The sequence below is a fragment of the Microbacterium schleiferi genome (assembly GCF_020781975.1).
In the GTDB taxonomy this organism is placed as follows: domain Bacteria; phylum Actinomycetota; class Actinomycetes; order Actinomycetales; family Microbacteriaceae; genus Microbacterium.
In genome coordinates this window covers 394,339-440,260 of the sequence record NZ_JAJGNI010000001.1, presented here as the reverse complement: position 1 = coordinate 440,260, position 45,922 = coordinate 394,339, and the positions used below count along the sequence as shown (strand labels likewise).

Below are 45,922 nucleotides of genomic sequence, written 5' to 3'. Positions count from 1 at the left end.
CGCCGCATGACCCACGCGGACATTTCACGTGAGGCAACCACGAATCACACCCGGACATCTTGACGTGAGGCAAGGCGTCCCGGTGCTCAGCCACACGACGTAGAGTCGCACTCATGCGCGATGTCATCATCACCGTCCGCGGCGAACACGAGACCCGGGTCGCTCCCGAAGAGGCTGTGGCACGGCTCACGATCAGGACCGAGGGCGGCGAACGAACCGACGTCATGGGCAGAGCGACGGATGCCGCAAGCATGCTGCGCGCCGCGCTGACCGCCCGACAGGATGCGGGCGAGATCCGCGAGTGGTCCACCGGTCGGCTGGCCGTCCGCTCCGAGCGCCCGTGGAACTCCGAAGGCAAGCCGCTGCCGCTCGTTCACCATGCTTCGCTCGACGTGTCGGCCACATTCGCCGATCTCGATGCGCTCTCGGGATGGCTCGGTGAGATCGCCGAGCTCGACACGATCCAGATCGATGGGGTGCAGTGGATGCTCACCGACGCGACCCGCAAGGCCGTCGAGGCTGATGTCGCCGCCCAGGCTGTCCGTGTCGCGATGACCCGAGCGACCGCCTATGCCGCCGCCCTCGGACTTGCCGAGGTCACTGCCGTCGAAGTGGCAGACGTGGGCCTGCTCGGTGGCGGATCGCCGGCTGCGGCATCCGGCCCGTCGCCCCGGATGATGATGGCGGCGAGCCCGATGGACTCCGCGAGCGCCCTGGAACTGCAGCCCGCCGACATCGTGGTCAGCGCAGCCGTCGAAGCACGCTTCAGCGCCCGCTGACCGGGCGCGCGGCTACTCCCCCAGGCGGTTGCGGGTGCGCATGGCGCGTTCGGCCTCGCGCTTGTCTTGGCGCTCCCGCAGCGTCTGGCGCTTGTCGTACTCGGCCTTACCCTTGGCCACCGCGATCTCGACCTTGGCGCGCCCGTCCGAGAAGTAGAGCTTCATGGGGATGAGCGTGTATCCGCCCGCCGAGACAGCGTGACTGAGCTTGATGATCTCGTCTTTGTGCAGCAGCAGCTTGCGCACCCGCTTGGCAGCGTGATTGGTCCAGTGGCCCTGCGAGTACTCCGGGATGTGGACCGCGTCCAGGAACGCCTGACCGCCGTCGATGTACGCATAACCGTCGGTGAGGTTGGCGCGTCCCTGACGCAGGGACTTCACCTCGGTGCCGGTGAGCACGAGGCCCGCTTCGTATGTCTTCTCGATGGAGTAGTCGTGGCGCGCACGACGATTGGTCGCGATGACCTTCTCTCCGCGTTCGCGTGGCATGACTCCTCCTTTCGACGGCAGCCCACCAGTGTATCAAGCGCTGGCCGCGCGGCAGTCAGCGGGGTCAGGCCGGCCCGTTGCCGAACTGGATCGCCAGCAGTGCGAGGAAGAACCAGAGGACGTATCCGATAACACCGGCAAAGATCGTGACCGCAGCCACCGTGTAGCCCCACCCGATCTCTCGCGCGCGCAACAGGCGACGGATGACGAGCACGGCGAACACGGTGGTTACAACCACGGGCAGCCCGAACACGGCTACCGAAATGAGGGGGCCACCGAGGTTCGCGGCAGCGGCCACACCGAAAAGCAGCAGCGGGCCGAGCCCGAGGATGATGCCCGCAATGCCCCACGCCGGCGCGGAACCTACCGGCTGCGGTGCTCGGGGATCCTGCGCCATCGCTGTTCTCCTCGCTCCCGCCGGCTCAGGCTCGGAGCCAACGCCGGATCGCGAAGCCCGCCGAGAACGCGGCGAGCACGATTCCGATTCCGATGAGGACGGGGATGACGATCAGTATGTCGGCGGTATCGACCCAGGTCGCGATGAATGGAATACGCGAGCGCAGATAGTCCTGCACGCCGAACTGCACTCCCGCAACGACGGCCACGCTTGCCAGCACCGATCCGATGAGGGCTGCGAACACGCCCTCGAGAATGAACGGCGTCTGGATGAACCGGTTGGATGCTCCGACCAGCCGCATGATGCCGAGCTCGCGTCTTCGGGCGTATGCCGAGAGGCGGATCGTCGTCGAGATGAGCAGGACTGCGGCGATGAGCATGAGCCCCGCGATCCCGACTGCGACATATGTTGCAACAGTCAGCGCAGAAAACAGCGGCTCAAGGTACTGCAGTTGGTCTTTGACCTCTTCCACCCCGTCGGTTCCCCCGAAAGCTTCGGAGATCACGGCTGACTTCGTCGGGTCCGCGAGTGTGATGCGGAATTGCGCACCGATCTGGTCGGCGGTGAGGATGCCGTCGTACTCGTCACCGAGCAGATCGATCGCCTCCTGGTAGGCCTGCTCTGCGCTGTCGAACTGAAGGTCACTGATCAGGGGAGCAAGCGAATCCGAATCCAGTTCGGCCTGGACACCGTCGATCTGCTCCTGCGTGGCAACGCCGTTCGCACAGGTGGGCACCTGCGACAACGAGCTGCACATATAGATCTGCACTTGGGCGCGATCGGCCCAGAAGGTGCGCATCGTGCCGATCTGTAGCTGCATGAGCATGGCGGCGCCCACGAAGGTCAGCGAGACGAAGGTGACGAGCACGACCGAGATCACCATCGACGCATTGCGGCGCAGCCCGCTGAACGCCTCACCGAGAACGAGTCCGACCCTCATGAGGTGGGCCCGACTTCATCATCGCGACGCTCGGCATCCAGCCCCAGCCGCTCCGCCAGTCCCAGCTCCTCGACCTCGACCTCGGGGATGTCGATGACCGGTACCGGTTGCGTCGTGGGGCGCGGAGCGGGTGCGGGCTGCGCGGCAGGCACCTGCCACTCGGGCGGCACTGACGGTGCACTCGGCCCAGACACGGGTCGCTCTGCGGGAGCCGGTCGATCTGCGGGAGCGGGTCGCTCGGCCGGAGCGGGTCGCTGGGCCGGAGCGTGTGCCGGCGCCTCGTCCGTCGGCGCCTCGGCGACCGCCGGGGCCGGAACATCGGGCGAGACCGGGGCAGGACGCACCTCAGCGAGAGCGGAGACCAATGATGCTGTCGACGGATCGTCGGCGACGTCGACAGCCGCGGCGACCGCGATCTCGGCATCCGTCACCGTCGGCTCGATGCCGACCTCACGCTGCAGTTCGAGGACCGCGGTGAGCGCAGCTGCAGCAGCGGCGCCACGCACCTGCTCGGGCTGAAGCCGGGGCAGACCCGACGTGTCGCCGTAGCCACCGTGGCGCTCGTCACGCATCATCTGGCCGCCACGCAACTCGATGACGCGCCGCTTCATCTGGTCGACGAAGCCCGCTTCGTGGGTAGCCATGACGATCGTGGTGCCGCCGGCGTTGATGCGCGCCAGCAACTGCATGATGTCGATGGATGTCGCAGGGTCGAGGTTTCCGGTGGGCTCGTCGGCCAGCAGCACCTGGGGGCGGTTCACCAACGCGCGGGCGATCGCAACACGCTGCTGCTCACCACCCGAGAGCTCGTGCGGCATCCGCTTCTGCTTGTCGGCGAGTCCGACGAGGGCGAGCGCCTCGGGAACCGCCTGCTTGATGAACCCTCGTGAGGAGCCGATGACCTGCAGCGTGAACGCGACGTTCTGAAAGACCGTCTTGTTTGGCAGCAGCCGGAAGTCCTGGAAGACGGCGCCGACGTGGCGGCGGAAGTACGGCACCTTGCGGTTGGCGAGGGTGCGCAGGTCGCGCCCGAGCACGAGGACGTTGCCGGAGGTGGCGACATCCTCTCGCAGAATGAGGCGCAGACAGGATGACTTACCCGATCCCGACGCACCCACGAGGAACACGAACTCGCCGCGGAGCACTTCGAAGCTCACCTGGTCGAGGGCGGGTTTCGCGGTGCCCCGGTATCGCTTGGTGACGTTCTCGAACCGGATCATGGCCATCTGAGCCTAAGCGCGAGGGCGATCACCGCCGGGTGCGACACCCGAAGCGGGCTCAGTCTTCATCGAGAACGTTCAGGCTCCCCTCGAGGCGGGGACAGAGCGTCAGTCGTCGTCATCCTTGCGCTTGCGCCACCGGATGCCCGCGGCAATGAACCCGTCGAGGTCTCCGTCGAATACGACCGCGGGGTTCCCGACCTCGTGACCGGTGCGTAGGTCTTTCACGAGCTGCTGGCCGTAGAGGAAGTAGGAGCGCATCTGGTCGCCCCAGCTGGCCGTGATCGTGCCGGCGAGTTCCTTCTTCTTTGCCGCCTCTTCTTCGCGCTTGAGCAGCAGCAGGCGGGTCTGCAGAACGCGCATGGCAGCGGCGCGGTTCTGGATCTGGCTCTTCTCGTTCTGCATCGAGACCACGATCCCGGTCGGGATGTGGGTGATGCGAACCGCCGAGTCCGTGGTGTTGACCGACTGACCGCCGGGACCCGAGGATCGGAAGACGTCGACACGGATGTCGCCCTCGGGGATGTCAACCTCGACCGCCTCTTCCATCACGGGGATGACCTCGACAGCAGCGAACGACGTCTGCCGCTTGTCGGCGGCACCGAACGGGCTGATCCGGGCGAGACGGTGGGTTCCGGCTTCGACCGAGAGCGTGCCGTAGGCGTAGGGCGCGTCGATCTCGAACGTCGCCGATTTGATCCCCGCACCCTCGGCGTAGGAGGTGTCCATGACCTTCACGGGGTACTTGTGGCGCTCGGCCCACCGCAGGTACATGCGCATGAGCATCTCAGCGAAGTCGGTGGCATCGTCGCCGCCGGCGCCCGACCGAATGGTCACGACGGCGGACCGATCGTCGTATTCGCCGTCGAGCAGCGTCTGCACCTCGAGATCGCCGATGACCTTCTCGAGCTCGGCGAGCTCGCGGCGCGCCTCGGCGGCCGACTCCTCATCATCCATCTCGTTGGCAAGCTCGACGAGCACTTCGAGGTCATCGAGGCGCTGTGCGACTGCCGTGATGCGAGACATCTCCGACTGCCGGTGACTCAAGGCACTCGTCACCTTCTGCGCCTTCTCGGGGTCGTCCCAGAGGTCGGGCGCGCCGGCCTCGTCGCTCAGTCGCGCAATCTCTGCGGCGAGCGCGTCGACGTCGACAACGGACTGGATGTCGTTGAATGTGGAGCGCAGGGCCTGGATGTCGGCGGACAGATCGAGTTCGAGCATGACAGTCCAGACTAACGTGGAACCGATGTCCGATCCCCCCGCCCCGATCCGCGCGCGGGACGTGCTGTGGAGATTCGGACCGATGGTCTACGTGCCGACGGTGCTGTTCGCGCTTGGCGAGGGCGCCGTCATCCCCCTCATTCCGGTGATCGCAGCCCAGTTGGGCGCGGACGTCGCAGGAGCAGCCCTCGTCGCGTCGGCCCTCGTGGTAGGCCAACTGGCGGGAAATCTGCCGGCGGGCTGGGCTGTCGCCCGTTTCGGTGAGCGGGTCACGATGGGAGTTGCCGGCGCGTTGGCCATGGTGGGAGTGGCAGGCATGATCGTCGCGCCCGTGCTCGGCGTTTTCGCGGCGGCAGTCCTGCTCATCGGGCTGTGCGCGGCAGCGTTCGGTCTCGCCCGCCACTCGTTCATGACCACCCGAGTCCCACTGTCGTTCCGCTCGCGCGCCATGTCGCTGCTGGGTGGCACGTTCCGGCTGGGGATGTTCGTGGGCCCGTTCATCGCGGCCGCGCTGCTGGCGATCTTCGGCGACGAACACGCGGCGATCTGGTTCTTCGGCGTGTGCCTTCTCGCCACCGTCCTGCTGGTGGTCTTCGGGCCCGACCCCGAGCAACAGTTCGCTCCGATCACGGCACGCGCAGGATCTGATGCGACCGCGAACAAGACCGCAGACGAGCTCGATGAAGAGGACACTGGCGAGGCGATCACGGGCAGCATCCGGGTTCCGGGGAGCCGCCAGAGCGTCTTCGTCGTCGCATGGCGGTATCGCGCGGTGCTGTCTCGGCTCGGCGTTGCTGCGGCATCCTTGGCTGCCGTGCGATCGGCCCGTCAGGTGGTTCTACCTCTGTGGGGCGTGTCGATCGGGCTGGACGCGCAGACGATCGCGCTAGTCGTCGGAATCTCGGGGGCGATCGATTTTGCCCTGTTCTATGCGAGCGGACAGGTCATGGACCGCTTCGGACGGCTGTGGGCAGCCCTGCCAGCGATGCTGCTCATGGGCCTCGGGTTCCTCGCGCTCGCGTTCACGCACGACCTCGACTCATCAGCGATGTGGTTCGCCATGTTCGCGGCAGTCCTCGGCGTCGGCAATGGGCTCTCCAGCGGCATCCTGCTCACCCTCGGCGCCGACGTCGCTCCGCGCACGGACCCGGCCCCGTTCCTCGGGTCCTGGCGCATGTTCACCGACGCCGGCGGGGCTGCGGCGCCGCTGCTCGTCTCGGGCATCGCAGCACTCTCGACCCTGTCGGTGGCAACCGGCGCGGTCGGCGTGCTCGGGCTCCTGGGCGCGGTGGCCTTCGTGCGCTGGGTCCCCCGGTTCGTTCCGCGGTCGGGTCGCGCCGACTGAGCCGGTCAGTCCGTGACGATCGGGATGCCGGTCGCCGCGGATGCGTCGCTGACGCCGCCGGCATCCGTGACATCGCCAAAGCCGAGCTCGGTCATGATCGCCACAGCCTGCGCTGAGCGGTTGCCAGTGCGGCAGTAGACGATGTAGGTGCCATCGAGGGGCTGCTCGGCGATCTCCTGCTCGAACGAGCCCGACTGCAGGTTGACGTTGATCGCACTTTCGAGGTGACCCTCGGCATACTCCTCAGGCGTGCGCACGTCGATGATCACGGCACCGTCGGGAACCTCGACCGACGGCGTCGCCGAGCACGCGGCGAGACTCGTGGCGAGAACGGCGGCGGCCAGTGCGGCCAGGATCAGACGGATGCGTCGCATGAGGTGTCCTTTCTGAGCGGCGCGGGCGGCATCCCGATGTGAGCGCACGGGAGAAGCCCTCGGGGTATACCCCCTAGGGTATAATACAGATCATGGCAACACGAGAGATCACCCTCGAAACGATAGAGACGACCATCAACGACTCCGGCATCGTGCTGCTCGACTTCTGGGCGGCGTGGTGCGGACCGTGCCGCATGTTCGGCCCCGTCTTCGAGAAGTCCTCAGAGGCTCACCCCGACATCGTCTTCGGGAAGATCGACACCGAAGCCCAGCAGCAGCTCGCGGCGGGCTTCCGCATCACCTCGATCCCGACGCTCATGGCCTTCCGCGACGGTATCCTCGTCTTCTCACAACCCGGCGCGCTGGCCGCTCCCCAGCTCGAGCAGGTGATAACCGCGGTCGAAGGACTCGACATGGATGACGTGCGACGCCAGATCGCGGAGCAGAACGCGGCCCAGGACGCCCCGAGCGCACCGTGAGCCTGCTCCGGGTTTGCACGATTACGCGCGGCGAGCGCATCGCGCGATGGGCGGCTGCCGTCTTCGTCGCAGCCATCGCCGGGAGCGCGGCGACCACGGGTGTGTGGGCTCTGGCTATTCCCGCGTTGCTTGGCGCGCTCTTGCTCGCGGCGATGGCGATCACCGGCTGGTGCCCCGGGGGTGCGGCTACCGAGTCAGCGGATGACGGCCCGAACGCATGGGATATTCCCGAGGCGCGTCAACGCATCGACCTCGATTGAGGCCTGGCAGCGAAGACTCAGACCGCGCTCAGCGCTCGCGTCGGCGCGCGCAGTACGTCTTCGAGGGCGTCGAGCAACGCCTCGGGCTTGAGAAGCTGCATTTCGTGGCGGCTGAGGAATTCCCGCACATCCCAGCCGTAGGCCTTGAGTCGCTCGAGGTAGCGCCCGCGAAGAAGCCGGGACTTCGTCGCCTTCACGATTGTCGACGGCACCGGCGGCGCAGCGGGTTCAACCCGGTGGGCATCCAGCTCCTGCACGACCGACAGCGCCATGAACCTGTCCCAGCGGCGGGTGCTGGCCCGAAGGCGTCGACGCAGGGGCGCCGGTACAGCGGGGTCGACGACCGACAGCATCCGCGCCACGACCGGACCGGCCATCCGGTAAGTCAGCAGGCGACGACCGGCAACTCCTGCGTCGACGTCGAGTGCTGGGTCGAGGTAGATCGCACGGTGCGGCTGCAGCCGTTCGGCGGCGTCGGCAAGGGCGCGCCCGCCGAGGGAGTGCCCGATAGCGAGGTCGAGGTCTGTCGGCAGCGTCTCGACGAGATCGTCGGTGAAATCCCGGAGGCGGTAGTGCTCAGAACGGGGGCTGGATCCGTGACCACGCAGATCAACGGCGAGCACTCGCATGCCGTGTCGCCGCGAGAGTCGCTCGGCGAAGTCCTGCCACAGCAAACCCGATCCGCTGATGCCGTGGACGATCGCTGCGGTACGGTCGCCGCTGCCGAACTCGTGTACTGCCAAACGCACACTTCGACGGTACGACTGCCAGTTATGAGGAGGCTCGGAGACCACCCGTGAGAATCCTGGGCATTCGACCCGCGATGAGGGACCGACGGCACTGTCCGCGACGGCGCTCGCCTCGATAGGATCGGGCGCGGCGAAGGGACCGGCATGACCGAGCACACCAGACCACAATCCACTCAGCCCACACCCGCGCGGGCGTCCGACACAACCGCGTGGTGGACCCTCGATACTGATGCTGTCGTCCGCAGTCTCGGGACGGATGCCGCGAACGGCCTGACCTCGGCCGATGCAGCGCGTCGCCTCGCAACCGGCGGCCCGAACACGATCGCCGCTCCCCCGGCTCCGAGCGCCTGGACGATCGCGCTGCGGATGCTCGCCGACCCCATGAACCTCATGCTGGTCGCGGTGGTCGTGGTGAGCCTCATCATCGCCCAGTTCGCCGTGGCGTTCATCGTCGCGGCCCTCATCGTGCTGAACGTCGTGCTCGGCACGCGGCAGGAACTCGCCGCCCGTGCGAGCGTCGACGGACTTTCCAAGTTGCAGATCCCGCACGTGAAGGTCGTGCGCGACGGGTCGCTGCGTGAGGTGCCCGCACCCGAAATCGTGCCCGGCGACCTCGTGCAGCTCGAAGCCGGCGATCTCGTGCCGGCCGATGGCCGCATCCTGCGCTCGGCGAACCTGCAGACGCAGGAGGCAGCGCTGACCGGTGAAAGCGCGCCGGTCGACAAGGATGTCGCGACGATCGATGGACACGATGTCGCGCTCGGCGATCGCGCGAACATGCTGTGGCAGAACACCACTGTCACCCGCGGAACCGCCGCGATGGTCATCACCGGAACGGGGATGTCGACCCAGATGGGGCAGATCGCGGCGATGCTCACCGCCGTCGCGCCCTCGAAGTCGCCCCTGCAGCGAGAACTCGACGGACTCACCAAGGTGCTCGGGTTCGTCGCATGGGGCGCCGTGGCGATCATGATCATCCTCGGGCTCTTGCGCGGCGAGACGATCGCGACAGTACTGCTCGTCGGAATCGCGATGGCTGTCTCGGCGATCCCATCTGCGCTCCCCACCTTCGTGCAGGGGATGCTCGCGTACGGCGCCCGGCAGCTAGCCGAACACCGGGCTGTCGTGAAGAACCTCAGCGACGTCGAGACGCTGGGCGCGACATCCGCCATCAACTCCGACAAGACCGGAACGCTGACCCTCAACCAGATGACCGCCACCAAGCTCTACGCGCTCGGGCAGTGGTTCACCGTCGAGGGCGAGGGCTACCGCAAGACCGGTGCCCTTCGTCACGCCGCCGGCAAGGAGGTTCCTGACTTCACGCCGCTCGCCTACGGCCTGTGCCTGAACTCCGATGCGACGGTCTCGGATGCCGGTGTTGTCGTCGGCGACCCCACCGAGGCTGCGCTCGTGGTCTTGGCCGCGAAGCTTGGCGTGGATGCCGAAGAGAGCCGCCGCGCCTACCCTCGCGAAGCCGAGGTGCCGTTCGACTCTGCATACAAGTTCATGGTGACCTTCCACCACGCGCCGCTCCAGGGAGCCGAAACGTTCCTGGCGACGATGAAGGGCGGCCCGGATGTCGTGATCGACCGCTGCTCGCACGTTGTCACCGCCGACGGCGTCGTCCCGATCGCGGACGCGAAAGACAGCATCCTGGAGGCGAACGCCGAGCTCAGTCGCAACGGGCTGCGGGTCCTCGCGATCGCCGTGCGAGACCTCGCCGGCCAGGAGGCTGCGGCGCAGGCCGACCCGATGTCCCTTGCCGAAGACTTCACGTTCGTGGCTCTGGTCGGCATCATCGATCCGCTGCGCCCCGAAGCCATCGAGGCGGTGCGCATTGCGGGCGAGGCGGGCATCGAGGTGCGGATGATCACCGGTGACCACGCCGTGACGGCAGCCGCCATCGGGCGAGAGCTGGGCCTCGGCCCGGGCGCGATCAGCGGCCCTGAACTGCGAGCGCTCAGCGACGAAGAGCTCACCGCGCGCCTGCCCGAACTCCACGTGTTCGGCCGCGTCACTCCCGAAGACAAGCTGCGGATCGCCCGCCTCATGCAGGAGCGCGGCGATGTCGTCGCGATGACCGGGGATGCCGTCAACGACGCCGCTGCCCTCAAGCAGGCCGACATCGGCGTCGCGATGGGATCGGGAAGCGAGGTGACCAAGCAGGCCGGCAAGATGATCCTCACCGACGACAACTTCGGCACGCTCGTCGAGGCGATCCGGCTCGGCCGCACGATCTACGACAAGATCGTCAGCTACGTCCGCTACCAGATGGCAACGCTGTTCTCGCTTGTGCTGTTGTTCCTCGTCTCCAGCATCCTCGACATCAACAACGGCACGCCGATCACGCCGCTCATGGTGCTGTTCCTGAGCTTCTTCATCACCTTCTTCCCCGTGATCGTCATCACCCTCGACCCGAGCCCCGCCGGTCTCATGCGGCAGCCGCCGCGGGACACGAAGGTGCCGCTCGCGAACGCCCGCTCGATCGGACAATGGCTCCTCTACGGCGTCGCCATCTTCGGGGTGGCCCTGGCGGCGATGCTCCTCTCCCCCGGCACGCCGAGCCAGACCGAGCCGTCGGTCCCCGTCACGATGACGTTCGTCGTCCTGAGCCTCGGGTCGGTGCTCGCCGGCTTCGCGATGCGTCGCGACCCCGGGTCGGGCCTTGCCGCACCGATCAGCAACGCCCTGAAGTGGATGTGGATCCCGATCGTGCTCACAGTGCTTTCAGTCGAGCTGGACTTCATGAACGCGCTACTCATGACCACGCCGCTGGATGCCGCGCAATGGTGGCTCGCGATCGGCCTTGCCCTCATCCCTCCGATCGTGGTCGAAGTCGACAAGCTGATCCGCCGGTCCCTCGCGAGCAGGGCTGCGGCATGAGCGGCCTGGTCCCCTCCCTGCACTTCGACGGCACCGCCCGCGAAGCGCTGACGTTCTATCGGTCAGTGTTCGGCGGAGAGCTCGAGCTGTACACGTACGGCGAGTTCTCGCGTACCGACGGACCCAAAGAGGCGATCGCGCACGGAGCCCTCTCGGGCCTGGTCACGCTGTTTGCCGCGGATGCCGCGCCGGGCGAGGAGTCCGTCCCGATGGCCGGCGTCGAGTTCTCGCTGCTCGGCACCACATCGCCGGAGGAATTGACCGCGTGGTTCGAGGCCCTCGCCGGCGGCGGCGAGGTCGTGGATGCCCTGCAGCAGCGCCCGTGGGACGACTACGACGGGATCGTTCGCGACCGATACGGCATCCGCTGGCTCATCGGCTACCAGGGCTGACTGAGACCGTCCGCGCGGAGCGAACCGGTCACAGCTTCCGCGCGCGCCACACGACATCAAGCGCCGGGCTCGCGCCGTGAGGTTCGACGCGTTCAACGAAGAACCCTTCGCGCTCATAGAACGCGGCAGCCCGCACATTGCCCGCGAAATGCTCAACGCACAGTCGTTCAGCCTCTGGCCGAAGGCGATCGATGACATTGCTGACGAGGTCTGAGCCGAGCCCGCGGCCCCGATAGGCAGGATCGACATAGAGCTTGAACAGTACGTGAGCGGAACCGTATCGTCCGCGCTGCGCGACGCCGATGACACAGCCTGCGGCCTCCGCGACGGTGACGAGCCCGTCCTTCACAGCCCGTCGGATCTGCGTCTCGTTCCACCAGTTCTTCACTTGAAGGTCCGCAGCGTCCGCGCCAATCAGCGGCGCATAGTGAGGCCTGATATGCGCTTCTCCGAAAGCACATATCGACGCGATATCCGCCTCGCGGGCGACTCGCAGAGCCCACTCGGTTGGATCTCCACCCTGCGACCCGCTCACGGCCCCAGTATGCCCACGCCGGATCGCGAACGAAAGGAGTGCGGCAGCCACGCCGTGGCGCTACCGCGCGGCATCCGTCTTGAGGGGGATACGTTCGACGCGCGACGAACGTACTCTCGCCTCATGTCAGATGTGTTCGGGTGGCTCACGATCGCGGCGCTCGCGCTGGCGCCCGTGAGCTTCGCGATCGGCGGCGCAATCGCGTGGCGGCAAGGCCGAGCACTGCGGTCGACGTCCAGCGCGGGAGGCACCTTCGGGATGGACGAGCTCTTCTACCCGTCAGCCCAGAACGCACGGTTGGCGTGGGAGCAGGAGCAGATCATCCCCGCGCCAGCTCCGACCCCCGACAAGGGCCCCGGAGTCATCGGAGCCGACGGCCGGATCGTCATCGAGGTGAACGACTCGGACTGAGTCATCTCTCGTAGACATCCCGCCGATGACCGGCACGCACGACAACGATCGTCAGGATGTCGTCCTCGCTGCGGTAGAGCACGCGGTAATCGCCAGTGCGCACTCTCCACTCGGGCCGCGCCGTCAGCTTCGTCGCCGCTGGCGGCCGCGGATTCTCGCTCAGCAGTTCGATGACGGCTTGGACGCGCCGCTTCGCCTCCGGCGGAAGCTTGCGGATCTCGCGAACCGCCGCCGGGAGGACGTCGATGCGGTAGGTCACAGCCCGAGCTCGCGCTTCACGTCCTCCCACGGGATGGGCGTCTCGGACAGTCGCTCGGTTTCGGCCCAGGCCTCGTCGACCGCGCGAATATCACTGAGTTCCTCGGCGTCAGCCTCGAGCTGGGCGAGGGTCTCCGGGTCAACAATCGCCGCAACTCGCCTATCACGTCGGGTCAGATATACGGTCCCCCGGCGGGCTTCATCGATCACGGAGGCGAGTCGATCGCGCGCATCCGTGATCGGGATATCAGTCATGACCACACGGTACTCCCGTTTTGCTGCATTACGTACGTTTCAGGATTTTCACCGCAGGGCGTTGCGGCTGGTGGCCGTGGCCTGGAGCGAGACCCCGGCGGGCACGAAGAGACTGAAGACCGGGGGATGCCACTGCCCCGCAACCGTCACCCGAGCCGACACCCCGTCGGGCGTGGATGCCGAGACCAGACTCGCGTCGGCATCCGACTGTGCCAGCAGCGCACTCGCCTGCGCGTACACATCGCCCGACGAGAGCTCGGCGCGCGGCGAACCACCGGCGATCGTGAGCGTGAACCCGTCAGCTCCGGCGAGCGCTGCAGCATCCGCGACGCTGTCGAGTCGCTTCTGCGCGAGGTACAGGCTCGTCGCATCGACAGTCACGAGGATCAGCACGAGCGCGAGCATCGCGTACCCCAGCACGAGCGGCAGAATGCTGCCGTCCTCGTCACCCGCGGCATGCACCGAATCACGAAGCCGCCTCCCTACCGCCCTCATCCGCCGCTCCAGAATCGCGACATCCGCTGCACCGCACTGGCCTCGACCGGAACGCTCGCGATCTGATCGAGACCGAGAACCGGCGGCGCGAGGGGCAGCGAGACGCGCGTCGCAACCGAAACCCGCACCGTCGCCCCCGCCGTCGGACACGTCGCCGACGCAGGAACGCACGAGATAGAGAGCGACGTGGCGGAGGCATCCAGGTCGTACTCCGCCATCACCGCCGACAGCACCTCGAACGCGCTCGAGCCAGCGGATGCCGCATCCGACGACAGCGAAATCGCCCGGGCAACGTGGCGGGCTGCGGCTTCGGCACCGAGCGCCTGATGCTGAATCTGCCCGAGCGCGACGACGACATAGATAAGCGGAACGAGCATCAGGAGTCCGACCGTGAGGAACTCGAGGGAAGCAGAGCCGTCGTCCTCGCGGAGAATCCGAGCCAGTCGCGAACGCAACCGGTCAGCGATCGAACGACTCCAGCGGAGCATGAGCTGTCACCTCCGTCTGCAGTCCGCTCGGCCACAGGCCGACGAGCGGGATCCCGGTACGCACCGTGACTTCAACGACGGGCTGACCGTCGATCATGATCTCGCGCGTGCCGACATCCGAGCCGTACTCAGCTCCGATCGCCCGCGTAATCACCTCGCGTGTGCGATCGACGGCTGAGCCGGTCGATGTATCGGCGAGCGCACCGTAGTACGCCCCTTCGACTGCAGCGTCATGCACGACGTTTCTCACGTAGGTCACGATGCCGAGCTGAATCACACCGAGGGTGAGGGCCGTGAGCAGCGCGGCAACCATGACGAACTCGACGGGAGCCGAGCCCCGGTCGTCGTCCCAGAAGCCACGATCGCTCACAGCCAACCGCCTCAGAAGCCCGACACGCGCGAGATCGCCTGCTCGAACAGACCCGACAGCGCGGGCCCTGCGAGCGCCCAAATCAACACGACCAGCCCCGCGGTCATGAGCGTGATCAGCACCCAGCCGGGTACGTCACCACGGTCTTCACGCAGCGCGGCTGCCACGCCGACATCCTCCACGTCGGTCCCCGCGCGCGGCGCGAGCGCTTCACGCAGGCGGTCCAGCATCCGTCTCATCATCATCTCCTTCGGTTCGGTCTTCTCTGTTGGTGGGCACTCATCCGAGGTCGAGCATCACGACGCCGGGGAAGATCGCGAACAGCACACTCACCGGCAGGATCAAGAAGACGAGCGGCACGAGCATCGCGATCTCTTTGCGACCCGCCTGCTCAATGAGCTCGCGCTGCTCCCCCGAGCGCGCATCGGCTGCGTGGGCGTGGAGCACGTCCGCGAGTGGTGTGCCGCGGTCGATCGCGGCGACAAGCTGATCGACCGCGCGCGACAAGGCTGGGCTGTCTTCCCGTCGAGCGAACGCGAGGAGGGCGTCCGTTAAAACCGCCCCCGTTCCGACCTCGACAACAACTTCACGGATGCCGACGGCAAGCTCTCCGGTCCCCCGGCTGCCGATGCGCCGCAGCGCATCGAGCAGGCCCTCACCCGCAGACAGGCAGAGCGCGAGGAACTCGAGGACGACGGGAAGCTCCTCGTGCAGGCGCCGGGAGCGGGCGCGCTCGGTGGCGCGGCGCGCCGACTGCTCCGCCACCACCGCGGCCGCCCCACCGGCCAGAGGCACCGCCAGCAGAGCCGGCTGTGGGCCGTGCGTCAGGGCGACGATTGTCGCCAGGGCGGCTCCCGTACCGGCTCCGAGCAGGGCCCAGACAAGCGCGCGCGAGCGCCGCCAGGAAGAACGGATGTCCGAGAGTCGGTTCACCGCAGCACCCCACGCCGGGGCTGCGGTGTTCAGGACAGGCACGGTGATCGCGCTGAACGCGACGCTGGGGTCACCGTCGGTGACATCGCGCAGGTACGGCGCGAGACGAGCGGTCAGCCCGCGGGCGCGCCAGCGCGGCGACGCCGAGAAGACGAGCAGCATTCCTCCGGCGAGGCCGCCGCCAAGAATCACGGCAAGCGCGATGTCGGTGGGATTCACGCGAACCACCTCCGCGGCTCCGCGAGCCTTCCCACACGAAGCATGAGCCGAAACGCGACAACCGTGACGACAGCGCCGCCCAGAATCAGCCCGATCCCCTGGGGCGATCCGTACGCGGCAGCAGCCTCGGGGCGAAGCGCGAGAAGTCCGAGAATCACCCACGGAGCAACGGCTCCGAGAACCGCCGCGGCGCGAATCCACGACTGGCGCGCCTCGACCTCGGCGCGCAGTGTCGCATCCGCGCGAACCGACGCACCAAGTGCGCGCAGGGTCGGCACGAGCTCGGTACCACCGACCTCGCGCGCCATGCGCAAGGTTTCGACGATCCGGTCAGCGATCGGATCGGCAAGCCGAGCCTTCAGACCGGCGAGCGCGGCATCCAGATGCCCGGAGGCCGAGACATCACGGGCGAACCTGACGAAGTCGGGTCGAAGCCGCTCTGGGCCCGACACCGCGAGGCTCGCGACAGCGTCAGCGAGCGACATCCCGGCTCGAACCGATGACACGAGCAGGTCGCACACGTCAGGCCACAGACCGCGACGCTCTTTGGCTCGTCGACGCGCCCGGGACTGCAACCAGGCGACGGGGGCGTATGCGCCGACGACACCCGCGAGAAGCCACAGAGGCAGCGTGGGAAAGACCAGCCACACGAGTGCGGCGGCAATCGCCCCAACCAGGACAGCAGAGGCCAGTACCGTGCGAGGTCTCGCCCGCTCCGCGAAGCCGGCTTCACCGATCAGTCGGGTCAGCACCGAGGGCTCGGCGGGTGCGGCGGTGGCGGGCCGGGCTGGCCACAGCCACGGCGAAAGGACCAGCAACACCCCCGCGCCGAGCATTGCGCCCACCAGCAGGATCATCGGCCCCTGCTCCGCATCAGTGGTTGCCGTTCCTGTCGGGGCGCGGGGCGAGTACGGATGACGCCATCCTCAAGCCCTGTGGGTTCGACGATCTCGGTCACGCGGCGCCGTCCGGTCGCGTCCCGCTGACAGTGGACGACGAGGTCGACGGATGCCGCGACCGCCGGCACCACGAAGCCGCTGTCGATGTTGCGACCAGCCAGGAGCGGGAGGGAGCAGAGCTTCCGGAGTGCATCAGCTGCCGAGTTCGCATGGATTGTCGCGGCACCCGGCACTCCGGTGTTGAGGGCCAGGACGAGATCGAGCGCCTCGGCGTCTCGAACCTCCCCGATGACCAGCCGATCTGGCCGCATCCGGAGTGCCTCCTTCACCAGGCGGCGCAGCGTCACCTCCCCTCCCCCTTCGAGGCTCGGCTGACGCCCCTGGAGTGCGACGAGGTCCGGCGCGTCGACGGCAAGTTCGAACGTCTCCTCCACCGTGACGATGCGCTGCGAGGGCGCGCACGCAGCGATCAGCGCCGCGAGCAAGGTCGTCTTACCGGCATGGGTGGCACCCGAGACCAGGATGCTGCGCCCTTCCCGCATCGCGATCGCCAGCAGGTCGGCATCCGCCGCCGTCACGCTGCCCGCCACAACGAGGTCGTCGAGCGTCCGGTAGCGCGGCAGGAACTTGCGGATGTTCACGACCCAGTGCCGCCGTGTGATGTCGGGGATCACGACGTGCAAGCGACTCCCGTCGGGAAGAGAGGCGTCGACGAAAGGCTGGCTGAGATCGACGCGGCGGCCGGTCGCGTGCAGCATCCGTTCGACGAGGTCTCGTACCGCCGTGTCGGTCAGCGCGAGCGGGACCCGGGACGCGACTCCGGCACGCGCCACGAAGATCCGGTCCGGAGCATTGATCCAGAGTTCCTCGACCTCGGGGTCGTCGAGGTACGCCTGCAGCGGACCGAATCCCGAGAGCTGGGCCAGGATGTCGCGCACGTGGTGCGCTTCGTCATCGAGGGTCCGCTCGCCGCGGGCCAGCGCGAAATCGTTGTGCCGACGCACTTCGGACCTGGCGATCTGGCTCGCCCGATCCGGATCGCGCTGCGGGTCGATCTGTGCCGCCCGCAGCGACTCGCGTACACGCGCGACCACCGAAACTGTCGGGTCGGCGGGCGAAGTCAGGGTCACCCGTGCATCCTGACAAGGCCGCGCGCCGCGCCGCGGGAGTTATCCACAGCGGTGCGGCGAGCTCTGTCATCCCGCTGGCGAAACCACGGGTCGCTGGGCGCTGCGGGGCGCCCCGAGCGCCCGTAGCGCGTACAGGATCGTCGCGACGTCGACGAGCTCCTGAATGAGGGCGCCCGCGACGGCGGGGATGACGCCCGTCATAGCCACGATCATCAGGGCAATGCTCAGCCCAATCCCCACGCCGATCGCGGTCAGCGCGACGCGCAGGGTGTGGCGGGCGATCGCGACGGCGTCGGCAACCGGAGCAAGGGCATCCACCAGGATGACGACATCCGCCGCATCCCCCGCGGCCGTCGCCCCGCGCGCACCCATCGCGACACCGATGTCGGATGCCGCCAGCACCGGGGCATCATTCACCCCGTCGCCGACCATCATCATCGGCCGAGGTTGCAGACCGGCGGCAAGCTCCACCTTGTCGCCCGGCAGCAGCTCGGCGTGCACCTCGTCAATCCCCACCGCCGTCGCAACCGACTGCGCGGTAGCGCCGACATCGCCGGTGAACATCGCAACCCGGCTCACGCCGGTCTCTCGGAGCCAGGCAACAACCGCAGGCGCATCCGGCCGAGGATCATCGGCCAGGACGATGGTTCCCGCGAACCGTCGATCTATCGCAACGTAGGCCGCGGCCTGACCGGCATCCAGGGTCTCTCGGGGCGCCGTTCCCGTGAGCGCTGCGACATACGCGGGCTTGCCGACGGTGACGGGCCGACCCCCTACCGATGCGGTGACACCGTTGGTGGCCTCCTCCGAGGCGTCAGACGCAGGGAGCAGATCGAGCCCGCGGTCGAGGGCGGCGCGGCGCACGCTCTCTGCCAGCACGTGCGTGGAGTACTGCTCAGCAGAGGCCGCGAACTGCAACACCTCGTCGGCGGTGAATCCGTCCGCGGGACGGACGGCGACGAGAGCGGGACGACCCCACGTCAGTGTTCCGGTCTTGTCGAAGGCCGCCGAACTCACGCGCGCGAGCTGCTCGATGACCGCGCCGCTCTTGATGATGACCCCCGCCTTCGCCGCTCGCGACAGGCCTGCGAGGAACGCCACGGGTGCCGCGATCAGCAGCGGACAGGGGGTCGCCAGCACCAGCACTTCAGCAAAGCGGACCGGGTCTCCTGAGATCGCCCAGGCGGTTCCCGCGAGCACGAGCGAGACGGCGGTGAACGGCACGGCAAACCGGTCGGCCAAGCGAACGACCGGCGCCCGAGAACTCTCGGCAGCATGCACCAGCGCGACGATCTGCTGGTACTGGCTGTCGGCGCTGCGTCGTGTCGCTCGTACCCGCACGGCGCGAGATCCGTTGATGGCCCCCGAGAACACCTCGTCGCCTTCGGTGCGCTGCACGGGAAGACTCTCACCCGTCAGCGACGATTCGTCGAACTCCGCGTCGGCGCTCAGCAGCACGGCATCCACCGGCACGATCTCGGCCGGCCGCACCAGCAGGATGTCGCCCACAGCGACCTCATCGATGGGGACGTCCTTCACACTCTCGACAGCGCCCGATTCGCCACCGGTCACGACGTGCGCGGTGCGCGGCGATCTGTCCAGCAGCGCGCGAAGGTCCCGCCGCGCACGCCGGCCGGCGATATCCTCGAGCGCCGCACCACCGGCGAGCATCAGAACGATCACGAGCCCCGCCAGATACTCCCCGACCGCGAGGGTCGCGACCATCGCGGTGACAGCGAGAACATCGAGCCCGACGTGGCCACGCAGGACGTCGCGCACCATGCCCACGAGGGTCCAGACGATGATCCCCGCAACCCAAATCGTCGCGACCCACCGCGCAACGTCAGGCATTCCGGATGCCGCGAGCACACCGACGGCGAGGAGCACCAGCGCGGTAGCCGTGACCAGCGGGTACGCCCAGATCCAGCGCAGATACCTCATCCGGACCTCCCGCGCCGCACCCAGGGCGACACCCCGAGCGTAGGCAGGCGCCACCGCGCACACTAGGGCATCTAGTCCCACGACCGAGGCCCTGTCGGTGCCCGGCGTCGGCGTTGCACAATGGCACGAGAGCATTCGGATGCGGCCCGAAAGGCGGAAGCCATGACCATGAAGACACCAAGCCACGCGGCGCGGAAGACCGGCACGGGAGTCGTCGGCGGACTGGTCGGTGGCGTCATCCGGGCCGCCTGGGCGGGACTGGCTTTCTGGGACCTCTATATCCGCCCCGAGAACAAGATCAACGGCAAGAAGCCCCTGTGGGCCTTCGTGATTCTTCTCGGCGGTATCGGCCCCTTGATCTACTTCTTCTTCGCCCCCAAACGCTGACGCTGCCGCGGCCTCATCGCCGCCGCAGCCGAGACCACGCGTCGAACCCAACCGCGAGCAGGATGATGGCGCCCAGCGCGATGCCCTGGAACAGCGGATCGATCTTCAGCAGTGAACAGCGCAGCCGCGGCATCCGCGTCTCGCGTCTCCCACGCCTTCCGGTAGTCATCCAGCCACCTCTGGACCTGCTCGGTCGTCACGATCTTCCCCTTTCGCCACTCCATACCTCACGGTGCAGTATCACTGCACACCCTGTCGCGCTGGAACGGTCGGCGCAAGTGCAGGAGGTCGCCGGCCCACGCGACAGCCTCGGCGCGGAAGCTCCGCACCGGAATCGTGCGTCGAGATCGCCAAACGTGCGTCAGTAGACTGATCGCACCCGCGGGAGTGGTGAAATTGGCAGACACGCAGGATTTAGGTTCCTGTGCCTTCGGGCGTGTGGGTTCAAGTCCCACCTTCCGCACGCGAGGCATCCTGCCACGCCCTTGACCGCCGATACCGACGGAACGCACGTGCACCCACTGGCTCTCATCCCCTGGCTCGACCCCGAGACGATCATTTCCGCGGCCGGCCCGTGGGCCCTGCTGGTGGTCTGCCTGATCATCTTCGCCGAAACGGGGCTGCTCGTCGGGTTCCTCTTCCCCGGCGACACTCTGCTCATCATCTCGGGATTGCTGACCCACACCAACGATGTGTTCGGCGTCAACATCTGGGTCGTGTGTTCGCTGATCGCGCTCGCCGCGTTCATCGGTGGGGAGGTCGGCTACTACATCGGACACAAGGGCGGACCTGCGGTCTTCGAACGCAAGGAATCCGGGATCTTCAGTAAGCGCAACGTCGAGCGAACCAATGCGTTCTTCGAACGTTTCGGCGGGATCACCGTGATCCTCGCCCGTTTCGTCCCGATCGTGCGCACCTTCGCTCCCGTCGCCGCAGGGGTAGGACACATGCCGTGGCGCAGATACACGCTCTACAACCTCATCGGCGCGCTGCTGTGGGGCTTCGGACTCACCATGGTGGGCTACCTCATCGCGTACATCCCGTGGGTGCGTGACCTCGTCACGGAATACATCGACATCATCTTGCTGGTCGCCGTCGGTGGTACCGCCCTGGTGGTGGCGTACCACTACTTCAGCGAGAAGTGGAAGTCTCGCAAAGAAGCCGCGTCAGGCGAGAAGCTCGAGACGGATGCCGCCGAAGCGCGCGAACTGGCTCTGGAGCCCGAGGTGTTCGACAACCGCCCCGAGGACTCCCAGTAAGACTCGGCCTCCGCTCAGCCGGACTTCTTCTGCTTGCCCGAGCCACTCTCGCGGGCGGCGCGTGAGCGCTCGACGCTCGCGCGCAGCGCCTCCATGAGGTCGATGACCTCGCCGCCCTGCTCCTCCGGCTGCTCGCCGAACGTTTCGGCAGTGTCGATCGCGTCGCCCTTCTCGAGCTTGGCGTCGATGAGGGTCCGCAACTCGTGCTGGTATTCGTCGACGAAGTCGGCGGGGTCGAAGTCGCCCGAGAAGCTCTCGACGAGGGATGCCGACAGCTCGAGTTCCTTGTCGGAGATCTTCACTGACTCGCTGAGCGACGGGAAGGCAGCCTCCCGCACCTCGTCTGCCCACAACAGTGTCTGCAGCACGAGGACATCGCCGCGCACCCGCAGCGCCGCCAGGCGCGTCTTCTGACGCAACGAGAACCGCACGATCGCGGTGCGATCCGTCTGCTCCAGCGTCTTACGCAACAGCACATACGCTTTCGGCGACTTGGAGTCGGGTTCGAGGTAGTACGCCTTGTCGAGCGTCAGGACATCCACCTGCTCGGTCGGCACGAACTCGACGACCTCGATCTCGCGGCTGCGCTCGGAAGGAAGCGCCGCGAAATCCTCTTTCGTGAGGATGACGGTCTTCTCGCCGTCGTCGTAGGCCCGGTCGATCTCGCTGTACGGCACGACTTCGCCGTCGAGTTCGCACACGCGCTGATAGCGGATGCGGCCCCCGTCGGCGGCATGGACCTGATGCAGCGACACATCGTGGTCCTCGGTCGCGGCATAGACCTTCACCGGGACGTTGACCAGTCCGAATGTCAACGCGCCTTTCCAGATGGACCTCATCACACCAGTACACACGTTCGCGGCGCCCGGTGCCAGCATCCGACCCGTCTCAGGCACCGCGGGCTAGCCTGGGCCCATGGCGGGTCGGGAGCAGACTGTGCAGGTGCAGGGGCACCGGCTGCGCCTGACCAAACTCGACAAGGTGCTGTATCCGGCAACCGGTACGACCAAGGGCGAGGTCATCGATTACTACAGCCGCATCGCCCCCGCGATCCTGCCGCTTCTCGCGGGACGACCCGTAACCAGAAAGCGCTGGCCCGACGGTGTGGGCGATGCGGAGCATCCGGGCATGTCGTTCTTCACGAAAGACCTCGAGCGCGGCGCGCCCGAGTGGCTCCCCCGGATGCCGATCGAGCACTCCTCGGGCACGAAGACCTACCCGCTCATCGATTCGCAGGCGGCGCTCGTGTGGCTCGGGCAGGTTGCGAGCCTCGAACTCCACGTTCCACAATGGCGTTTTGGGCCGGACGGCTCCCCTGCGAACCCGGATCGGCTGGTCCTGGACCTCGATCCGGGACCCGGTATCGGGCTGGCCGAGTGCGCCGAGGTTGCGCGGCTCGTGCGAGAGATCCTGCGCGGGATGTCGCTCGAGAGCATCCCTGTCACCAGCGGCAGCAAGGGGATCCATCTCTATGCGCCGCTTCCCGGGACGCTCACGAGCGAAGCCGCCTCGAACCTGGCGCGGGAGTTGGCGCGGGCGCTCGAGGCTGATCATCCGGATCTCGTCGTGAGTTCGATGTCCAAGGCGGTGCGTGCGGGAAAAGTCTTCTTGGACTGGAGTCAGAACAACGGCAAGAAGACCACGATCAGCCCGTACTCGCTGCGAGGACGTGAGCATCCGACCGTCGCGGCTCCCCGAACCTGGGACGAACTGGAAGATCCGCAACTGCGCCACCTGCTGTTCTCGGAGGTTCTCGAGCGCGCAGCCGCGGGGATCGCACCCTTCTTCGGCACCTCGACGCCGGCCGCCTTGGACCGCTACCGCGAGAAGCGCGATGCTGCGAGAACGCCGGAGCCGGTTCCGGATGCCGGATCCCGGCCGGCCGCCCGCGGCGACGGTGATCCGCCGCGCTTCGTCGTGCAGGAACATCACGCCTCGCGGCTGCACTTCGACCTGCGTCTGGAGCGGGACGGAGTGTTGGTCAGTTGGGCGGTCCCGCGCGGGATCCCCGAGTCACCCGACCGCAACAACCTCGCGGTGATGACCGAGGATCACCCGATCGAATACCTGACTTTTCACGGCACGATCCCCCAGGGCGAGTACGGCGCCGGAACCATGACGGTGTGGGACACGGGCACGTATGAGACCGAGAAATGGCGCGCCGACGAGGTCATCTTCCGCGCCCACGGCGCCCCGGGTGGGGCGATGGATGACGTGCGGTTCGCGCTCATCCGCACCGCGGGCGACGGCGAGAAGTCGCAGTGGCTCCTCCACCGGATGAAGGACGCAGCCGCCGGTCAGGCAGGTTCGCGGAGCTCGGTCGGATCCACTGGCCGGTCCCGCGCTCAGGCGCGTCCGGCGCTAGAAGACGCCGGCAACGCCGCGGGCACCGCCCCGATGCTGGCCACCATGTCGACGCCGGGGCTTGCCGCCGGCGCAATCAGCCGCTGGGGCGGGGAGCCCTGGGTGGAGATGAAATGGGACGGCATCCGCGCAGTCGGGATCTGGGACGGGACCACCCTCACGCTCCGCGCCCGCAGCGGCAACGACATGACGGCGACCTATCCGGACCTGCAGGATGCCGCGCTGGGCGAGGCGCCGTGCGTGGTCGACGGCGAAATCGTCGCTCTGGACGAGAACGGTAGGCCGAGCTTTGCGCTGCTGCAGAAGCGAATGAACCTCGCGAATTCTGCCGAGATCGTGCGCGAGGCCGCGCGCACGCCGGTGAAGTACTACCTGTTCGACCTGCTCCAGATCGACGGGCAGGATGCCACGGCGCTGTCGTTGCGCGATCGACGCGCCCTGCTGGAGCGTCTTGCCGACGGCGCGGGCGAGCGCGTCACGGTCCCACCGGTGTTCGACGATCTGGATGCGACGCTCGACGCCGCGCGCGGAGCAGACCTCGAGGGCGTCGTCGTCAAGAACCCCGGCTCGCGCTACCGGCCCGGCGAGCGCTCGCCCGACTGGCTCAAGATCAAGCTCACCCGCACCCAGGATGTCGTCATCGGCGGCATCCGTCCCGGGCAGGGGGGCAGGTCCGGTGCCATCGGATCGCTTCTGGTGGGCATCCCGGGTGAAAGCGGTCTGCAGTATGCGGGGCGCGTAGGAACAGGCTTCACGGATGCCGCGCTTGCGACTCTGGCGCGCCTGCTCGCCCCTCTCGGAATTGACGAGAACCCTTTCGCCGACGTACCGGCGGCCGACGCGCGCGATGCGATCTGGGTGAAGCCGGAGCTGGTCGGCGAGGTCGAGTTCGCCGAGTTCACGCCCGGCGGCATCTTGCGTCACGCTCGCTGGCGCGGGCTGCGGCCCGCCCGCTCCCCCGACACCGTCGTCCGGGAGGGCACGTCCTAGGCGTGAGTGGCGTCGCCCGAATCGACGTGACCGGCGGGCTCGAGCTGGAAGGTCGAGTGCTCGACGTCGAAGTGTGAGGCAAGGCATGTCTGCAGGCGCGAGAGGATTTCGCCCGAGCGTCCAGCGGCGATGGCATGGGGATCGATGACGACGTGAGCGGTGAAGACGGGAGCTCCGCGGGTGAGCTGCCACACGTGGATGTCATGCACGGCCACGACGTCATCTGCCGAGAGGATGTGTTCCCGAATGTCGGCAACGTGCGTTCCTTTCGGCGCCGACTCCGACAGGACGTGGAACACTTCGCGGAGCAACCCGACTGCGCGCGGCACGATGAGAGCCGCGATCAACAGCGACGCAACGGCATCCGCTGCCTGCCACCCCGTCAGCAGCACGACGATCGCTGCGACGATGACCAGCGCCGAACCCAGCAGATCGCCGAGGACCTCGAGGTAGGCGCCGCGGACATTGATGCTCGTACGTTGCGCGGCAGAAAGCAGCCACATCGCCGCGGCGTTGGCAAGAAGTCCGACGATCGCGACGATCAGCATGATGCCGCCGCGCACCTCGGCCTCACCCGGGTCGAGCAGGCGCTGGATCGCCTCGACGACGATCCACGCTGACAGGCCGATCAGCAGGACGGCGTTGATCAAGGCGCCGAAAACCTCGGCGCGTTGGTAGCCGTAGGTCTGCCGGTCGGTAGCCGGCCGAGCCGCGACGATGCTCGCGATGAGCGCGATCACGAGGGCCGCGGTGTCCGTGAGCATGTGGACTGAATCGGCCAGCAAAGCGAGCGAGCCGCTCAGGAACGCACCGACAACCTGGACGACCAGAACGACGGAGGTGATCGTGAGCGAGGCAGTCAGGAGGCGACGGTTGCTCGCGCCACGGATGCCGGGAGCGTGATCATGCACGGCACCCAGCGTAGGGGCGAGAGAAGCCCGCGGCGGCGCTCTGCGCCCAATCGGGAACGAGTCTGATTCTCGCTTCCGGGCCGTGTGTCAGAGCACCGACAACAGCGGCGCGAGGGCGATGAACGCTTGGGCGCGGTGCGACGCTGCGGTCTTCTCCTCGGGGCTCCACTGGCCTACCGTGCGCTCCGCGCCCGCTTCCTGGCCGTCGGGGATGAAGATCGGGTCGTAACCGAACCCGCCGTCGCCGCGCGGTTCGGTGGCAAGGCGCCCGTGCCAGCGCCCCTCCACCACATGCTCCATGGCGAAGGCGGTCGACCCCGGTTCGGGGACGACCAGCGCGATGGTCGACACGAAGGATGCCTTCCGGTGCGGGTCCGCGATGTCGGAGAGCTGATCCAGCAGCAGATGCATGTTCGCGACGGCATCCTTCTTGTGGCCCGCCCAGTATGCCGAGAAAATCCCCGGCGCACCGCCCATCACGCTGACGGCAATGCCGGAGTCATCGGCGAGCGCTGCAAGCCCGGTGTGGCGGGCAGCTGCCCGCGCCTTGATCAGGGCGTTCTCGGCGAAGTTGACGCCATCCTCGACGGGCTCGGGTCCGTCGTAGCCGATGACGTGCAGGTCGGGGCGGGTCGCCGCGACGATCCGGCCGAACTCGGCGACCTTGTGGGGATTGTGGGTTGCCAGGACGATCTGCTGCGGCATCCGGTCACTCACCCGAAGCGAGGGTGTCGGTCTGAATGTCACGCAGGGTCGCGCAGCCTGACAGCCCCAGCTCGAGAAGCGCATCGAGCTCCCGCTTGTCGAAGGGCGCACCCTCGGCAGTGCCCTGCACCTCGACGAACAACCCGCGCCCCGTCACCACGACGTTCATGTCGGTCTCGGCGCGGACGTCCTCGACGTAGGCCAGGTCGAGCATCGGCTCACCGTCGATGATGCCGACCGAGACGGCAGCCACCGAGTCGAGCAGCACCTGCGATTTCTGACCGATGAACTTCTTGCGCCGCCCCCATTCGATGGCATCGGCGAGCGCCACGTAGGCCCCCGTGATGGCGGCGGTTCGGGTTCCTCCGTCGGCCTGCAGCACGTCGCAGTCGATCACGATCGTGTTCTCACCGAGCGCCTTCGTATCGACCACTGCCCGCAGCGCCCGGCCGATCAGGCGAGAGATCTCGTGTGTGCGGCCACCGATCTTGCCCTTGACGCTTTCGCGGTCGTTGCGATCGTTGGTGGCCCGAGGCAGCATCGCGTACTCGGCGGTAACCCAGCCCTTGCCCTTGCCGGTGAGCCAGCGCGGCACACCGTTGGTGAAGGATGCCGTGCACAGCACGCGGGTTCCGCCGAAGCTGATCAGCGCTGATCCCTCTGCCTGGGCGGACCAGCCTCGTTCGATCGTGACAGGACGCAACTGGTCGATGGTGCGACCGTCAGCGCGGGTGATCTCGCTCATGCGGGTTCTCTTTCCGGGTCGGTGCTCCGCGTCGGGCGAAGCGGCGGTCAGTGCGGCAGGTCAGGGCCGCAGGTCGATGGCTCCGGTCTGCACGAGGCGCACGTCTCGCACCTCGCGGCCCATGAGCCGGTGGGCAAGGCGCACGAACTCGTCAGCCGAATCACCGGTTGCTTCGTACGTGTGGGTTGCAGCAGCATCCGTTGCCGCCAACAGATCCCGACTCACGAGCTGCCGGTACACGTCGTTGGCCGTCTCGGTGTCGCTGGAGACGAGTGAGACATCCGGTCCCATCACATAGCTGATGGCACCCTTCAGGAACGGGTAGTGCGTGCAACCGAGCACGAGCGTGTCGACGCCGGAGTGCCGCAGCGGCGCAAGGTATTCCTCGGCGACGGCCAGCACCTCGGGCGTGTCGGTTTCGCCAGCCTCGACGAACTCGACGAAGCGCGGACACGCCTGCGCGAACACCGTGAGGCGGTCATTTACCTCGAGCATGTCTTGGTACGCGCGCGAGCCGATCGTGCCGCTGGTGCCGATGACCCCGATCCGCCCCGACCGGGTCGTCGACATCGCCGTCCGGACGGCAGGCCCGATCACCTCGACGACGGGGACGTCGTAGCGTTCGCGCGCATCGCGCAGTACCGCGGCGGACGCGGTGTTGCAGGCGATCACGAGCATCTTCACGCCCTGCGCGACGAGGGTGTCGAGCACCTCGAGCGAGTACCGACGCACATCGGCGATGGGCTTGGGTCCGTAGGGCGAATGGGCAGTGTCACCGATGTATAGCAGCGACTCGCGAGGCAGCTGATCGGAGATGGCCCGTGCCACGGTGAGCCCGCCGACACCGGAGTCGAAGATCCCGATCGGCGCGTTGTTCACGGTGCACCAGCCTACGCCAGCGCTCGTCTCCCAGCCGCCGGGCGGCGGAGTGGGATGGATGCCGCGGCGGCCGCTTCACTAGGCTGACGCGCATGACAGCATCCGTCAGCACGGCACTGCTCACCGACCGGTACGAACTGACGATGCTCGATGCGGCCCTCCACGACGGCACCGCCTCGCGCCGCTGCGTGTTCGACGTCTTCGCGCGACGCCTGCCCGGCGGCCGCCGGTTCGGCGTCGTGGCGGGCACTGGGCGGCTGCTGAGCCTGTTGCGCGACTTCCGGTTCGGCGACGACGAGCTGCGTTTCCTGCGCGACGAGCGGGTCGTGGATGCCCAGACCCTGCGCTTTCTCGAGGAGTACCGCTTCACGGGGTCGATTCACGGGTACCGGGAGGGCGAGCTGTACTTCCCGGGGTCGCCGTTGCTGACGATCGAGGGCACCTTTGCTGAGGCGGTCATTCTGGAGACCCTTGCCCTGAGCGTCCTGAACTACGACTCCGCGGTAGCTGCCGCGGCGGCACGCATGAGCATCGCCGCCGGTGACCGGCCCCTCGCCGAGATGGGCTCACGGCGCACCGGCGAATGGTCGGCCGTCGCTGCCGCGCGGGCGGCATTCATTGCGGGATTCGGCGCGACGAGCAATCTGGAGGCCGGGCGCCGGTGGGGCATCCCGACCATGGGTACTGCAGCGCACAGCTGGACGCTGCTCCACGACACCGAAGCCGACGCGTTCGCGGCGCAACTGCGGGCCCTCGGCGACCAGACCACACTTCTCATCGATACGTACGACATCGAGACGGGCGTGGACACAGCGATCAGGGTCGCCGGAACGGGGCTGGGCGGGGTGCGGATCGATTCGGGGGACCTCCCGATCGTCGCGGCGCAGGTCCGGCGGCAACTCGATTCCCTGGGTGCTCACGACACGCGCATCACCGTCACAAGCGACCTTGACGAGTTTGCGATCGCCGCGCTGGCGGCATCCCCGGTGGACGCGTACGGCGTCGGTACGGCGCTGGCCACCGGTTCGGGCTCGCCGACGGCGGGCCTGGTCTACAAGCTCGTGGCACGCCAGGATGCCGCCGGTGCGTGGATCCCGGTGGCGAAGACCTCGACCGCCAAGGCGTCGCTGGGCGGGCGGAAGACGGCTTTCCGAATCCTCGAGCACGGAATCGCCCGCGAGGAACTCATCGTCGTCACCGAAGGCTTCGAGCACACCGAAACGCCGACGCCGCCGTCGAACGCCCGCGCCCTGCAGGTTCCGCTCGTCGCCCACGGCGAGATCGATGCAGCAGCCGAGGGACCCGGCGGAGTCAGCGCCGCCCGTGAACACCACGCACGCGTACGGGCCGAACTCCCTCTGACGGCTCTCGCGCTCAGCCGCTCGGAGCCCGCCCTCGAGACCGCCTACCAGACGGGCTGACTACGTGAGCGGGTGGGCTCAGTTCTTCATCCGCTCGTAGATCTCTTTGCACGTCGGGCACACCGGAAACTTCTCGGGGTCGCGCCCGGGGGTCCACTTTTTGCCGCAGAGCGCCTTGACCGGCTTGCCGGTCAGAGCCGACTCGAGGATCTTGTCCTTCTTGACGTAGTGCGAGAACCGCTCGTGGTCCCCGGGTTCGACGGTCTCTTCGCGAAGGAGCTCTTCGAGCTCGCGATCGAGGGTCGCAAGTCCGCCCTGGTCGGGGCTGTCCAGCGGAGTGCTCATGGACAGTCAGTGTAGTCCGGGCATCCGGCCGCGGCTCGGGTTCTCGCGGCTCGAATGCCGCAGGAACAGCCGTTTCAGGTGGGCCGTCAGGATGCCTCGGCGAACTCCATGATCCGCCCGGTTCGTCGGGTGAAGACCGCTGCCCCGATGGCGACGCCCAACACGAGCACGACAAGACCGGTAGCAACCCCCACCCACAGGGCAAGCGAGGCCGCCTCGATCGTGCGCGTGAGCGCGAGCCAGGTCCACCACAGGCTCGGTGCTGACACGGCGAGCGCGCCGATCATCACGAGGGCTTGGGGCACAGCTCCACTCGACCCGGTGCGCTGCGGCTGCTGGAACGGGCTCTCGCCCGGAGGTGTGACGGGGTAAGGCGACGCCGCCGAGGCGATACTCGACAGGCCGAGCCCCGAGAAGAACAGCGACGCGCACACGCCGACGATCGCCGGCGCGATCGCCCATCGCCCATGGAGGGCGACAGAGATCGGGATGCCGATGGCCAGCACGGGGATGGCGATGACCAGGATCGGAACGAGGCGCCCGACGCGGTCGGGCAAGCCCCGCAGGCCGCTCGCTACATGCATCCAGATCGCCGTCGAGTCGTACGCGAGATCGTTGTGGGGCAACCAGCCGAAGAAGAGCGCGACGAACAGGATCGGCACGAGCGCCGCGACGTTCGCGGGGACCCCCGCGATCAGGAGCGGCACGACAGTGGCCACCGCTGCGACGGGGATCACGAGTGTGTTCACGAGGTAGCGCCTGTCGCGCAGCCAATACACCAGGCTCCGAGCTGCGACGGCTCCCCCGGGGGTCCCCGGGACGACGCTGAACCAACCGAGTCCGCCCCGCTCGCGCGTGGTCAGGGGCTTTTCGATGCTCGAGAGGAAGTGACGCACCAGCGCGAGCCACGCAAACCCCAGCGCGACAACGGTTGCCAGAGCGATGATCAGGGCGAGAACGCCGGATGCGTCGCCCCGCGTGAACAACAGTGGGAACGCCCACGCAGCGCCGATGGGAGTGAAGCTCAGGATGTCGACGACCTGCTGCAACGGGCCAGGAACGGTGCCGCGCCAATCGAGGGACGCCAGGAAGACGCCCACCGGGACGACGATGACCAGTACCGCGACCAGAAGAAGGCCGGAAAGTTCTCGCGAGCGGCGATCACCGAAGATGATGCCGGCAACCCCGAGCGCGACGCGGGCAAACAGTACGCACGTCGCCACCCCAATCACAACGGCGATGATCGCCGCACCGACGGTGGCTCCGGCGGCGACCCAGACAACAGCCGCACACACCGCGAGGGCGGCCAGGCCCAGGACGGGGACGCTGAACAGCCCCGCGAGCGCGAGCGCTCCCGCGAGAGGCTCGGGAGCCAGGGCGAAGACACGGAATCGACGCGGATCGAGCGGATCGGTCACCGCGGAAACGATGGGCGCCACGGCGAAGGCGAGCGTGAGGGTCGCACCGCAGAAGATGGTGATGGCCCCGACAGCTGCGGTCGAGGACTCTTGTACGCGCAGCAGCGACCAGCAGGCGGCAACCGTCGCCGCCAGCAACAGCAGCGCACCGACGATTCCTCGCGTGACCTTCTGCGGATCTCCCCGGAAAGCACCCAGCAGCAGCGCGATCCTCAGTCGGAGAACGTGTGCAACCACTCGAGGCCCTCCAGCTCGCCCGCCCCGCCGACGAGTTCGACGAACCGCTCTTCCAAGCTGACCTCGCCACGCACCTCGTCGATCGTGCCCTCTGCCACCAGGGAACCGGCGACGATCACGGCGACGCGCGAGCACACCCGCTCGACGAGCTCCATCCCGTGGCTGGAGAGGATCACTGTCCCGCCGTGCGCGACGTACGCCTGCAAGATGTCGAGAATCGCCGCGCTCGAGACCGGATCGACGGCTTCGAACGGTTCGTCGAGCACCAGGACGCGGGGCGAGTGGATGAGAGCACCGGCGAGCATGATCTTCTTGGACATGCCCGCCGAGTAATCCGACACGACCCGGCCGAGCGACTCTGTCAGATCGAACGCGCGGGCAAGGTCGATGGTGCGCCGCTCGACCTCGGCCGGCGGGAGGCCCCGCAGTGCGCCGTAGTAGTAGAGCAGCTGGCGGCCGGTCAGCCGGTCGAAGGTGCGGAACCGGTCAGGAAGCACACCCATGAGGCGCTTGGCTGCGACGGGCTTGGCCGCGGCATCCACGCCCGCGATCGTGATGTCGCCCGAATCGGCGCGGAGCAGGCCCGCGATGATCGACAGGGTCGTCGTTTTTCCCGCCCCGTTGGGCCCCACGATCCCATAGAAGCTGCCGACGGGGACCTCGAGGCTGATCCCGTCCAGCGCCTGCAGATCTCCGAATGACTTCCGGATGCCGCGCAGCACCAGCGCCGCATCGTCTGCTTCGACGGGCACAAGGTCTGTCGACCCGGTGATCGTGGCTACTGCCTGCTCGGCAGCATCCACGGGGTCATCCGCCACAGCGTCATCTTCCGGGGCGGGCTCGTCTGCTGGGGCAGGCTCGTCTTGTTCCAGGGCTGCCTCGTCGGCGTCCGAACTGGAAATCTGGTCGACCTCATCCCGGGTCTCGCTCGCTGCGATGGATTCCAGCGCAGCCTCGAGCGCAGGATCGACCGGCGTGCCATCGACCGCGGCGTCCTCGGGCGCAGGGGGCGGCGTGCCCTCCGACTCAGAGGGTTTCGGTGCTGCGGCGGGGCGCTTCCGCGCAGTCGCGGGTCGCTGCGCCGCAGGGCGCCGTGGCGCGCGGGGACTGGAGCCCGACGTCTTCGAAGCGGGTGCGCGTGAACTGGAGGTCTTTCGCGGGGCGCGTGGCGCGCGCGGCGACGCGGGCTTCTTCGCGGATCCCTCCCCCGGGGTCTCGCCGGACTCGCCGGAGGACTCGTCGGGAAGATCCGTCGCCTCAGTCACCGCTCCAAACTATCAATCGACCTCCGCCTCAGCCCCCCGATGACACTCGATGCCAGGCGGATGCCCAGCCGGAGCGCTTAAGATCGCCCCATGGCCGACAAGGTCCATCAGATCCATTCGCTACCGGATGACGCCCCCTGGTCAGGTGGGCTCCCTCCGGAAGGGTCGGACGAGCACCCGATGTTCATCCGAGCGCTCGATCGCGTGCTGGCAATTCAGCGGCCCGTTGTTCTGGCTCATTTGCGCAGCATCCGCCTTCGCCAACCGAACGCGACCTCCGCGCAGATCATCCGCACTCTTGAGCGCCGGTACCTGGCCGCCGTGACCACCGGAGGCGCGGCGGTGGGGGCCACGGCTGTGGTTCCGGGCATCGGTACCGGCGTCACTCTCGCCCTCAGCGGGGTCGAGACCATCGGGTTCCTCGAGGCGACCACCCTCTTCGCGCAGTCAGTTGCGGAAGTGCACGGCATCCCGGTGTCCGATCCCAACCGCGCCCGTGCGCTCGTGCTGACACTGATGCTCGGCCAGGAAGGCGTCGACCTCGTCTCGCAGTTGGCGAACCAGGCGACCGGTCGCGGACCGACGCGCTCGACCTACTGGGGCGAGATGGTCACCAAGACGATCCCGAAGGCAGCGATGGGGCCGATCGTCGATCGCCTCAAGACCACCTTCGTCCGCCAGTTCGCCGCCCGGGGCGGAGCGTCCTGGATTGGCAAGGCTCTCCCGTTCGGCATCGGCGCGGCAATCGGCGGCGCCGGCAACCACATTCTCGGCCGGCGGGTCCTCACGGGATCCCGCCGAGCCTTCGGTATTCCGCCGCAAGCGTTACCCCCAGAAACCGAGCCGCTGCCGGGCGCCCGCCGTATCGAGCACTCGGCAGTTTCGGTCGTGCGCCGCGCCGGTTCTGCGGTGAGCACAGGCGTGGGGCGGGGCGCGAGCGCGATCGGCAGCAGTGTCTCGAAAGGAACGACAGCTATCGGCGGTGCAGCTCGAAGCATCACGCGTCGTCCCCGGAAAGACGAAGACGCACAAGCGACCGACGCCGCCCCGGAGTAGTCTGGGGCGGCGTCGGTCGGGCTCGCCAGGTCTGACGTGACCGAGCCTTAGGCCGTGCTCACGAACCGAGCTGTCCGAGCGTCACGTCCACCGTGCGGGTCTGACCGTCGCGAACGAAAGTCACTGTCGCGTCGCTTCCGGCCGCTGCAGCACGCACCTGGGCGGTGAGATCGGTCGCGTCCGAAATCGGCACACCGTTGAAGCCCGTCACGATGTCGCCGGCCTGCAGGCCGCCGCGCTGGGCCGCGCCACCGTCGGTCACGTCGGCGACGTAGGCACCGGTGATGGTGGAGCCCTGAATCATCGCGGCGTTCTGCACGCTCGCACCGAGCAGTCCGTGCGTTGCCGAACCGGTGTCGATGATCTCTTGCGTCACACGCTCGACGACGTTCGAGGGGATCGAGAAGCCGACGCCGATGGAGCCGGCCTGGCCCGAGGATCCGCCCGCGGAAGCGATCGCAACGTTGATGCCGATGAGCTTGCCGTCGGAATCGACCAGGGCGCCACCCGAGTTTCCGGGGTTGATGGCGGCATCCGTCTGAATCACCGCGATCGAAATCGTCTCGTTCGATCCCGTGCTGCCCTGGCGGCCCTGACCGAAGTCGAAGTAGAACGGCCCCTCGCCGCCCTGATCCTCGGAGTTGGGGTCGCTCTGGTCGGTGTCGGGCGCAGCAGCCGAGGAGATCTGGATCGAGCGGTTGAGTGCGCTCACGATACCCGTGGTCACCGTGTTCGACAGCCCCAGCGGAGCACCGATCGCGACGGTCTGGTCACCAACGTTCAGATTCGAGGAGTCGGCGAAATCAATCGGCGTCAGATCCTCGGCGCCCACGAGCTTGATGACGGCGAGGTCGTAGATGGGGTCGGTGCCGACGACGTCAGCATCGTAGACGCGCCCGTCTGACGTGGTGACGCGAACCGTCGCGTCTGCCGTCGCGCCGTCAAGGGTGACGACGTGCGTGTTCGTGACGACGTAGCCGTCAGAGGTCAGGACGACCCCGGAGCCCGTTCCGCCGCCGCTGGAGGAGCTGGCCTCGATGGTGACAACGCTCGGAAGCACCTTGGCCGCGATCCCGGTCGTCTGCGTCACAGAGGACGTGTCGTTCACCGTGACACTTGCAGGTCCGGATGCTGTCGTCACGGTGTCGGGAGCAAACAGCGAAACGCCGGCGTAGGCACCCCCCAGGCCGGCGGCACCGCCCACGAGGGCGGCGGCGATGATGATCCCGGCAACCTTGCCCGCGCCGACCTTTGCGCGCGGCGCCGCCGTCGTGGCGGGAGCGAAGGCGTAGTTCGGGGCAGCTGCAGGGGAAGTGTAGGGAGCCTGCGCGTAGGGGGACTGCGGGTGGTGGGTTCCAGCCGCGGGGGGAGCCCACGTCGGTGAGGCACTCGCAGCCGGGGACACCCCGGGGGTCGGCGGCAGCGGTTCCGTCGGCTGTGTGGACTGCGTCGACTCAACCGGTGTGGCGGCGGGGGCGGTCGCGTGCGCGGAGGCGTCAGCGCCCTGCGCGGCTTCCCTGTTCGCGGTCTCGGCGGCGCCCTGCGGGTCGACGGAATCTGCGGTGTTCTCGGTGCTCATGGATGCTCCTTCCAAGCACCATCAACGGTGCCGCCGGATGCTGTGTGAATCCTATGGCTCAGTCGGGAGCGAACTATGCAGTCGTGATGCTCTCGTTCGACGCCGCCCCGCGACACCGGTCACGGGCGCGGGATCACGTCGAACCGCCGCAGCCGAAGCGCCGGATTGACGCGCCGCACGCGATCTATGACATCCGGATCCACGTAGCCCACAGCGACATCCGTACCTGTGCCGACACCCGCGATCGCCACACCTTGGGGGTCGAGCACGACCGAGGCCCCGACCCCGAGCGGTGGCGGATGGTCGGCAGCCGCAACGAACACCGTGTTCTCGATCGCGCGGGCCGCCAACAGCGTCTGCCATTGGAACTCTTTGAGCGGACCTCGCACCCAGGCTGCGGGGACGACCATCCCCTCCGCCCCGGCATCCACCAGGGTTCGGGCGACCTCCGGAAACCGCAGGTCGTAACAGGTCATGAGACCCCAGCGCAGTCCGCCCACGTCGAAAGTCTGGGGTGGCACGAGCTCGCCGGCCTCGACCCAATCAGACTCCCGCTGCCCGAACGCATCGTAGAGATGAAGCTTGCGGTACACAGCGAGAACTCCCTCAGAGCCCACCGCAACTACCGCGTTGCGCACCTTCGCGGGGTTGGTCGCCGTTTCGATGAGTCCTGCCACGACCACCGTGCCGGTTCGCTGCGCTGACTGCTGAAGAGCCGCGATGAACGGTCCATCCACGGGCTGCGCGTGCCGGGCGAGCGTCTGGTCGAACGGGTCGACGAAGTAGCTGGAGTACTCGGGGAACACGACGAGGCTCGCACCGCGGTCAGCTGCCACATCGACCATTCGATCGATCTGACGCGCATTGGCCTCGCTGTCGGCAGACGGCGCGAACTGCGCAATTGCCACGGGGACTGCCGGTGCCGGCATCCGGGTCATGAGCGGTCCGCCTTTCGAGAATGGTGCCTGCGCAGATACCCCGGCACGACGAGCCACAGGATGACGACGGCGGCACCGAGGGCGGCCGCTGCGATCCAGGCCGGGTCGAAACCGAGCACGACGTCGAACACGAAAGCCACGACACCCACGAGAAGGAGACCGACGGTCCCCAGGGCACCGACGAGCGCGCGGTGTCCGAAGATCACGACGTCGGGCTTGGCGAGCCTGCGGAACAGGCTGCGGTGCATCGCGACCGGCGCCAACGCGATGATCGCGCTCAGAGCCGCGAGCACCAGAAGGACGAGGTAGAAGGCGCGTTGCGGATCGGTGAGGTCACCGAATGCCGGCTGGAATGCGACGGCGAGGAGAAATCCCGTGAGGATCTGCGTGCCGGTCTGGAGCACGCGCAACTCCTGGAGCACATCATCCCAGTTGCGGTCGGCGCGCTCACTGGGCGTCTCGGATCGCCCGTCGGGCCCGGCGTCGGCGCCGGGCGCCGTCCGTAGGTCGCCTCGGGATGTCGTCATGCGGCCATCCTCCCCGGCCGGCATGAGTCGAGGCAACCGGGGCCCCACCTCGCTAACCCAAAGATGCGAGGCCGTGGGAACCGTGCTAAGGTTGATCCTTGTGCCGCGGGGTGGAGCAGTTCGGTAGCTCGCTGGGCTCATAACCCAGAGGTCGTAGGTTCAAATCCTGCCCCCGCAACCAAGAGAAGGTCCCGGATCGACAAGATCCGGGACCTTCTGCATTGCCAGAGACCCCCACCGCAGTGAGCTCAGGCGGGGTCGATCGCCTGGCTCACATCGGTCAAATACCGGCCGATGAGCCTCAGCTCATCCTCCGTGTACGGCTCGGTCACCCGACGCATCTGCTCGAGGTGCTCGGAGAAGTGTTTGAAGAAGGTCGCCCGCGAGTGCGCCGTCAACGTCAGGATGCGTGCACGGCGATCCCTCGGATGCGGGTGGCGCTCGATATAGCCGGCTCCCTCAAGTCGGTCCAGCAGTTTCGTCGTCGATGCCGTCGATATCCGCAGGTGCTTCGCGATGTCGTGCGGACTGACGGACTCGCCCCGCTGCTCTCGCACGATCATCATGCGCAGGGCCGCGAGATCCGTCGCGTTCATGTCCATGTCGTCTTTCATGCCGCCGTTCATGCGGTCCATGGCATCATTGAGCGCACGGATGCTCAGCAGAACGTCCAGCACAGCCTGCTGGTGTGGAGTCTGCGGAACCCACGGCGTGGTCATGATGGACACCCCTTTCCACTCCTTGTTATCATCGGACGGGAGATATTGCTAGCTAAGCTAGCGATATAGGAGGAGGAATAATGACGGATGGCGACCATGTGGTGTTGCTGGATGACGATGGCAACCCGGTAGGCACCGCCCCGAAGAGCAGTGTGCATGGCACCGAAACCGCACTCCATCTCGCTTTCTCGTGCCACGTCCTCAACGCCGAGGGGCAGGTGCTCGTTACCCGACGAGCACTCGACAAGAAAACCTGGCCCGGCGTCTGGACCAATTCCTTCTGCGGTCACCCGAGGCCCGCAGAGCCACTCCTGTCGGCAGTGCAGCGACGCGGTGAGTTCGAGCTCGGCATCCACCTGACCGACATCGAGCTCGCGCTTCCGCTTTTCCGCTACCGCGCCGTCGACGCAGGCGGAATCGTCGAGAACGAGATCTGCCCGGTCTACATCGCACGCACCGATGACGAGGTCGCTCCGAATCCCCTCGAAGTCGTCGAAGCCCGCTGGGTAGACCCCGAAGAGCTCGGCTCGTCGCTGGCAACCACGCCCTGGGCCTTCAGCCCCTGGCTTGTGCTGCAGTCCCAGCAACTCGGCATCTTCGAATCCCCGCAACTGCAGCGACGAGCCTCATGATCCCAGACGCCGCCCGATTCGCCGTCGACACCGCGATCGACGAGGCACTGGCGCGACTGGCAGCCCGGGCGACGAAACAGGGAGAGTCGATGTCGGCGCTCACCGCCGCGGTGAGCGCCGCGACAGCCGGCGGAAAGCGACTGAGACCACAGCTGGTCGTGGCATCCTTTCTCGCCGTCGGCGGTGACCTCGAGCGTGCCCCCGGCCTGTCGTCTGTGGCCGCAGCATTCGAGTTGCTACATAGCGCGTTCGTCATCCACGACGATGTCATCGACCACGACGTGACCAGGCGCGGCGTGCCCAACGTGGCGGGCCGTTTCCGCATCAGAGCAAAAACCCAGGGCGCAGATGCGAAAGGCGCGGCGCTGCTGGGGGATGCGGCCGCAATTCTCGCCGGTGACCTCCTTCTCCACGAGGCGACCCGGATGGTCGCGCTTGCCGACGTGCCCGACATGCAACGCACACGACTGCTCGACCTCCTGGACGATGCCGTCTTCGTCTCGGCGGCTGGTGAACTCGCCGACGTCGAAAACAGCGTGACGCCCGATCTCGCGGAACAGGCAGAGATCCTCGCCGCCACTTACAACAAGACAGCGGTGTACTCGTTCACCGCGCCGCTCTGCGCGGGCGCGATTCTGGCCGGCGCGCCCTCGACGTGGATAGCCGACCTTGAACGCATCGGCGGCTCACTCGGTCTCGCGTTTCAGCTTGTGGACGATCTCATCGGCGCGTTCGGCACGGCAGAGCAAGCTGGCAAGGATGCCGGAAGCGACCTGCGCGAGTCCAAGCGCACGCCTCTCATTGCGCTAGCCCGCGAGAGCGCGCAGTGGCCGCTGGTCACCAGCACCCTCGCCGTGGCACACACCGGACCGATCGCGGTCCGCCACGCCCAGTCAGCGCTCGAAGCCAGCGGCGCCCGTGAGCGGCTTCATCAACTCATTGTCGAGAACCTGTCGGATGTGCGCCGACGCGCCTCCCGTTCGACTCTCCCTCCCCGCGCGGTGACCTTGGCAGATACGCTCGCTGCGGCAGTGGAGGAGCGCATTCCGTGAGTCATCAGCCGACGGGCATCGCCCTGTACGACACGGCAGCCGACGAGGCTGCGGCAGCCGTGATCGCGGCATACTCGACCTCGTTCGGCATGGCTACGCGCCTGCTCGGGTCCCGAGCCCGCACACACGTGCGCAACATCTACGCCCTCGTCCGCGTCGCCGATGAGATCGTCGACGGCCCCGCCGTCGAGGCCGGCTTGGATGCCACGCAAGCCGCTGCCCTCCTCGACGCGCTGCAAGAAGAGACGATGACAGCGATCGGTCGCGGCTTCAGCAGCAACCTCATCGTGCACGCCTTTGCGCGAACAGCCCGCGAATGTCTCATCGGAGCAGACCTCACCGATCCGTTCTTCGCCTCGATGCGAACCGACCTCACGGTTGCCTCACACGACGACGCCTCCCACGACTCGTACGTCTACGGATCGGCCGAAGTCGTGGGGCTCATGTGTCTGCAGGTGTTCGTCAACGCCGGCCAAGCTTCCCCTTCGGGCCCCACTCCCGAACTGGTCGACGGAGCCCGGCGCCTCGGCGCTGCCTTTCAAGACGTGAACTTCCTACGCGATCTCGACCACGACGAGGCCGCGCTCGGACGCGACTACCTCGGAATCACGACCGGCGCCCACGACCGGGTCGCAATCCTCGACCGCATCGATGGGGATCTGGCCGCGGCAGCAGCCGTCATCCCCCATCTGCCCCCGGATTGCCGCCGAGCCGTGACCGCAGCGCACGACCTGTTCGCCGAGCTCTCGAGACGGCTCCGCGCCGACCCCGCACCGACCGCACGGGTGCGGGTGCCCAATATCGTCAAGGCCGGACTCATCGCCCGCGCCCTCGTCGGAGTAGCACCACGCCGAACCAGCCCGTGAGCGCGGCCTTCCCGGTCACGTCGCCCCTGAATCCGCCCGCCCGAGGAATGAGGACTCCGCATGAGCGAAACAGCTAGCGCACGACCCGCAGCCCCCCGAACGGATGCCGACCGCGCGGTCGTCATCGGGGGTGGCATCGCCGGCCTGGCAACCGCAGCCCTCCTCGCGCGCGAGGGGTGGGCGGTGAGTTTGTTCGAGGCTCGCGATCAGGTCGGAGGCCGCGCCGGCGTCTGGGAGGCTGACGGATTCCGCTTCGACACCGGGCCCAGCTGGTACCTCATGCCCGAAGTGTTCGACCACTTCTTCCGGCTGATGGGCACGACCACCGCCGAACAGCTCAACCTCGTGCGCCTTGACCCGGCCTACCGCGTCTACAGCGAGCCGCCGGCCGGCACCGCAAGCGATCCGATCGACATCCGCTCGGGTCGGGAGCTTTCCACCCAGCTGTTCGAGAGCATCGAACCGGGTGCGGGTGCTGCCCTTGCCGAGTACCTCGACTCGGCGAAGGATGCCTACGATCTGGCGGTCACCCGGTTTCTGTACGACACGTATGAGACGACGGCGGGTCTTCGCGACCCGGCGCTGCTGCGCCGCGTGCCGCAGCTCGCTCCGCTCCTGACCACGACGCTCTCACGTCACGTCGAACGCCGCTTCAGCGATAAGCGCCTCCAGCAGGTCCTCGGGTATCCCGCAGTGTTCCTCGGCGGGTCTCCGTACGGAGTGCCGAGCCTTTATCACCTCATGAGCCACCTCGACCTCGCGGACGGCGTGCTCTACCCGCAGGGAGGGCTCTATGAGGTCATCCGTGCCGTCGAGCGAGTCGCGCGAGGGGCAGGCGTGTCCATCGAAACGGGTGCCGAGGTCACCTCGATCGTCACGACGCCCACCGCAGGCGGACGCGCGCAGGCGACCGGAATCACGCTTGCCGATGGACGCCGCGTGGATGCCGACCTCGTCGTCTCGTCGGCAGATCTGCACTTCACGGAAACCCAGCTGCTTCCCGAGCCGCTCCGCACCTACCCCGAGCAGTGGTGGGAGAAGCGCACTCCCAGTCCCGGTGCACTCCTCCTGCTGTTGGGAGTCGAGGGCGACCTTCCGCAGCTCGCCCACCACACGCTGTTGTTCACCGAAGACTGGCGCTCGAATTTCGATGACATCTTCGGGGAGCACACCCGCATCCCCGACCCGGCATCGATCTACGTCTGCAAGCCCTCCGCGACCGACCCGACAGTCGCCCCCGAGGGCAGCGAGAACCTCTTCGTCCTGGTTCCCATTCCCGCGGACCCGAGCCTCGGACACGGCGGTGTCGACCGCGGGGGTTCGCCGCGGATCGAAGCCGCCGCCGATCGTGTCATCGCACAGATCTCCCAGTGGTGCAACATCCCCGATCTTGCCGAACGGATCACGGTCCGGCGCACTATCGCACCGGGCGACTTCGAACACGGCTTCCACGCGTGGCGCGGTAACGCGTTGGGCCTTGCCCACACTCTGCGCCAGAGTGCGGTCTTCCGCCCGCGGAATGCATCCAAGAAGGTCGACTCCCTCGCTTACGCGGGGGCCTCGGCCCTGCCGGGGATCGGGCTGCCGATGTGTTTGATCTCAGCCGAGCTCGTCGTCAAGCGCCTCCGCGGTGACCGCTCCCCCGGGCCGATCGCTGAGCCGGCGGCTGTCTGAGATGCCGGGTCTGTATCTCCTGGCGATCCTGGTTTCTGCGGCGGGGATTGCGGTGATCGACGCGCGATGGCGGCTGGCAGCCTTCGCGGCGCCGGTACGGACGCTCGCGGCCGTCGGGATCGGAGTGATGTTCTTCCTCGCGTGGGATGCCGTCGGCATCCTCACCCGCGCGTTCATCAAGGGCGACAGCGGCCTGTTCATCGGGATTGATCTCGCACCCGAGCTTCCCCTGGAAGAGCCGTTCTTCCTCGCGTTCCTGTGTTACCTCGGGCTCGTGATCTATGCCGGTGCGCTCCGCTTTATCGACTCCCGCGCCACGCGGTCGAGCAAGGACAGGGCGGTGAACGAGCGATGACGTACGCACTCATCATCATTCCGTTCGCGCTGTTCACTCTTGTGGTGACGCTGCTGTCGGCGACCCAGCCCGGCATGAAACGGCGGATGCTGGCATCGACGATCAGCGCTGCTGTCCTCGTGGTCCTTACCGCAATCTTCGACAACGTGATCATCTCTGCCGGGCTGGTCGCCTATCCCGAGGGCACCTCGAGCGGCATCCGCATCGGGGTCGCACCGATCGAGGACTTCTCGTACGCGATCTGCGCTGCGTACCTCGTGCCTGCCGTCTACGTCCTGTTGCCCAAGGCTCGCGCGGGGGTCGACCGTGAACACCGCTGAACCGGCGCTCGGGCCCGGCAGAGTGATCCGCGAGCTCTTCGTCTCGTCGCGGCCGGTGAGCTGGATCAACACGGCCTATCCCTTCGCGGCGGCCTACCTCCTCACGACCCGCCAGGTCGACGCGACGTTCGTCATCGGCACCCTGTTCTTCCTCATCCCCTACAACCTGGCGATGTACGGGATCAACGACGTCTTCGACTACGAATCGGACCTTCGCAATCCACGCAAGGGCGGCGCGCACGGGGCAGTCCTCGATCGGCGGATGCATCCCATAACCCTGTGGGCTGCTGGGCTCTCGTGCGCCCCGTTCGTGGTCTACCTGGCCATCGTCGGGTCACCGCTGTCGTGGGTGATCCTCACGCTGAGCCTGTTCTTCGTGGTGTTCTACAGCGCTCCACCGCTGCGCCTGAAGGAGCGACCCTTCGCCGACTCGATCACCAGCAGCATCCACTTCTTCTCGCCCGCCGTCTACGGTCTCGTGCTCGCCGGAGCTACCTGGACGTGGCAGCTCGGACTCATCATCGTGGCTTTCGGCCTGTGGGGAGTCGCCTCACACGCCTTCGGTGCAGTGCAGGATGTCGTCGCCGATCGGGAGGCGGGGATTTCGTCGATCGCCACAGCCCGAGGTGCGCGATGGACGGTCTGGTTCGCTCTCGTCTGCTACGCCCTGTCGGGACTGGTCATGCTCGGCACGGCCTGGCCCGGCCCGCTGGCAGCGATCGCAGCAATCCCTTACCTCGTCGCAGTGTGGCCCTACCGGTCGATCCGTGACGCCGACGCCGAACGCGCAACCATCGGATGGCGCCGATTCCTGTGGATCAACCAGTTCGCCGGCTTCGTAGTGACGCTGCTGCTGATCTGGTGGTGGATCCTCACCGCCTGAGCGGGGCTTACTGCCCGCCCAGGGCGATGAGCTGCTCCACTGCCGCCGTCAGCCGGGCGTCAGCCTCGGCGAACGCCGTCAGATCGCCGGCCTTCAGCGCCGCATCCCGGTCCAGCATCGCCTGCTGGGCCTCCTGCAGCGCTGCCTGGTAGGCGTCGGTCGGCTCGGTCGGCGTGCTGGGCGTCGTCTCAGTCGGCGTCGGCTCGGGCGTCGGCTGCGTTGTGGCGCCCGGCGTGGGCGTCACGTCGCTGTCGCCGCCGGTGGCACCGGCGTCACCGCCGAACAGGGCATCGAGAGCCTCAGACAGGGTGTCTTCGAACGCGATGTCGTTACCGAACGAGACGAGAACCTTCTGCAGGGTCGGAAGCTTTGTCGCTCCCGAGGACTGCACGAACACCGGCTGGACGTAGAGCAAACCGCCACCCACCGGCAGGGTGAGCAGGTTACCGTTCAGGACGTCGGACTGCCCCTGCTTCAGCAGGTTGATCTGCGACGAAACCAGCGGATCGGCGTTGAACGTGTTCTGCACCTGACCGGGGCCCGGAACTGTCGTGTCTGCAGAGATCACGAGCATCCGCAGCTTGCCGTAATCGTCTCGCGCGGTGCCGGCTTCATCCCCGGCGTTCGAGTCGACCGCGAGGTAACCCATGAGCACGTTTCTGGCGTTCCCGGCCTCTGACGAGGGAATGAACGTCGTGAACATCGAGTACGTCGGCGAGGTCTGGCCGGGCATCTGCATCGTCAGGTAGTAGGGCGGCTGCAGCTCGGAGTCGTTCTGCGGGTCGTTCGGCGTCTCCCACGCGTTGTCGCGCTGGTAGAACGACTGCGCATCACCCACGTGGTACACCCCGAGGATCGCGCGCTGCACCTTGAACAGATCGGTCGGGTACCGCACGTGGCTCATGAGATCGGCCGACATTTCGGAGATCGGCTTGAGCGTCGACGGGTAGACCTTCTGCCACGTCTGCAGCACCGGGTCTGTCTCGTCCCAGGCGTACAGCGTCACCTTTCCGTCATAGGCATCGACGGTGGCCTTCACCGAGTTCCGGATGTAGTTGATGTTGTCCAGGCCGAACCGCTGCTGAGCGGTGTTCGAGTCCGAGATCGCTTCCTGCAGACTCACCGTCGACGAGTACGGGTAGTTCGCACTGCGCGTGTACCCGTCGATGATCCACACGATGCGACCATCGACGACGCTCGGGTACGGATCGGAGTCCAGCTGCAGATACGGCGCGACCTTCTGAACCCGCATCGCCGGGTCCCTGTCGTACAGGATCTGCGACTCCTCGTTGATGTCGTCGGAGAAGAGGATCTGCTCGGACTGGAACTTCAGCGCATAGATCAGGCGATTGAAGACGCTCCCCACACTCGGGCCGCCGTCACCTTCGAACGTCGTCTTGACGTCGCCAGAGCCTTCCGACGAGCCGGTCGGGTAGTCAAGCTCAATCGGCGCCGTCCCTTCGGGGGCACCCACGATCGAGTACTGCGGCGACATCTCACCGAAGTAGACGCGCGGCTCGAAGTCTTCCTGGTTGGAGAGGAAACCCGAGGCGGGGATGCCGCGCTCGAGGAAGACCGGCTCGCCCTCGGTGGTGCGGTCGTTGCCCTTGGCGACGACGAGCCCGTAACCGTGGGTGTAAATGAGGCTGGTGTTCTGCCAGGTCTGCGCCGCGGCATCCAGCTGATCCACGTCCAGTTCGCGCACCGAGACGACAGTGTCTTGCGACTGGCCGTCGATCTCGTACCGGTCGACGTCGAGCGGATTGTGGAACTGGTAGTACGCGCGGTACTGCTCGAGCTGTCGCACGGTCGGCGGGATGATGGCGGGATCCATGATCCGGATCTGCGCCGTCGTGGCGGCATCCGAACGCAACTGTCCGGCTTCGGCGTCAGTTGCCGCCGAGAACTCCATCTGCTCGAGACCACTGACACCGTACGCGGCCTTCGTGGCGTCGATGTTGTACTGGTAGTACTGCGCCTCGTAATTGATCTTGTTCGGGGTCACCTGGAACGTGTTGACCACCCAGGGATAGCCGACACCGACAACGACGGTGGCGACCACGAGCACCGCGGTGGCCACCAGCGGATAGCGCCACCGGCCGATGATGGCTGTCACGAAGAAGAGGATCGCGACGACGATCGCACTGATCGCGAGGATCGACAGACCCGGGATGACGGCGTTGGCGCTGGTATACGCGGGGCCGGTAATGCGGTCATCGTTCTGCACCATCAGCAGGTAGCGATCCAGCCACAGGCTCACGCCCTGCACCAAGACGTAGAGTCCCGCGATCACGGCGATCTGAATGCGGGCGGACTTCGAGATGCGCAGCTCGCGCTGCCCGACCCGGACGGCACCGTAGAGGTAGGACACGACGACGGTGACGAGCAGGCTCACCAGCAGGACCGCCGAAACGAAGCCCAGCAGTGCGCTGTAGAACGGCATCGCGAACATGTAGAAGCCGGTGTCGAGATTGAAGATCGGATCCGTCACGTCGGTAGTGACGCCGTTGAGCCACAACCACGTCGTCTGCCATTGCGTGGAAGCGGCGAAACCAGCGAAGAACCCGAAGAAGACAGGGATACCCCACATCGCCAGGCGACGCAGCGGCTCGACGACCTCCTGGTAGCGATCCAGCTGCGAACTCAATCGCACGTAGACCGGTCGCAACCGGTAGGCCAGCTGAATGGTGACCCACAGCGGAACGGCCATCCCGAGGAAACCGACGACGAACATGATCACGCGGGCCACCCACTGGGTGAGCAAGACTTCCTGGAATCCGAGCTGGTCGTACCACAGCCAGTCTGCGTAGAGGCTCGCAAAGATGAAGAAGCCGACGACGAGCGCGGCGATGATCGCGAGCGATATGGCGAGGATGCGGCGGGACGGCGAAGGCGTGGCCCTGTTCGGCGCTGAGGTCGTGGTCACCGTTTCATCCTAGGCGGCCGCTTCTGAGCGATCGCCGTACAGATGCCCTGATCCTGTTCGCTCTCAG

The 45,922-nt window shown here is 67.2% G+C and carries 51 protein-coding genes and 2 tRNA genes; 21 read left to right on the top strand and 32 right to left on the bottom strand.

Annotation, left to right across the window (positions count from 1 at the left end):
- Window positions 1-113 precede the first annotated feature (113 nt).
- A complete protein-coding gene (locus LL236_RS02320) occupies window positions 114-779 on the top strand; it encodes an SIMPL domain-containing protein (RefSeq protein WP_228177169.1) in 666 nt (221 codons plus the stop codon).
- 12 nt (window positions 780-791) lie between these two features.
- On the opposite strand, the gene smpB is transcribed toward LL236_RS02320, so the two are convergent.
- The 5 genes from smpB to prfB all read right to left on the bottom strand — a co-directional run bounded on the left by smpB (window position 792) and on the right by prfB (window position 5,046).
- Window positions 792-1,268 carry an SsrA-binding protein SmpB gene (smpB, locus tag LL236_RS02315; RefSeq protein ID WP_228177168.1) on the bottom strand — a complete coding sequence of 159 codons (477 nt, stop codon included), beginning with the start codon at window positions 1,266-1,268 and terminating at the stop codon, window positions 792-794.
- A gap of 64 nt (window positions 1,269-1,332) precedes the next feature.
- Window positions 1,333-1,665 (bottom strand): hypothetical protein, encoded by a 333-nt coding sequence (locus LL236_RS02310; RefSeq protein ID WP_228177167.1) that lies wholly within the window; start codon window positions 1,663-1,665, stop codon window positions 1,333-1,335.
- 25 nt (window positions 1,666-1,690) lie between these two features.
- Window positions 1,691-2,605: a permease-like cell division protein FtsX gene (gene ftsX / locus LL236_RS02305; protein WP_228177166.1), complete on the bottom strand. Its 915-nt coding sequence runs from the start codon at window positions 2,603-2,605 to the stop codon at window positions 1,691-1,693.
- Window positions 2,602-3,825, bottom strand: a complete 1,224-nt coding sequence (gene ftsE / locus LL236_RS02300; RefSeq protein WP_228177165.1) for a cell division ATP-binding protein FtsE — start codon at window positions 3,823-3,825, stop codon at window positions 2,602-2,604. Before ftsE ends, ftsX begins: the two co-directional genes overlap by 4 nt.
- 108 nt (window positions 3,826-3,933) lie before the next feature.
- Window positions 3,934-5,046 carry a peptide chain release factor 2 gene (gene prfB / locus LL236_RS02295; protein ID WP_228177164.1) on the bottom strand — a complete coding sequence of 371 codons (1,113 nt, stop codon included), beginning with the start codon at window positions 5,044-5,046 and terminating at the stop codon, window positions 3,934-3,936.
- Between the two features lie 25 nt (window positions 5,047-5,071).
- On the opposite strand from prfB, the gene LL236_RS02290 reads away from it, so the two are divergent.
- Entirely contained in the window at window positions 5,072-6,391 is a 1,320-nt protein-coding gene (locus LL236_RS02290) for an MFS transporter (protein ID WP_228177163.1), read from the top strand.
- 5 nt (window positions 6,392-6,396) lie between these two features.
- On the opposite strand, the gene LL236_RS02285 is transcribed toward LL236_RS02290, so the two are convergent.
- Complete coding sequence (locus LL236_RS02285; RefSeq protein ID WP_228177162.1) at window positions 6,397-6,765, bottom strand: rhodanese-like domain-containing protein; 369 nt, start codon at window positions 6,763-6,765, stop codon at window positions 6,397-6,399.
- A gap of 92 nt (window positions 6,766-6,857) precedes the next feature.
- Here LL236_RS02285 and LL236_RS02280 point away from each other — a divergent pair, with 92 nt between their 5' ends.
- Both LL236_RS02280 and LL236_RS02275 read left to right on the top strand, forming a co-directional pair.
- Window positions 6,858-7,244, top strand: a complete 387-nt coding sequence (locus LL236_RS02280) for a thioredoxin family protein (RefSeq protein WP_228177161.1) — start codon at window positions 6,858-6,860, stop codon at window positions 7,242-7,244.
- A complete protein-coding gene (locus LL236_RS02275) occupies window positions 7,241-7,504 on the top strand; it encodes a hypothetical protein (RefSeq protein WP_228177160.1) in 264 nt (87 codons plus the stop codon). Before LL236_RS02280 ends, LL236_RS02275 begins: the two co-directional genes overlap by 4 nt.
- 17 nt (window positions 7,505-7,521) lie before the next feature.
- On the opposite strand, the gene LL236_RS02270 is transcribed toward LL236_RS02275, so the two are convergent.
- Window positions 7,522-8,253, bottom strand: a complete 732-nt coding sequence (locus tag LL236_RS02270) for an alpha/beta fold hydrolase (protein ID WP_228177159.1) — start codon at window positions 8,251-8,253, stop codon at window positions 7,522-7,524.
- A gap of 144 nt (window positions 8,254-8,397) precedes the next feature.
- Between LL236_RS02270 and LL236_RS02265 the strand changes: the two genes are divergently transcribed.
- Window positions 8,398-11,136: a cation-translocating P-type ATPase gene (locus LL236_RS02265; RefSeq protein WP_228177158.1), complete on the top strand. Its 2,739-nt coding sequence runs from the start codon at window positions 8,398-8,400 to the stop codon at window positions 11,134-11,136.
- Window positions 11,133-11,528, top strand: a complete 396-nt coding sequence (locus tag LL236_RS02260; protein ID WP_228177157.1) for a VOC family protein — start codon at window positions 11,133-11,135, stop codon at window positions 11,526-11,528. The genes LL236_RS02265 and LL236_RS02260 overlap by 4 nt, the downstream gene beginning before the upstream one ends.
- Before the next feature lie 28 nt (window positions 11,529-11,556).
- Here the strand turns inward: LL236_RS02260 and LL236_RS02255 are convergent, their stop codons facing one another.
- Window positions 11,557-12,063 (bottom strand): GNAT family N-acetyltransferase, encoded by a 507-nt coding sequence (locus LL236_RS02255; protein ID WP_374197990.1) that lies wholly within the window; start codon window positions 12,061-12,063, stop codon window positions 11,557-11,559.
- A gap of 123 nt (window positions 12,064-12,186) precedes the next feature.
- Between LL236_RS02255 and LL236_RS02250 the strand changes: the two genes are divergently transcribed.
- Window positions 12,187-12,474 carry a hypothetical protein gene (locus tag LL236_RS02250; RefSeq protein ID WP_228177155.1) on the top strand — a complete coding sequence of 96 codons (288 nt, stop codon included), beginning with the start codon at window positions 12,187-12,189 and terminating at the stop codon, window positions 12,472-12,474.
- Window position 12,475: 1 nt separating this feature from the next.
- On the opposite strand, the gene LL236_RS02245 is transcribed toward LL236_RS02250, so the two are convergent.
- The 10 genes from LL236_RS02245 to LL236_RS02200 all read right to left on the bottom strand — a co-directional run bounded on the left by LL236_RS02245 (window position 12,476) and on the right by LL236_RS02200 (window position 19,462).
- Window positions 12,476-12,733: a type II toxin-antitoxin system RelE family toxin gene (locus LL236_RS02245; protein WP_228177154.1), complete on the bottom strand. Its 258-nt coding sequence runs from the start codon at window positions 12,731-12,733 to the stop codon at window positions 12,476-12,478.
- Window positions 12,730-12,987, bottom strand: coding sequence for a type II toxin-antitoxin system Phd/YefM family antitoxin (locus tag LL236_RS02240; RefSeq protein WP_228177153.1), 258 nt, complete (start codon window positions 12,985-12,987; stop codon window positions 12,730-12,732). The genes LL236_RS02245 and LL236_RS02240 overlap by 4 nt, the downstream gene beginning before the upstream one ends.
- 48 nt (window positions 12,988-13,035) lie before the next feature.
- Complete coding sequence (locus LL236_RS02235) at window positions 13,036-13,449, bottom strand: pilus assembly protein TadG-related protein (RefSeq protein ID WP_308017236.1); 414 nt, start codon at window positions 13,447-13,449, stop codon at window positions 13,036-13,038.
- A 29-nt stretch (window positions 13,450-13,478) separates the two neighbouring features.
- On the bottom strand, window positions 13,479-13,970 hold the full coding sequence (locus tag LL236_RS02230; protein ID WP_228177151.1) for a TadE family protein: 492 nt from the start codon (window positions 13,968-13,970) through the stop codon (window positions 13,479-13,481).
- Window positions 13,942-14,340 carry a TadE/TadG family type IV pilus assembly protein gene (locus tag LL236_RS02225; protein ID WP_228177150.1) on the bottom strand — a complete coding sequence of 133 codons (399 nt, stop codon included), beginning with the start codon at window positions 14,338-14,340 and terminating at the stop codon, window positions 13,942-13,944. The genes LL236_RS02230 and LL236_RS02225 overlap by 29 nt, the downstream gene beginning before the upstream one ends.
- A gap of 11 nt (window positions 14,341-14,351) precedes the next feature.
- The gene (locus LL236_RS02220; protein WP_228177149.1) at window positions 14,352-14,582 is read right to left on the bottom strand and encodes a hypothetical protein; all 231 of its coding nucleotides are present in this window, start codon (window positions 14,580-14,582) and stop codon (window positions 14,352-14,354) included.
- A 37-nt stretch (window positions 14,583-14,619) separates the two neighbouring features.
- Window positions 14,620-15,492, bottom strand: a complete 873-nt coding sequence (locus LL236_RS02215) for a type II secretion system F family protein (RefSeq protein ID WP_228177148.1) — start codon at window positions 15,490-15,492, stop codon at window positions 14,620-14,622.
- On the bottom strand, window positions 15,489-16,349 hold the full coding sequence (locus LL236_RS02210; protein WP_228177147.1) for a type II secretion system F family protein: 861 nt from the start codon (window positions 16,347-16,349) through the stop codon (window positions 15,489-15,491). The genes LL236_RS02215 and LL236_RS02210 overlap by 4 nt, the downstream gene beginning before the upstream one ends.
- The gene (locus LL236_RS02205) at window positions 16,346-17,521 is read right to left on the bottom strand and encodes a CpaF family protein (RefSeq protein WP_228177146.1); all 1,176 of its coding nucleotides are present in this window, start codon (window positions 17,519-17,521) and stop codon (window positions 16,346-16,348) included. The genes LL236_RS02210 and LL236_RS02205 overlap by 4 nt, the downstream gene beginning before the upstream one ends.
- Before the next feature lie 66 nt (window positions 17,522-17,587).
- Window positions 17,588-19,462: a heavy metal translocating P-type ATPase gene (locus tag LL236_RS02200; RefSeq protein ID WP_228177145.1), complete on the bottom strand. Its 1,875-nt coding sequence runs from the start codon at window positions 19,460-19,462 to the stop codon at window positions 17,588-17,590.
- A 162-nt stretch (window positions 19,463-19,624) separates the two neighbouring features.
- On the opposite strand from LL236_RS02200, the gene LL236_RS02195 reads away from it, so the two are divergent.
- Window positions 19,625-19,849, top strand: coding sequence for a PLDc N-terminal domain-containing protein (locus LL236_RS02195; RefSeq protein ID WP_228177144.1), 225 nt, complete (start codon window positions 19,625-19,627; stop codon window positions 19,847-19,849).
- A 13-nt stretch (window positions 19,850-19,862) separates the two neighbouring features.
- Here the strand turns inward: LL236_RS02195 and LL236_RS02190 are convergent, their stop codons facing one another.
- Window positions 19,863-20,018 carry a hypothetical protein gene (locus tag LL236_RS02190; protein ID WP_228177143.1) on the bottom strand — a complete coding sequence of 52 codons (156 nt, stop codon included), beginning with the start codon at window positions 20,016-20,018 and terminating at the stop codon, window positions 19,863-19,865.
- A 212-nt stretch (window positions 20,019-20,230) separates the two neighbouring features.
- Between LL236_RS02190 and LL236_RS02185 the strand changes: the two genes are divergently transcribed.
- Window positions 20,231-20,312: transfer RNA gene (locus LL236_RS02185), tRNA-Leu, on the top strand.
- A 49-nt stretch (window positions 20,313-20,361) separates the two neighbouring features.
- Complete coding sequence (locus tag LL236_RS02180) at window positions 20,362-21,108, top strand: DedA family protein (RefSeq protein WP_228177189.1); 747 nt, start codon at window positions 20,362-20,364, stop codon at window positions 21,106-21,108.
- Window positions 21,109-21,122: 14 nt separating this feature from the next.
- Here LL236_RS02180 and ku read toward each other — a convergent pair whose 3' ends face one another.
- Window positions 21,123-21,947 carry a non-homologous end joining protein Ku gene (ku, locus tag LL236_RS02175; RefSeq protein WP_228177142.1) on the bottom strand — a complete coding sequence of 275 codons (825 nt, stop codon included), beginning with the start codon at window positions 21,945-21,947 and terminating at the stop codon, window positions 21,123-21,125.
- 76 nt (window positions 21,948-22,023) lie between these two features.
- Between ku and LL236_RS02170 the strand changes: the two genes are divergently transcribed.
- The gene (locus tag LL236_RS02170; protein ID WP_228177141.1) at window positions 22,024-24,462 is read left to right on the top strand and encodes an ATP-dependent DNA ligase; all 2,439 of its coding nucleotides are present in this window, start codon (window positions 22,024-22,026) and stop codon (window positions 24,460-24,462) included.
- Here LL236_RS02170 and LL236_RS02165 read toward each other — a convergent pair.
- The 4 genes from LL236_RS02165 to murI form a co-directional block, all read right to left on the bottom strand.
- Window positions 24,459-25,373 carry a cation diffusion facilitator family transporter gene (locus tag LL236_RS02165; RefSeq protein WP_228177140.1) on the bottom strand — a complete coding sequence of 305 codons (915 nt, stop codon included), beginning with the start codon at window positions 25,371-25,373 and terminating at the stop codon, window positions 24,459-24,461. The two genes, LL236_RS02170 and LL236_RS02165, sit on opposite strands and share 4 nt — an antisense overlap.
- Before the next feature lie 87 nt (window positions 25,374-25,460).
- Complete coding sequence (locus LL236_RS02160) at window positions 25,461-26,078, bottom strand: non-canonical purine NTP pyrophosphatase (RefSeq protein ID WP_228177188.1); 618 nt, start codon at window positions 26,076-26,078, stop codon at window positions 25,461-25,463.
- A gap of 4 nt (window positions 26,079-26,082) precedes the next feature.
- Window positions 26,083-26,823 carry a ribonuclease PH gene (rph, locus tag LL236_RS02155; RefSeq protein WP_228177139.1) on the bottom strand — a complete coding sequence of 247 codons (741 nt, stop codon included), beginning with the start codon at window positions 26,821-26,823 and terminating at the stop codon, window positions 26,083-26,085.
- Window positions 26,824-26,883: 60 nt separating this feature from the next.
- Window positions 26,884-27,702, bottom strand: a complete 819-nt coding sequence (gene murI / locus LL236_RS02150) for a glutamate racemase (RefSeq protein WP_228177138.1) — start codon at window positions 27,700-27,702, stop codon at window positions 26,884-26,886.
- A 92-nt stretch (window positions 27,703-27,794) separates the two neighbouring features.
- Here murI and LL236_RS02145 point away from each other — a divergent pair, with 92 nt between their 5' ends.
- Complete coding sequence (locus LL236_RS02145) at window positions 27,795-29,123, top strand: nicotinate phosphoribosyltransferase (RefSeq protein WP_228177137.1); 1,329 nt, start codon at window positions 27,795-27,797, stop codon at window positions 29,121-29,123.
- Between the two features lie 18 nt (window positions 29,124-29,141).
- On the opposite strand, the gene LL236_RS02140 is transcribed toward LL236_RS02145, so the two are convergent.
- The 3 genes from LL236_RS02140 to LL236_RS02130 form a co-directional block, all read right to left on the bottom strand.
- Window positions 29,142-29,408 carry a DUF3039 domain-containing protein gene (locus LL236_RS02140; RefSeq protein ID WP_228177136.1) on the bottom strand — a complete coding sequence of 89 codons (267 nt, stop codon included), beginning with the start codon at window positions 29,406-29,408 and terminating at the stop codon, window positions 29,142-29,144.
- Between the two features lie 86 nt (window positions 29,409-29,494).
- Window positions 29,495-31,063, bottom strand: coding sequence for a hypothetical protein (locus tag LL236_RS02135; protein WP_228177135.1), 1,569 nt, complete (start codon window positions 31,061-31,063; stop codon window positions 29,495-29,497).
- The gene (locus tag LL236_RS02130) at window positions 31,039-32,328 is read right to left on the bottom strand and encodes an ABC transporter ATP-binding protein (protein ID WP_308017235.1); all 1,290 of its coding nucleotides are present in this window, start codon (window positions 32,326-32,328) and stop codon (window positions 31,039-31,041) included. Before LL236_RS02130 ends, LL236_RS02135 begins: the two co-directional genes overlap by 25 nt.
- A 90-nt stretch (window positions 32,329-32,418) precedes the next feature.
- On the opposite strand from LL236_RS02130, the gene LL236_RS02125 reads away from it, so the two are divergent.
- On the top strand, window positions 32,419-33,384 hold the full coding sequence (locus LL236_RS02125) for a hypothetical protein (protein ID WP_228177134.1): 966 nt from the start codon (window positions 32,419-32,421) through the stop codon (window positions 33,382-33,384).
- Window positions 33,385-33,442: 58 nt separating this feature from the next.
- On the opposite strand, the gene LL236_RS02120 is transcribed toward LL236_RS02125, so the two are convergent.
- From LL236_RS02120 to LL236_RS02110, 3 genes are all read right to left on the bottom strand, one after another.
- Window positions 33,443-34,963 (bottom strand): trypsin-like peptidase domain-containing protein, encoded by a 1,521-nt coding sequence (locus tag LL236_RS02120; protein WP_228177133.1) that lies wholly within the window; start codon window positions 34,961-34,963, stop codon window positions 33,443-33,445.
- 119 nt (window positions 34,964-35,082) lie between these two features.
- Window positions 35,083-35,892, bottom strand: coding sequence for a carbon-nitrogen hydrolase family protein (locus tag LL236_RS02115; protein WP_228177186.1), 810 nt, complete (start codon window positions 35,890-35,892; stop codon window positions 35,083-35,085).
- Between the two features lie 5 nt (window positions 35,893-35,897).
- Window positions 35,898-36,428, bottom strand: coding sequence for a DUF6328 family protein (locus tag LL236_RS02110; protein WP_228177132.1), 531 nt, complete (start codon window positions 36,426-36,428; stop codon window positions 35,898-35,900).
- Window positions 36,429-36,532: 104 nt separating this feature from the next.
- Here LL236_RS02110 and LL236_RS02105 point away from each other — a divergent pair.
- Window positions 36,533-36,609 (top strand) — tRNA-Met (locus tag LL236_RS02105).
- 67 nt (window positions 36,610-36,676) lie between these two features.
- Here LL236_RS02105 and LL236_RS02100 read toward each other — a convergent pair.
- Window positions 36,677-37,147: a MarR family winged helix-turn-helix transcriptional regulator gene (locus tag LL236_RS02100; protein WP_228177131.1), complete on the bottom strand. Its 471-nt coding sequence runs from the start codon at window positions 37,145-37,147 to the stop codon at window positions 36,677-36,679.
- 80 nt (window positions 37,148-37,227) lie between these two features.
- On the opposite strand from LL236_RS02100, the gene idi reads away from it, so the two are divergent.
- From idi to LL236_RS02065, 7 genes are read left to right on the top strand one after another with little or no spacing between them, the layout of a single operon-like run.
- The gene (gene idi, locus LL236_RS02095) at window positions 37,228-37,779 is read left to right on the top strand and encodes an isopentenyl-diphosphate Delta-isomerase (RefSeq protein WP_228177130.1); all 552 of its coding nucleotides are present in this window, start codon (window positions 37,228-37,230) and stop codon (window positions 37,777-37,779) included.
- Window positions 37,776-38,831, top strand: coding sequence for a polyprenyl synthetase family protein (locus LL236_RS02090; RefSeq protein ID WP_228177129.1), 1,056 nt, complete (start codon window positions 37,776-37,778; stop codon window positions 38,829-38,831). Before idi ends, LL236_RS02090 begins: the two co-directional genes overlap by 4 nt.
- Window positions 38,828-39,697 carry a phytoene/squalene synthase family protein gene (locus tag LL236_RS02085; RefSeq protein WP_228177128.1) on the top strand — a complete coding sequence of 290 codons (870 nt, stop codon included), beginning with the start codon at window positions 38,828-38,830 and terminating at the stop codon, window positions 39,695-39,697. Before LL236_RS02090 ends, LL236_RS02085 begins: the two co-directional genes overlap by 4 nt.
- Before the next feature lie 60 nt (window positions 39,698-39,757).
- Complete coding sequence (gene crtI, locus LL236_RS02080; RefSeq protein WP_228177127.1) at window positions 39,758-41,371, top strand: phytoene desaturase family protein; 1,614 nt, start codon at window positions 39,758-39,760, stop codon at window positions 41,369-41,371.
- A 1-nt stretch (window position 41,372) separates the two neighbouring features.
- Complete coding sequence (locus LL236_RS02075; RefSeq protein ID WP_228177126.1) at window positions 41,373-41,726, top strand: lycopene cyclase domain-containing protein; 354 nt, start codon at window positions 41,373-41,375, stop codon at window positions 41,724-41,726.
- A complete protein-coding gene (locus LL236_RS02070) occupies window positions 41,723-42,046 on the top strand; it encodes a lycopene cyclase domain-containing protein (RefSeq protein WP_228177125.1) in 324 nt (107 codons plus the stop codon). The genes LL236_RS02075 and LL236_RS02070 overlap by 4 nt, the downstream gene beginning before the upstream one ends.
- Window positions 42,033-42,929, top strand: a complete 897-nt coding sequence (locus LL236_RS02065) for a prenyltransferase (RefSeq protein WP_228177124.1) — start codon at window positions 42,033-42,035, stop codon at window positions 42,927-42,929. The genes LL236_RS02070 and LL236_RS02065 overlap by 14 nt, the downstream gene beginning before the upstream one ends.
- Before the next feature lie 7 nt (window positions 42,930-42,936).
- Here the strand turns inward: LL236_RS02065 and LL236_RS02060 are convergent, their stop codons facing one another.
- Window positions 42,937-45,855, bottom strand: coding sequence for a UPF0182 family membrane protein (locus LL236_RS02060; RefSeq protein ID WP_228177123.1), 2,919 nt, complete (start codon window positions 45,853-45,855; stop codon window positions 42,937-42,939).
- Between the last annotated feature and the right edge of the window lie 67 nt (window positions 45,856-45,922).

What these genes read in the sequence shown, in the direction of transcription:
- LL236_RS02320 (WP_228177169.1), top strand. Translation starts at nt 114, where the DNA reads ATGCGCGATGTCATCATCACCGTCCGCGGCGAACACGAGACCCGGGTC.
- smpB (WP_228177168.1), bottom strand. Translation starts at nt 1,268, where the DNA reads ATGCCACGCGAACGCGGAGAGAAGGTCATCGCGACCAATCGTCGTGCG.
- LL236_RS02310 (WP_228177167.1), bottom strand. Translation starts at nt 1,665, where the DNA reads ATGGCGCAGGATCCCCGAGCACCGCAGCCGGTAGGTTCCGCGCCGGCG.
- ftsX (WP_228177166.1), bottom strand. Translation starts at nt 2,605, where the DNA reads ATGAGGGTCGGACTCGTTCTCGGTGAGGCGTTCAGCGGGCTGCGCCGC.
- ftsE (WP_228177165.1), bottom strand. Translation starts at nt 3,825, where the DNA reads ATGATCCGGTTCGAGAACGTCACCAAGCGATACCGGGGCACCGCGAAA.
- prfB (WP_228177164.1), bottom strand. Translation starts at nt 5,046, where the DNA reads ATGCTCGAACTCGATCTGTCCGCCGACATCCAGGCCCTGCGCTCCACA.
- LL236_RS02290 (WP_228177163.1), top strand. Translation starts at nt 5,072, where the DNA reads ATGTCCGATCCCCCCGCCCCGATCCGCGCGCGGGACGTGCTGTGGAGA.
- LL236_RS02285 (WP_228177162.1), bottom strand. Translation starts at nt 6,765, where the DNA reads ATGCGACGCATCCGTCTGATCCTGGCCGCACTGGCCGCCGCCGTTCTC.
- LL236_RS02280 (WP_228177161.1), top strand. Translation starts at nt 6,858, where the DNA reads ATGGCAACACGAGAGATCACCCTCGAAACGATAGAGACGACCATCAAC.
- LL236_RS02265 (WP_228177158.1), top strand. Translation starts at nt 8,398, where the DNA reads ATGACCGAGCACACCAGACCACAATCCACTCAGCCCACACCCGCGCGG.
- LL236_RS02260 (WP_228177157.1), top strand. Translation starts at nt 11,133, where the DNA reads ATGAGCGGCCTGGTCCCCTCCCTGCACTTCGACGGCACCGCCCGCGAA.
- LL236_RS02250 (WP_228177155.1), top strand. Translation starts at nt 12,187, where the DNA reads ATGTCAGATGTGTTCGGGTGGCTCACGATCGCGGCGCTCGCGCTGGCG.
- LL236_RS02240 (WP_228177153.1), bottom strand. Translation starts at nt 12,987, where the DNA reads ATGACTGATATCCCGATCACGGATGCGCGCGATCGACTCGCCTCCGTG.
- LL236_RS02230 (WP_228177151.1), bottom strand. Translation starts at nt 13,970, where the DNA reads ATGCTCCGCTGGAGTCGTTCGATCGCTGACCGGTTGCGTTCGCGACTG.
- LL236_RS02220 (WP_228177149.1), bottom strand. Translation starts at nt 14,582, where the DNA reads ATGATGAGACGGATGCTGGACCGCCTGCGTGAAGCGCTCGCGCCGCGC.
- LL236_RS02210 (WP_228177147.1), bottom strand. Translation starts at nt 16,349, where the DNA reads ATGATCCTGCTGGTGGGCGCAATGCTCGGCGCGGGGGTGTTGCTGGTC.
- LL236_RS02200 (WP_228177145.1), bottom strand. Translation starts at nt 19,462, where the DNA reads ATGAGGTATCTGCGCTGGATCTGGGCGTACCCGCTGGTCACGGCTACC.
- LL236_RS02195 (WP_228177144.1), top strand. Translation starts at nt 19,625, where the DNA reads ATGACCATGAAGACACCAAGCCACGCGGCGCGGAAGACCGGCACGGGA.
- LL236_RS02190 (WP_228177143.1), bottom strand. Translation starts at nt 20,018, where the DNA reads ATGACTACCGGAAGGCGTGGGAGACGCGAGACGCGGATGCCGCGGCTG.
- ku (WP_228177142.1), bottom strand. Translation starts at nt 21,947, where the DNA reads ATGAGGTCCATCTGGAAAGGCGCGTTGACATTCGGACTGGTCAACGTC.
- LL236_RS02170 (WP_228177141.1), top strand. Translation starts at nt 22,024, where the DNA reads ATGGCGGGTCGGGAGCAGACTGTGCAGGTGCAGGGGCACCGGCTGCGC.
- LL236_RS02160 (WP_228177188.1), bottom strand. Translation starts at nt 26,078, where the DNA reads ATGCCGCAGCAGATCGTCCTGGCAACCCACAATCCCCACAAGGTCGCC.
- rph (WP_228177139.1), bottom strand. Translation starts at nt 26,823, where the DNA reads ATGAGCGAGATCACCCGCGCTGACGGTCGCACCATCGACCAGTTGCGT.
- LL236_RS02145 (WP_228177137.1), top strand. Translation starts at nt 27,795, where the DNA reads ATGACAGCATCCGTCAGCACGGCACTGCTCACCGACCGGTACGAACTG.
- LL236_RS02140 (WP_228177136.1), bottom strand. Translation starts at nt 29,408, where the DNA reads ATGAGCACTCCGCTGGACAGCCCCGACCAGGGCGGACTTGCGACCCTC.
- LL236_RS02125 (WP_228177134.1), top strand. Translation starts at nt 32,419, where the DNA reads ATGGCCGACAAGGTCCATCAGATCCATTCGCTACCGGATGACGCCCCC.
- LL236_RS02120 (WP_228177133.1), bottom strand. Translation starts at nt 34,963, where the DNA reads ATGAGCACCGAGAACACCGCAGATTCCGTCGACCCGCAGGGCGCCGCC.
- LL236_RS02115 (WP_228177186.1), bottom strand. Translation starts at nt 35,892, where the DNA reads ATGCCGGCACCGGCAGTCCCCGTGGCAATTGCGCAGTTCGCGCCGTCT.
- LL236_RS02110 (WP_228177132.1), bottom strand. Translation starts at nt 36,428, where the DNA reads ATGACGACATCCCGAGGCGACCTACGGACGGCGCCCGGCGCCGACGCC.
- LL236_RS02100 (WP_228177131.1), bottom strand. Translation starts at nt 37,147, where the DNA reads ATGACCACGCCGTGGGTTCCGCAGACTCCACACCAGCAGGCTGTGCTG.
- idi (WP_228177130.1), top strand. Translation starts at nt 37,228, where the DNA reads ATGACGGATGGCGACCATGTGGTGTTGCTGGATGACGATGGCAACCCG.
- LL236_RS02090 (WP_228177129.1), top strand. Translation starts at nt 37,776, where the DNA reads ATGATCCCAGACGCCGCCCGATTCGCCGTCGACACCGCGATCGACGAG.
- crtI (WP_228177127.1), top strand. Translation starts at nt 39,758, where the DNA reads ATGAGCGAAACAGCTAGCGCACGACCCGCAGCCCCCCGAACGGATGCC.
- LL236_RS02075 (WP_228177126.1), top strand. Translation starts at nt 41,373, where the DNA reads ATGCCGGGTCTGTATCTCCTGGCGATCCTGGTTTCTGCGGCGGGGATT.
- LL236_RS02070 (WP_228177125.1), top strand. Translation starts at nt 41,723, where the DNA reads ATGACGTACGCACTCATCATCATTCCGTTCGCGCTGTTCACTCTTGTG.